This is a genomic window from Streptomyces sp. NPDC093261, assembly GCF_044753645.1.
Taxonomy (GTDB): Bacteria; Actinomycetota; Actinomycetes; order Streptomycetales; family Streptomycetaceae; genus Streptomyces.
The window spans coordinates 228,252-280,415 of the sequence record NZ_JBIVNO010000007.1; the positions used below are offsets into that span (position 1 = coordinate 228,252).

The following is a 52,164-nucleotide window of genomic DNA, read 5'->3' on the forward strand; positions in this document are numbered from 1 at the left end:
CACACGAACGCACGGTGTTATCCCATGTCCCGGCGGCCCCCGGAACACCGGCCGCCGCCGAAGCGCAGGCGCCCCCTGAAGGCAGGGAGCCGCCCGCGCAGACAGACCCCGCCGGGCCCCCGGTCGCCGACGAACTCGCGCGACTCCTCTTCGAGGGCCCCCACCGCGAGGGCCGGCACGGCGTCTGGCGCAGGACGATCTCCGGCCGCGCGTTCGCGTACCGGCCCGGACTGCCCCCAGCGGAGCGGGCCGCGCTCTCGTATGACCGTCTGCGCCTCCTCAACGATGTCCTCGCCGCCCCCGAGCGGTTCGCGGCCGACCCGCACCGGCTGGCCGCCCTGCACGAGTGGATCGGGCCGGTGGACGGAGGGCTGACCACCCTTGCGAGCATCCACTACAACCTGTTCCTCGGCAGCCTCGTGGATCACGACCACGAGGGCCGCGACCTGTCCGCCTTCACCGCGCTGCACAGCACAGGAACGTTCCTGTGCACCGAGTTGGAGCACGGCAACGACGTAGCGGCGATGGAGACCGTCGCGATCCACGACCGCGCGAGCGACGGCTTCCGCCTGCACACCCCGACGCCCGGCGCGCGGAAGTTCATGCCCAACACCAGCCTCACCGGCGGCCCCAAGACCGCGGTCGTCGCGGCCCGGCTACTCGTCGACGGCGAGGACCAGGGCGTCTTCCTCTTCCTCACCCCGCTCAGCGACGAGAGGGGGCATCTGCCCGGGGTCACCGTCCGCCGGCTGCCGGACCGTACCGGCACCCCTGTCGACCACTGCCTCACCTCCTTCGACCACCTGTGGCTGCCACGCGAGGCCCTCCTGGAGGCCGGCCACGGCCGCCTGGATCGCGACGGCACGCTCACCAGCAACCTCGGCAACAAGCGCAAGCGGCTCCTGCGCTCCATCAACCGCGTCACCATGGGCAAGCTCTGCATGAGCGCCGGCACCCTGGGCATGGCCCGCGCCGCCCTCACCATCGCGGTCCGCTACGCCCACAGCCGTCTCATCGCCGGGCCCCGCGCCGGTGAGCGCATCCCGCTCGCCGCCCACCGCAGCCACCACGGCCGCCTCCTCGACGGGCTGGCGACGGCGTATGCGATGACGTTCCTGCACCGCGCGGTGGTGGACCGGTTCGCCGCGCACACCGAGGAAAGCCGCGAGGAGATCGAGCGGCTCACGGCCATCGCCAAGGGCTGGATCACCTGGCAGGCACGGGAGATCGCCACCGAGTGCCGCGAACGCTGCGGTGCGCAGGGCCTGTTCCCCGCCAACGGCATAGCGGACCTGACCGCGAACATCGAGGGCGGCATCACCGCCGAGGGCGACAACCTGGTGATCTGGGTGAAGGCCGCCTCCGAGATGGTCTTCGGCCACCAGTCCGCGAAGCCGGAGGCACTGCCGGCCGGGGAACTGACGGACCTGCCCTTCCTCCGGGGCCTGCTCGCCCAGGTCGAGGCCATCTGGCAGGCCCGGGCGCGCACCGCCCTGCGCGAGGGCCCGTCCGGCGACCCGGTCGGCCGCTGGAACGTCACCTCGTCCGCCGCCCTGGAGATGGTCTCCGCCCACGCCTGCCTCCAGGCCGCGGACGCCTTCGCCGCGGCGGCCGACCAGGCGTCCGACCCGAGGTCGGCGGCGCTGCTGCGCTCCCTGTGCCGCCTGTTCCTGCTCCGCCGACTCCGTGAGCACACCGGCGATCTGCTCGCCGAGGGCCATCTCAGACCGGACCAGGTCCGCGCCCTCCCGAAGACCCTGGACACGACCGTCGCCGGTCTCGCGCCGCACATGATGACCCTGGTAGACGCGTTCGACTTCCCGGCGGAACTGCTGTCCCGGGTCCCGATCGCGAGCGGAGAGACGATCGTACGAACGATGCCGGACGACCCACCCTCCCCACACTGACCTGACGCCCCCCGCAGGCCCCCGAGCAGCCCCGGCCACAGAACCCGCTCGCGCGCCGCGCTCACAGAACCCGCTCGCGCGCCGCGCTCACAGAACCCGCTCACAGAACCCGCTCACGGAACGCTCGAAGGGCCCGCCCGCCGCTCGCCGCCGACGGGCCCTTCCCCCTGCCCGCAGAACCGCCCTGGCCCCCTGCCGACAGGCCCGACTCCCAGGAACGATGAGAGAATGCCAAGGTCTCTCATCCGACCATGACCGCCCCTCAGCAGAAGTCCCCTCTCCTTCGTACTCTCCCCTCCCCCTCCCTCCCCGCTCCGCCAGAGAAGTGCACGCCCCATGACGACCCGACCCGGACTCCGGGAGCGGAAGAAGGCCAAGACCCGCCGCCTGCTGCAACAGGAGGCACTCCGCCTCTTCACCGAACAGGGGTACGACGACATCACCGTCGAGCAGATCTGCGACGCGGCCGATGTCTCGCCGAGCACCTTCTTCCGCTACTTCCCCACAAAGGAGGACGTGGTCCTCACCGACGACCACACGCCGTCCCCGGAGAAGGCGATCGTCGGGCGGGACCCGTCGGAACCACTCCCGGACGTCGTCCGCGCCACCCTCGTCGACCTGCTCGAACAGCGCATCAGCCAGGACCGGGAGACCACACTGGCCCGCCTCCGGCTGATCTCGCGGGTACAGCCCCTGCGGGTCCGCATGTGGCAACAGCAGGAAGCCCGGGTGGCCCACACGGCGACCCTGCTCGCCGGGCGCGCCGGCCAGGACGCGAGCGAGTACGACGTGCGCATCACCGCAGCCGTCCTCATCGCGGTGGCCACGGAGACGCTCCTGTACTGGGCGGACCACAACGGCGAGCCCGACCTCACGGACCTCGCCACACGCGCCCTGCACCACCTCGGCGGGCGCTGCCTTCCATAGCTCCGGGGCCCCGAAAGTAAATGATCAAGACAAGACGCCAGCCTGGACGCCACCGCCCCGCCCCGATCCGCTAACCTGTTGGAACCGCCTCCAGGGGCGGTCACACCCTTGCAGAAGTCGAGGCGAATGCTCACCCAGCGTATTCACCCGCCTTCCGCCAGGACCCCGCCTTCGTAGCTCAGGGGATAGAGCACCGCTCTCCTAAAGCGGGTGTCGCAGGTTCGAATCCTGCCGGGGGCACCAGGTCAAAGGGCCCTCACCTACGGATTTCCGTAGGTGAGGGCCCTTTGACATCTACTTCTGACATCAACGGGGGCGGTCACTGACGACCAGGGCGCCTCCGCAGCAGCCGGTCCATGTGGCTCATGGCCTCGCGCTGGGTGTCCTGGACGACGTGCGTGTACACGTCCATGGTGATGCTGATCTGAGAGTGGCCGAGGATCTCCATCACGACGCGGGGCGCGACTCCAGCCGCCGTGAGGAGCGTCGCCGTGCCGTGCCGGGCGTCGTGCAGCCGGATGACGCGGAGGCCGGCGGACTGGGCGATGCGGGTGAAGGAGCGGTAGACGTTACGCGGCTCGACCGGGCGGCCGGTGCGAGTCGTGAAGACGTAGGCGGACTCCTGCCACTTCTCCCCCGCCTTGGCGCGAGCCGCCGCCTGGCGCATCCGGTGCCAGCGCAGGGGCGCGATGCAGAGGGCGGGGAGCGGGACGGCACGGCGACGGCGGCTCTTGGGGTCGTCGTCGTACAGGACGCCACGACGGCGCTGCGTCTGCTGGCGGACGTAGAGGACGCGGTTGTCGAGGTCGAGATCCGACCAGCGAAGACCGATGATCTCTCCCCGACGCAGGCCCATCGCGATGGCGAGGACGACTCGACCGGCTTCCTCTCTGGGATCACCCCAGCCTTGGCGAGTGCCCGCTTCCATATCTCACGTCGAGGACGTACGCGATACGTGGCCGCCGCGTGCCACGGACCGGAGCCGGTCACCAAACATCACCGCACTGCCCGACCTCATGAGGGGCTGCCGGGGCGGACGGTGAGGTAGGTCCACTGGCTCCACGTGTTGCCGGTCTGTGCGCCCTTGGCCGGCGGCGTGTAGTGGCCGCGGATGCGGTAGTGGTCGTTGCTCGCGAAGAGCTTCAGAGCCCGGCTGTAGCCGTACCAGCCGTCGGAGTACAAGGGCACACAACTCTGCGAGGTGGCCTGGTGCCACGCCCCCGAGTAGTAGTGCTCGACGTACACCGACATACAGCCGCCGGGCTGATGGGGAGTGACCTGCAGGTTGAAGCCCATGTTGACTTCGGACTTGTAGAAGACCTGGTAGGTGGTGGATCCGATGCGAGTGGTCGAGAGCGGCCACTGCATCTCCGTCCGGACCGTCGGCGTGAGTGTGGCACTGGTGGTCACCGTGCGCGGCGCGTAGCGGTAGTCCCCCGCGAAGGCCGCGCTGAAGACGGTGTTTCGGGTGATCTTGTAGTACGCGACGAGATTCCCCTGAGCGTCGACCTTGCCACTCTTGAGCTGCGTCCGCGACGTGCCCGCGGGCTGGTCGTACAGCGTCACGGAGCGGGAGTTGTACGTGGTCCCCAGATGCGCGGTGACCTTGGCAGTCGCGCCGGAGTGGTACGACTTCGCGTCGGTGGTCACACTCAGGGTCGGAGTGGCTCGGGACACCTGCACCTTCGCCGACGCCGTGACCGGGAGGTAGGAGGTCCCACCGTCGTAGGTGAAGGCGTACGTGTTCGCGCCGCCGACCTGCGGGGTGTCGTGGAAGGCGAAGCCGCCGTCGGCGGCGACGGGCACGGTGCCCACCGAGTAGCCGGAGGGGTGCGCCAGGTCGGTCTTGACGACGTGGACCGCGCCGGTCGTCACATGCGCATGCGGCCAGGTGAGGTGACCGGTGACGGTCAGCGGTGCGGCACGATCGGCGGAGGAGGGAGCGGACAGCGTCATGGTGGGCGCGTACTTGGCCACCGGGATGTCGAAGGTCCGGCCAGCCGGTCCGTAGTGGCCGCTTCCGGAGTAGTCGACGTGGAAGCTCAGTCGACCGGTGAGGGGTGCCGTGCCGTCGACGCGGTAGGAGCCGAAGAAGTCGGCCGGGCCCTTTGCGATGACTGTCGGGTCCGGGACGAGCACGCCGTCCGGATCGGCGTCGTCGTAGCGCGTGATGCGTACGGTGCCGGGAAGCAGGGGTTCTCCGGCGCCGAGGCTGAGGTTCGAGTCGGGCGCCACCACGAACGAGTAGGCCTCGCCGGGGGCGAGCGCAGTGGTCCAGCTTCCGAAGAGCCTGACCAGCGCCGTTTCCGGGTCAGGAGAGATGTGGAGCGTCGGTGTTCCCCCGGGGGCGTCTACGGCCACGCCGTAGACCCGGCTCTCGTCCGGTGCCCAGGCGAGATCGTGTGCGGCAGAGTTCATCCCCCAGGCGAGGTCGTGCTCGGTGTACTCGCCGTCCCCGGTTTCCGGAAACGTCTCGAAATCGCGATAGCCACTGGCCATGGTCCCGTCCGGGGCTACGGCGACAGCCTTGCCGTACAGCGGCATGGCGAACCGCCCGTCAACCGCCAGATCCGAGGTGCGGTACCGATTGACGGTCGGGTCCTGAACTGACGGGACCGCCAGATGCAGCCCGTCCGCCGTGACCGCGAAGTCGCTCAGGTCGGGGACGGGCAGCGCCTTCGCGGCCTGCCGGGTCAGCGCACTGCCCTCCGCCCGGTACGTGACGAAGGCGGAAGTGTCGCCCGTCTGCGCGGCGGCCACGAGTACGCCGGAGGGCGTCGGGGTCGTCGCCAGCAGGGGCGCTGCTGCCCAACTGGCCGAATCCTGCCGCACAGTGACCGTACCGGCTCCGTCGACGGACCCGATGCCGCCGGCGCCTGCCGTACCGTAGCCGAACCAGAGGGTGCCCCCGGCGACGGCCAGCGAGTCCGGATGGGTGCCCGCGCCCGTGCCGTAACGAGCCGACTCGGTCAGCTTCTCCGTGCTGATCGCCGCGATCGCGTCCTGGTCCGGGAGAGCCGCGTACAGTGCGGATCCGTCGTCTGAGAGGGCGAGACCGGTGGCACCCGGCTCACCGCTGATCATCGTCGGGTTCCCGCCGTCGAGGTCGGTGACCAGAATGCCGTCGGTGCCGGCGCCGCCGCTGATGAACAGGTGTCCGTGCGGCCCGTCCACGACCATGTGCGAGAAGTGCGCGATCGGCAGCGGTACGTCCGACGCCGCGTATGAGTCGACCGCGCCGGGACCGATGACAGTCGTCAGTCCCACGAGCAGCGCCGCGGCGGTTGGCGGCGAGAATCGCGCCAGCTTCATGAAAAGCCCCCCACATGACTTTCACGATCAAGGCGCGCAACCTAGCACGGGGAAGGCCGGGCCCCGACAGCGGGTGGGGTGGGGGTCAGGAGCCGGTTCGCGGCACAAGTGCCGTCGCCTCCCAAGCTGATGGTGCCCTCGGCTGAGAGACCGTCCACTGTGCCTACCTTGCCTGCTCTACCAGCAATGCCGGCCTGTCAGTGCGGTGTGAGAGCCTCCGGGCATGAGCTACGACTTGGCTGTGTGGGAGGGCGCGCGCCCGGCGGACGACAGGGCGGCCGGGCGAACTTTCACGGCCCTCTATGACCGCTACGTCGACACGGAGGATGAACATCCCCCGACCGAGCGCATTGCGGCTTACGTCGCCGCGCTCCTGGAGCGGTGGTGCGATTTGACCGAGGACGTTGAGGACACCTCCCCCTGGTCGACGGGGCCGCTGATCGGAGAGGCAAGCGGCCCGCTTGTCTACTTCCCGATGCGGTCGAGTATGGCTGAGGAGGCTTCCACCTATGCGGCGGCCCTCGCGGACCCCATGGGGCTGATCTGCTTCGACCCCCAACACAACAGGCTCAGGTGAAGCTGGGAGGCGGCTTGCGGCGCGCTGCCGTCTCAGTTTCCGTTCTCTCTAGGGTCATGGATCGGAAGACTTCTGACATCCACGGCTGACATCAACGACGCCGGACAAGGACGTACGCCAGCGTCTCTGTCCGGCTGTCGCACCAGTCGACGGCCGCAGCCGGACCGGACTCGGATCGAACTCCTAAAGCGGGTGTCGCAGGTTCGAATCCTGCCGGGGGCACCAGGCAAAACGGCCCGGACCGATCATGGTCCGGGCCGTTTTGACGGCATCATTCAACGGCTGACAGGAGCCCTCGTGTTCGAGATCCGCGTCATCTGCGACCCCACCGACACCGACCGCGTCACCACCGCGCTGGCCGCCGCATTCACCACCGGTGACGTGACACCACCGCAGAACAGACCGCCGCCCGAACCCGCGCAGTCACCACCCGCACCCGCCACGCGACAACCACCACCCCCCTGCCGACCCCCGTACCTTCCGTCCTCCAGCGACCTGATGACAGGCTGCGACGCAGTCGCTGACACCAGCCCACAGACCTCGGAGGAGTCACCGAGCCTTCTCCCGGCTCGCACCCCCCATCGCGTGCCTGCTCTGTCATCAGCAGGCCGTGAGCGCGACGGTCAATCGTCAAGCTCAATTCCTGCTCAGATACCTCACATCTCCTTGACGATCAACCGGGTGCACGATGATTGTTGTGTACACGTCGCTCCCGGAAGTAGGGGCGGGGGGGGAGGAGCAACTATGAATGTCAGATTGACTCGCACGTGCACAGCAACTGCGCTGGCCGCCTTTCTCATCGTCGGAACCGGTGGAGTGGGTACTGCTTTCGCGGACACCCCCTCGGTGTCGAATACTTCGTCGGAGGTCAATGCCGACCTGGACGGGAATCCGATCCCCCAGGCACCGGAAGACGTCGACGTCTCGGTGAACTCGCCCTCGGGCAGCGCTAACCACCCGATGAACGCGGACGGCTGCCCGAACGACGGGCCGAGCGTCTCCATCACCAACGTGAAGGGCACGTTCGTCCGTGACAATGACGAGACCGTCTATGGACAGTCAGGCGTCACGCTCTCGGTCTCGGTGGCCAAGGGTCACACCTTGACCGGCACGGTGACATATTCGGCCAAGTTGAGCCAGTCAATAATCATCGAGTCTGCCGAGGAGACCGTCGGCGGCTCGGTCTCCTACGCCAAGACCACCACCGTCACCCTTGGCGGGACCTGGAAGGTCCCGTCGAATCAGAAGGACGGATGGCTCGCCCTTGGCTCGAAGGGCTACTCCTTCAACTGGGATTACGGCTCCCTCAACGGCGGCTGCAAGTGGCACTCCATCAGCCACGGGACCGCTAAGCTTCCGGCGCTCTCGCCCTACATCGCCCACTCGTGAGTTGAGGACGATCTGATGAAGCTTCCCCTGCTGGCCGTCGGCCTGTTGCCGGCCTTGGTGCTCGTGACGGCCTGTTCCGGTGGCGATCACCCCAGCACGCCAGCCACCCACGGGGCGGCCAACGTTACGACGGGGACCGGCGCGGTCCCCTCTGCGGTGCAGACCCCGACGACCCCGGACCGCCTTCCCGATCCGGTCCAGTCCTCGATCCCTGTGGGGTCGAAGACGCTATACACGGGATCGGGACACGGCGCACGCGGCGTCAAGCTTCCTGCGTCAGCGGGGAAAGCCTCATCCATCACAGTGATGTGGACATGCGCCGGGCACTCGAAGTTCGGCATCACAGCCGCAGGAGAGACCCTCGCCGGGTCTCAATGCGGTGACGGGAGCGTCGTGTTCACTGCCGAGATACCGCACACCAATGTGCATGACCTGGCGTGGAAGTTCCAAGCGGCCAATTCAGTGATCTGGCGTATCGCCGTCATTCAGCCACCCGCGAACTAGTGTGCCTGTTCTCGCTGTTCGGACTGTCGGTAGCGTAATCGCCTACAAGTGTCAGTGACCACTGGCACAGCAAGCCAGTGCGAGTGTTCGCCTTAGTCCTCGCCTCGCACTCCGGGCACTCGTACGGCACCGCATCCGGATTACGCACGCCTCCGCCCCTCACCCCCGCGCCGGTCAGCAGAACGACGCCCCATCGGTGTAGGCGCGCCCGCTACCGTGGCGAAGCCCCCGCCGAAGCCAGAAGCTTCGCCACGGATACGACGTCGCCCGAACGGGACTTACGGCAGGATCAACCAACATGGACCGTTCCGTCGTTGCCGCGCTCATAACCACCCCGACCGCGCCCGTCGCCGCCAGCACGGCGTACGCCGCCGGACGCCTGTGGTGCAGTAGCCCGGCAGCGTTCCCGTTGGCCTGACGGCACCTCTTGACGGCAACACCGGCGCACGTTGCCGTATCGGGAGCACCAGCCGCGCACCATTCGGGGCAGGCGGGGGCAGCCTCACCCGTGGTCATTGGACGGCCCGGGTGATCTCCTAAAGCGGGTGTCGCAGGTTCGAATCCTGCCGGGGGCACAGTGCCTGAACAGGCATGATGCGCAAGAAAGGCCCCTCGGAAGCGATCTCCGAGGGGCTTTTGGCTTGTATGGGAACGAAAATGGGAACGCGCTCTCAGGCAGCATCCTGCGTGAGAACCGTCGGCGGCTTCCCCGGTTTCGTCCGCTTTCAGCACGGCCGCCGCTGGCACGCCCTCGTCCGCATCGACGCCCTCCAGCCCGCCAAACGGCTTACCGGTCCCTGGCGGTGGTGGTGCTCGCTGCGTGTCAGGCAGCCCGGGACCGCTGGTAGTCGGCGAGGGCACCGACGGCCCACAACGGGACCAGACGCGGGAGTTCGGTGCGCGGGACGGCTCCGCGCACGCACCGCAGGCCGAGCTTCGCGAGGGAGTCGGCGGCCTCGTTGAGGGGGTGACCGGCGTGGGCCTTCTCGTGGACGAACGTCAGGTCCGGCGTGTACTCGGCGAGCCACTGCAGCTTGACCAGGCTGGGCCGTCTGCCCTGGGAGCGCAGGTGGGTGTCGTAGCCCTCGGGCATGTCCGTCCCCCCTTGCTGCCAGCTGTGCAGGTACCGAAGTGCCTGCAGGTTGTCCACGCGGACCTCGATGGGCCGACCGGGGTGCGTGTGGAGGACCGCCTTCAGCCCCCAGTACACGGCGCGCAGTTCGGTGACGACCACGCGGGAGCGGGGGCGCACGAGGTACTTCGGGTAGAGGTGGGCGCGCAGACCGGTGTGGCCGGTGGTGGCTACGTAGCCGGAGGCCACCCGGTCCTGGCCGACCGAGGCGTCCGTGGCCACCACGATCGGCCCGGCGACGGCCTTGACCCTGTCGTTCACGCACACCTGGCGGCAGGTGGAGGTGGCAGGGCGGAGTGCGTGGGCGAGGGGAGAGCGACGACCCATGACAGTTGGCTTCCTTGTCTTCGCGACGGAGCGACGGGTGAGGGGGCGGGCGCCGCGTGACGCCCGCCGAGCCCGTTCGTGCGGGTAAGGCGTCATCGCGGCGCCGCGATGACGCCCGGAGGTGGTGGGGGTCGGTGTCGCCGGCGGATCAGATGGCCGCCGGGGCCTTCTTGTACCAGTCCGTGATCACCTTGGTCAGGTGCACGACGTTCTGCTGCCGCATGATCGGGGCGGAGGCGTTCGGCTCGAAGTCCTCGTTCGCGGCCGTGGTACGCCAGACGCTGTCCTCGGTGACCGGGGCGGTCATGTGCCGGTCGAGCCGCTTGAAGAACTCCTGGATGTCACCGTCTTCGGCCCCGTCCTCCCGAAGGTTGCGGTAGACGCCGCCCAGGACACGGAGCATGCCCACCGAGCCCAGGAGCGACGACTCGCGCAGCCTCATGGCCTTGGTGGGGGGCGCCGGCGGCTCGTTCTTCTTCTTCTCGGAGAGCGAGGGGTCGTAGTTGTCCACGTCCTCCTCGGTGATCTCCGCGAGCGCGGTGAAAGCGATGGAGATGACATCCAGGAAGCCGCGGACGCTCTCGATGACCTCGTTGTCGGTCAGCGACTCGACCTTCTTGCTGACGCGGCCGCCGGGACCGGCGATGACCGCCCGCGTGATGTCGGCGACGTGCTTGGCACCCATCAGGTTGCGGTTGGTCAGGGTCATCCGGTCCCGCTCGATGTCGATCTTGCCCAGGAAGAGGGGGTGGGTGACGATGTCGCTGAGCGTGCGGTTGGCGATGCGCGAGGTGTCGAAGCGAGCCCGGACGGCGCCGGAGATGCCCTTGGCGTTGTCCGCGACGTCGACGAACATCTGCTGGCCCTTGACGCCATCGGGCTCCACGTAGATGTCGATGCCGACGAACTCGTCCTTGAGCCGCTGCATTCGGCCGATCAGAGCCTCACGGTCCTGCTCCAGCTTCGACTTCTTGGCCTCGTTGGCGCGGAGGATCTCCCGGTCGATACGGGAGACCTCGTCGGTGATGCGCTTCTTCTCCAGGTGGACGCCGAGGATGCGGTGCTGGCCGTCGATCGTGATCAGGCGTCCGATACCGCCGATGGACCACGGGACGGTGAGGTAGCCGACCGAGCCGTCTTCGCTGATCGGCTCGAAGCGGCAGCTGCCGGTGTCGCGGATGAGGAGGGCCGGAGCCACCCAGCCGGGATTGTCGGCGAGGTACTGACCGAAGCCCTTGGCGTGGGCGATGTCCACCTTGCGGTTGTCCGGGTCCGGCTTGGCCGGGTCCGGGATGGTGAGGATGACCGAGAGGTCGGCGAGCGGGATGCGCGTCGTGTAGACGGTCCGGCCGCCCTGGCTGGTGCGGATCGCCAGGTAAGTGGACTCCTCACGCACCAGGGAGAGGCGGGACGAGTCGACGGTGATGGTCATGGATGACTTCCTTTCGGAGCAGGTAGCCCTTGGGGGCAGCGGGAGTGAAGCGGGCAGCGCGTGAGGCCCACCGGGTGGGGCATGCAGGTCAGGCGCCGGCGACGTCAGACGGGTGGGCCTGGTCGTGGACGGTGAGGAACCGGGCCGGGGCGGCGCGTTCGTCGGGTGCGGCGTGACCGGAGGCGAGGTGGTTGTGCCCAGCCGGAGCGGCCCTCCGTAGGGCCTTCTGTCGTCATGCCGCCTTCGGCTGGCCGCAGGCGGCGGTGCCGGGACAGGGAACTGCCGGGCTCGATAGGCGGGTTCGGGACGGCGCTGGCTCCAGTTACGGCATCAGTAGTTGCCGTTGCTCAGGATGTCGCCGTCGGCGTTGTAGACGGTGACAAGGCCGTTCTTGCTGGCCTTCCCGCGGCCGGCCTGGAAGTCGGCGAAGGCCGAGGCGAGCAGCTTGGCGTTGCCGGCATCCGCGCTGACCAGGTCCCCGGTGTAGTTCGTGTAGATGTCGGCCGTGTCCAAGATGTCGTTGTTCTTGTCGGCGCCCTGGACCTTGGTGACGTGCGTCGCGGCCTGCCGCGTCTTCGCGGACTCGTGCTTCTTCACGTACGCCTTGAAGGCGTCGACGGTGGACTGCTGGGGGGCGGCGGCCTTGGAGGAGCCGCTGCCCTTGGAGGACCCACGGCTCTTGGAGGAGCTGGTGCCCTTGGAGGACCCGGTGGACGCGGCGCCGGCCGAGGAGTCTTCCGAGCCGGACCCCGCGGCGGACGCGATACCGCCGACCACGATCACGGCCAGGACGCCGAGGCAGCCCAGCTTGGCCTTGGACCGCTTCTTCGGCGGCACGGGAGGCTGCGGGTATCCCGGCTGCTGCGGGAATCCGGGCTGCTGCCCGTATCCCGGCTGCTGCGGGAGCCCGGGCTGCTGCCCGTATCCCGGCTGCTGCGGCAGTCCGGGCTGGTGCGCGTATCCCGGCTGCTGCGGGGGCTGGGTGGTCATCTGGGCTCCTCCTGTTGCGATGCGCGATGTGCGATGGCCGTGAGTTGAGAGATCCGATGCGCGGCACGGACTCAACACAGCACCTGGACCGCCGCTTCCACTCGGAAGCAGGATCAGATAAACACAACACTGAAAGCACCGTCAATCAGCTTCGTAGGCTTGACGACTGCAGTAATGTGTTAACCGTTCATCATCCGACTGGCCCGAGAGGTGCGGAACCCCACGCCATGCCCCAGCAGCCACCAGCCCAGCCGGCGCCCTCCGCGCATGTGACGGCAGCCGAGATCTCCCGCATCGCGGGGGTCACGCGCGCCACCGTCAGCAACTGGCGCCGCCGCCACGACGACTTCCCGGCCCCCAGCGCAGGCACGGAGACCAGCCCGCTCTACGACCTGCCGGCCGTCCAGGCATGGCTGCGGGCACGTGGGCACACCTCCACCGCCTCGCCGACCGAGGAGCTGCGTACGGCGCTACGGCTGATCGGACCCGCCTCGGGGGTGGCCTCGCGACTGTTCCCGCTGGTGGCCGCCGCTTCCCGCCGCACGCCGGAGGAGCTGGCCGAACTCGTCGCCCTGTCCGACGACCAGCTGGTCGCCCGAGCGGAGAAGTCCGCGGGCGAGCTCCCGGTCGCCGTGCCCGAGGCCGAGCCGTTCCGCTACGGTCCGAACGACGCGGGCGTGCTCCGCGCGCTGCTGGGTTGCGTCCGTGAGGCGGGGGCACAGGCCGCCGTCGACGTCCTCGCCGAACGCGAACTGGACGAGGGCGCCGCCAGCGGCGTCTACCAGACCCCGGAGGGCCTGGCCCTGCTCATGGCGCGGCTCCTGCCCGCCGGCGCGTCCCGCGTCCTCGACCCCGCCTGCGGCAGCGGCACGCTCCTCGCCGCCGCCGCCCGGCAGGGCGCACAGGAGCTGTTCGGGCAGGACTCGCTCCCCGTCCAGGGCCGGCGCACCGCGGTCCGGCTGCTGCTCGCCGCACCCGAGACCGAGACGGCGATCCGCGTCGGCGACAGCCTGCGCGCCGACGCCTTCCCCGACGTCACCGTGGACGCCGTCCTGTGCAACCCGCCGTTCGCCGACCGCGACTGGGGTCACGACGAACTGGCCTACGACCCCAGGTGGGCGTACGGACTCCCACCGCGCCTCGAATCCGAACTGGCCTGGGTGCAGCACGCCCTCGCGCACCTGGAGCCCGGCGGCCACGCGGTCATGCTGCTGCCGCCCGCGCTCGCCTTCCGTTCCTCCGGCCGCCGCATCCGCGCGGAACTCATCCGCAGCGGGGCCCTGCGCGCCGTCGTCTCACTTCCGGCACGTGCCGCGTATCCGCTCCACGTCGGCCTGCAGATCTGGGTGCTCCAACGCCCCGATCCGGGCGGCACGGACCGTACGACGGTGCTGTTCGTCGACGGGGAGGGCGAGCAGCGGGACGGCGCCGCGGGCACACCGTCCGCCACCGACACGGCCACGGTCGGCGCCGGCACCCGCGGCGGCTCACGCCCCCGCCGATCCGGCCCCTCCGCCGCCTCCTCTGCCTCTCCGGCCTCTGCCGCCTCGTTCGACTGGGTGGGGCTGACCGAGCGGGTCCTTAGCCAGTGGGCCGCGTTCACCACCGCCCCCGACACCTACGCCGACGAGCCCGGAGTCGCCCGCGCGGTGCCGCTCGTCGATCTCCTCGACGACGTCGTCGACGTCACCCCGGCCCGCCATGTGCGGGCGACCGCGGCCGACATCGACCCGGCCGCCCTGTCCCGGCGCGTCAACGACCTGCACGGCCAACTGGCCGACCAGGTGGCCGCCTTGGCAGCCGCCTCCGCGTCCGGCGGGTGGCAGCCGTCCGGGGCCTCGGCCCGCGAGTGGCGTACGGCGACCGTCTCCGACCTGGCACGCGGCGGGGCGCTGACCGTGCTGCGGGCGGCGCCGTCCGGCACCCGAGGCTCCAAGGGGGGCACCGCCCCCACCGTGGACCGGCCGGTCCTCACCGCCTCGGACATCTCCGCCGGTAGGCCCCCGTCCACCAGGGCCGTCGACCTCCACGCGGACGCCGCGCAACCCGTCGTCGCCGGTGACGTCCTCGTACGCGCCCTCGGGGGCGGCGGCGCCGCGGCCTCGATGACCCGGGTCGCAGACGACCAGGACGCCGGAGCCCTGCTCGGTCCGCACATCCACCTCCTGCGCCCCGACCCGGCCCGCCTCGACCCGTGGTTCCTGGCCGGGTTCCTCGGCGCCGAGGACAACATCGCCTCCGCGTCCACCGGCTCCACCCACGTGCACGTCACACCGGGCCGGCTGCGCGTACCGCTGCTGCCCCTGGAGGAACAGCGGCGCTACGGGGAGGCCTTCCGCCGCGTGTACGAACTGCGCGCGGCCGTCCGCCGAACCGCCGACCTTGCCGCCGACACCGCGGCCACCCTCACCACCGGCCTCACCGCCGGCGTACTCCTGCCACCGGACAGCCCGGACAACGGTTCCGCCTGAAACGCCCCACGCGTCCCCCCGCACACGACCACACTGGATCCCTGCCGTCCCCCGCCCGGACGGTGCTCTTCGGAAGGAAGCCGGGACCTCTTGAACAGCAGCAAGCACACGGAGCTGGCGAACCACGCCTGGTCCGTCGCCGATCTCCTGCGCGGCGACTACAAGCAGTCCGACTACGGCAAGGTCATCCTGCCGTTCACCGTGCTGCGCCGCCTGGAGTGCGTCCTGGAGCCGACGCGCGAGAAGGTCGTCGAGACCGTCGCCAGGTTCGCGGGCCAGGACATCGACACCGACCACTTCCTGCGCAAGGCCTCGGGCCACTCCTTCTACAACAAGAGCGACCTCACGCTACGGAAGATCGCGGCCGACCCGCAGAACGCGGCGAAGAACCTGCAGATCTACGTCGGCGCCTTCTCCGACAACGCCCGCGAGGTCCTCGACAAGTACGAGTTCAACCAGCAGGTCAGGAAGCTCGACAGCGCGAACCTGCTCTACCGGGTCATCGGCAGTTTCACCGGCCTCGACCTGCACCCCGATGTCGTGCCCAACCACAACATGGGTTACATCTTCGAGGAGTTGATCCGCCGCTTCGCCGAGCAGTCGAACGAGACCGCGGGTGAGCACTTCACCCCGCGCGAGGTCATCAAGCTGATGGTCAACCTGCTGGTGGCGCCCGATGCGGACGCCCTCAGCCTGCCGGGCGTCGTCCGTACGGTCATGGACCCGGCCTGCGGCACGGGCGGCATGCTCAGCGCCGCCGACGACCGCATCAAGGCCCTCAACCCTGACGCGACGGTCGAGGTGTACGGGCAGGAGCTCAACCCCGAGTCCTGGGCGATCTGCCGGTCCGACCTCATGATCAAGGGCCAGGACCCGGAGAACATCCGCTTCGGCAACTCCTTCTCCGACGACGGCCACGCCCGCCGCACGTTCGACTACATCCTCGCCAACCCGCCGTTCGGCGTGGAGTGGAAGAAGGTCAAGGAGGAGGTCGAGTACGAGCACAAGTCGCTCGGCGACGCCGGCCGCTTCGGCGCGGGCCTGCCGCGCATCAACGACGGTTCGCTGCTCTTCCTCCAGCACATGATCTCGAAGATGAAGCCGGTGGACGTGAACGGCGGGGGCGGCTCCCGCATCGCCATCGTCTTCAACGGCTCCCCGCTGTTCACGGGCGCCGCCGAGTCCGGCGAGTCCAACATCCGCCGCTGGATCCTGGAGAACGACTGGCTGGAGGCGATCGTCGCCCTCCCGGACCAGCTCTTCTACAACACCGGCATCTCCACGTACTTCTGGATCCTCACCAACCGCAAGGACGCCGACCACAAGGGCAAGGTCGTCCTGCTCGACGCGCGCGACCAGTGGGTGAAGATGCGCAAGTCCCTCGGCGACAAGCGCAAGGAACTCGGCGACGGGACGAACGGCCGCCCCGACCACATCGGCGACATCACCCGGCTGTACGCGGAGGCACTGCAGGTCGCGGGCGACCCGGAGCACCCTCTGCACGGCAAGGTCAAGGTCTTCTGGAACGAGGACTTCGGCTACCAGCGCATCACCGTGGAGCGGCCGTTGAAGCTGCGCTTCGAGGTGACGGAGGAGACGCTGGCGGCGCTGGCGGAGGCCAAGCCGGTGGCGAAGCTGGAGCGGAGCGAGGAGTTCGTCGCGGCGGTGCGTACGTTGCTCGGCTCGTCCTGGACGACGAAGTCCGAGGCGTTCGTCGCGCTCAAGGACGCGGTGGTCGCGGCGGGGCTGACCTGGCCGTCGGGGGCGCCGTTCGCGAAGGCGGTACGGGAGGCTGTCGGGGTACGGGATCCGGAGGGCGAGGTCCAGAAGGTCAAGGGCGCGCCGGAACCGGATACGGACCTCCGGGACTACGAGAACGTGCCGCTGGGCGAGGACGTCGAGGAGTACCTGAAGCGCGAGGTGCTGCCGCACGTGCCGGACGCGTGGATCGACCACACGAAGACGAAGATCGGGTACGAGATTCCGTTCACGCGGCACTTCTACGTGTACAAGCCGCCGAGGCCGCTGGCGGAGATCGACGCGGAGTTGAAGTCGCTGGAGGCGGAGATTCAGGCGCTGCTGGGTGAGGTGACCCACTAATGTGGAGAACAACTCGTCTCAAGTTCATGGCCGCTACGCCGATTACAAACGGACTTGGCGAAGCCGGAGCATATGAAAGGCAGGACTGGCCACGCTATGTCCGCACGACGGACATCGCCGATAGCCGGAACCTGAGGAAAGACACATTCAAGTCGTTGCCCCCCGTCGTGGCAAGCAGGGCAATGCTCCAACCCGGTGATCTGCTGATGACAGCCGCTGGCGCCACTATCGGCAAGTCGTACCTGCACTCTGGCAACGAGCCGGCTTGCTACGCCGGATACTTGGTCAGGTACCGGCCTGCTCCCGGCGTGGACCCCCGCTTCATCGCCTATTGGACCGAGTCCAAGCCATATTGGGATCAGATTGCGGCGGGGGCGGTTCGGTCGACGATCGATAACTTCAGCGCCGGAAAATATCGAAACATGACACTGTCGGCCCCCCGGTTGGAGGAGCAGCGCCGCATCGCCGACTTCCTCGACGCCGAGACCGCCCGCATCGACCGATTGGCTCAGCTACGCAGCCGCCAAGCGGACGTTCTTGAGGAGCGGTGCACACTCGCGCTCGACCAGGCCTTTGATAAACCTACGTACCAACCAACCAGACTGAAGTACCTGTTGGCGGTGAAGCCTCGGTATGGGGTTCTTGTACCTCAGTTCAGTGATAAGGGAGTGCGTTTCATCCGCGTCAATGATCTTCTTGATCTGAGTGGCCGGGCCGACTCGCTGGCCAGGATCCCAGATGAACTCTCAGCCCAGTACTCACGGACCGTAACGCGCCCAGGGGACGTTCTGCTAAGCGTCGTCGGGACGATGGGACGATCCGCCATCGTGCCTCCCCAACTGGCTGGGGCGAATGTGGCTCGGGCGGTAGCATCCCTGCGGCCACGGCAAGGAGTCTCACCGGAGCTCGTTGCCACCTGGCTAACTACCCCCTCCTTCTTGCGCCAGGCATCGGACGTGACCGGATCGGACACGGCACAGCCGACATTGGGAATGGAGGATCTTTCAAATTTCAGGTTGTCGTGGCCAGTCGATGCGCGGGACCGAGTCGAGCTGTTGCATAGCACCTCGGTAATTCGTCAACGCCAGAGAGAACTCAGTAGGGTCCTTCGGGTGCAGCGTCAGGTATTGGCCGAACGCCGCCAAGCTCTCATCACCGCCGCTGTAACCGGCCAGTTCGACGTCTCCACCGCCAGCGGGCGCAACGTAACGGACGGAGTGAGCGCGTAGCCATGAGCCCCATCCACACGGAGTCCGCCTTCGGTGATGCCATCGTCGCCGCCATGGTCGAGCGCGGCTGGCGTGAGGCGCGCCCGCAGGACTATCGGGCCGATCTCGGCCTGGACACCAACGAGTTGTTCACCTTCATCGGGGCCACCCAGCCCGACGAGTGGAGCGAGCTGCTCACCGTCTACGGCGGCGACCCGGACGAGGCGCAGCGCGGGTTCGCCGGCCGCCTCGACCAGGCCATCGCCACCAACGGCCTCCTCGATGTCCTCCGCAACGGCGTCAAGGACCGGGGTGTCCTGCTCCGCGTCGCGTACTTCAAGCCCAACCTCGTCGCCCACGACTCCGTGCTGGACGGCTACCGGGCCAACCGCCTCACCGTTGTCCGCGAACTCCGCTACGCGACCAAACAGGCCGACTGGGGCAACGAACTCGACCTCACCCTGTTCCTCAACGGCATCCCTGTCGCCACGGCCGAGTTGAAGAACCCGCTGACCAAGCAGGGGGTGGAGCGGGCCAAGGAGCAGTACCGCACCGACCGCGACCCCACCGAGCTGATCTTCACGCGCCGCGTCGTCGCGAACTTCGCCGTCGACCCGGACCTGGTCTTCGTCGCCACCCAGCTCAAGGGCAAGAACACCCGCTTCCTCCCGTTCAACACCGGCTCCAACGGCCCCGGTCAGCCGGGCGGCGCCGGCAACCCGGCCCCCACGGCATTCGGCACGTACGCGACCTCCTACCTCTGGGAGCAGGTCTGGCAGCCGGACAACTGGCTGGACCTGCTCCAGCGGTTCGTGCACCTGCACAAGAGCAAGACGCCCGGCGGCGGCAGCACCAAGACGATGATCTTCCCCAGATTCCACCAGTGGGACGTGGTCAAGAAGCTCACCGCGCACGCCGCCACCCACGGCGCCGGCCACGACTACCTGGTCATGGCCTCGGCCGGCTCGGGCAAGTCGAACACCATCGGCTGGCTCGCGCACCGCCTCAGCGACCTGCACACCCCCACCGACCCGTCGGAGCTCGACGCCGAGGCCGTGGCCAAGGGCCTCAAGCCGGGCGTGCCGGTCTTCGACAAGGTCATCGTCATCACCGACCGCCGCAACCTGGACGCGCAACTCCGGGAAACTGTCGGCAACTTTGAGCAGACTGCGGGTCTCGTCGTGAAGATCGACGAGAAGCACGGGGCGAAGGGCGAGCAGCTCGCCAAGGCCCTCTCCCGCGACACCGGGAAGATCGTCACCGTCACTCTGCACTCGTTCCCGGCGCTGCTGGACTACCTCCAGCGCAACCCCACCGAGATCCAGGGCAGCCGCTTCGCGATCATCGTGGACGAGGCGCACTCCTCGCAGTCCGGCGACGCCGCCACCGCCGTACGGTCCGCCCTGCGCGACCTCGGCCTGGACTCCGACTCGGACGACGCGGGCGCGACGACGGTCAAGGCCGAGGCTGCCACCCTCGACGAGCAGCTCAGGAAGAGGGCCGAGCAGCGTTCCCGCGCCGCGAACCTCTCCTACTTCGCCTTCACCGCCACACCGAAGGCCAAGACCCTCGAACTCTTCGGCACGCTCCAGGACATCGACGGCAAGGCGGCCTACCGGCCCTTCCACACGTACTCGATGCGTCAGGCGATCGAGGAGGGCTTCATCCTCGACCCGCTGCGCAACTACGTCACGTACAACACGTACTGGAAGCTGGTGAACCAGAACCCAGACGAGCGGGAGGTCGACCCGTCGAAGGCGAACGGCCTGCTCGCCCGGTACGCGCTCACCCATGACTCGACGGTCGCCCAGCACGCCCAGGTGATCGTGGAGCACTTCGTGGCGCACAGCCGGGGCCGCCTCGGCGGGCGGGCCAAGTCCATGGTGGTGACCGCCTCGCGGCAGTCCGCGGTGCAGATGGCGCGCGCGATCAAGAGCTACATCAAGGACCGGGACTACGACACCAAGTACCCCGACCTCGGTGTCCTCGTCGCCTTCTCCGGATCGCTCACGATCGACGGCGAGGAGACCACCGAGCCCAAGGAGAACGGCGGGCTGTCGGAGAGCGCGCTGCCGAAGGCGTTCGCGTACACGCGCGCCGACGACAAGGCCGCCCGAGCCGGAGGCGCCGGCCAGCGCGAGTACCGGATCCTGGTCGTGGCGGAGAAGTACCAGACCGGCTTCGACCAGCCGCTGCTGACGACGATGTACGTCAACAAGTCGCTGACCGGCATCTCCGCCGTCCAGACCCTGTCCCGGCTGAACCGGACCGCCGAGCGCAAGACGCAGGCGGACCTGGCGGTCCTGGACTTCGTCAACGACGCCAACGACATCCAGGACGCCTTCCGCCCGTACTTCGAGGAGGCGAACACCCTCCCCTCCGACCCCAACCTGCTCTACACCGCGCAGAGCCGGGTCATGCAGGCGGCGATCCTGTCCGGGCAGGAGATGGACGAGTTCGCCGCCGCGTACTTCGCTGCCAAGGAGAAGGCGGCGGGCTCGCAGTCCAAGTGGGAGAAGCTGCACGCCGAGCTGTACCGGCTGCTGTCCCCCGCCGTCGCCCGCTTCACGCCCCTGCTGGAGAGCGAGGACGAGGACGACCAGGAGACGGCGGAGGGCTTCCGCGCCGACCTCAACGACTACGTCAGGAAGTACGGCTTCCTCGCGCAGATCGTCCCCTACCGGGATGCCGAGCTGGAGCGGCTGCACCTCTACGGCCGTTACCTCCTCAACCGGCTGCCGCGCCGCGCGGACGGTGGCGTGGACATAGGCGAGGTCGAGCTCAGCGCTATCCGGGTCGACCAGACCGGCGAGTACGACGTCTCCCTCACCTCCGAGGGGCCGACGACGATGAAGGGCTTCGGCGACGGCTCGGGCGGTGCGAAGGAAGCGGAGAAGTCGCTGCTCTCGCAGTTGATCGAGAAGTTCAACGAACGCTACGGCACCGAGTTCACCGAGCAGGACGTCATCCGCCCGTTCGAGGAGGCCAAGGCCGACCCGAAGGTGCGAGCGGCTGCCGTCGTCAACGACGAGGACAACTTCGGCCTCGTCTTCGACAACGTCTTCGCGGACAAGATGGCCGACCACATCGACACCATCGCGGGCATGGGCCGCCAGTACTTCGGCCCCGACAAGGGCTTCAAGTCCAGCCTGGACCGCAGCGCCCGCAAGGCCGCCTGGCGAATGATCCGCCGCGAGGCGGGCCTGGACGACGACGTCTGATGCGTACGCCCCGGCTGGACATGCCGGCCGGGGCACCCCTTGTGCTCCGCACGCCGTAGCCGTGCGGAGCACGAGGCTCGCGAGCTGGTACCGGCAGCCGCGGCCTTCTACCTCCCCTCGACCACGAGAAGCCATTTCAGGAGCGGGCGATGGACAACGAGATTCAGCTGATCAGTGACGGTGACGGACTGGCGGTCATCGGGGATCCGACGGATGTCGATCGCTTCCTCGTCTCGGAGCAACTGGCGTCCCAGGACCTCGGACTGGAACGGCTCAAGTCCACCGTCGGTCCCGGGGCCGTAGTCGTGCAGGCAGGTTCGGAGATCGCCGCCAACTCCGGTCGCTGGGTGAAGCTGACGCAGGAGTCGGCACAGAGTGTCCAGAAGTACGGGCTGAGGAAGAGCTCGAAGACGGGTCTCAGCACAGGCGTGGTCAAAGGACCAAAGGGCCAGATCAGAGGGTTCATCGAGGTCGTGAAGGCGCCCCGATCGCTTCTGACCAACCCGGCGATTCTTGCCGGTGCCGCGGGGATCATGGCGCAGGTGGCGATGCAACAGAGCATGGCCGAGATCACCGACTATCTCGCCACCATCGACGAGAAGGTCGACGACGTGCTGCGTGCCCAGAAGGACACCGCGTTGGCCCGGATGATCGGAGTGGGCTTCGTCATCGAGGAGACCATGACCATCCGGGAGAAGAGGGGCAGGGTCGACGAGATCATGTGGTCGAAGGTGCAGACCGCGCCGACGACGATCGCAGAGACCCAGGCGTACGCATTGCGTCAACTCGACGCGCTCGCGGAGAAGATGGAGCGCGAGACTGACATCGGTGATCTCGCCGCGACGGCCAAGAAAGCCGAGTCGATTGTTCGGGAGTGGCTCGCTGTGCTGGCTCGCTGCTTCCAGTTGCAGGACGCGCTCGCCGTGCTCGAACTCGACCGGGTGCTGGACGCGTCTCCGGAGGAGCTGGACGGGCATCGCAGTGGGTTGAAGGATGCCCGGCAGGACCGGCTGGAGCGGATCACGCTCAGCACCGAGCGCCTGGTGGCCCGGATGAACGCGGCCGCCGACTCGGCCAACGCGAATGTGCTGCTGAACCCGACCGCGTCCCCGGCTGTGGTCCAGTCGAGCAACCGTGTCTCGGCCAGTGTCCATGACTTCCACGGACGGCTCGGCATCGAGTCCGGACGCCAGTCCTCGGAGGCGAGACGATGGACGGACGCGGCCGCGGAGGCGATGGACAAGGTGCTCGAGGCAGGAGAAGAGGGCGTCGATGCCGCCTGGCGCGTCGGTAGCGAGACGCTCGAGCAGGCCATATCGGCGACGGGCAAGCTTTCCAGCGAGATTACCGAGCTCTCCAGCGAGATTACCGAGCTCTCCAGCGGGATTGCCGAGCGAGCGCTCCGTTGGCTCGGGGACAAGTAACGCCACGAGGAAGGTTGATGAGCGGCGGCCGTCAGCCATGGGGCTCGGTTGACGGATTTGGTCCCCAGCAACACCGTCGATTGCGACGAGCCAAGAAGGCCGGTGGTCGTGGTCGGCCCTCAGACGTGGGTGCCCGGCCGCCAGTGCGACTGGGCACCCACTTTCTGCGTACAACCCTGTGCGCCGTGCAAGTTGCCCGCGCCATGAGGTGCAACCAAGGGGAGGGGAAAATGAACCACGCGGAGGGCGAGCTCGAAGGATCTCGGCTCCAGAAGGCCGTCGAGACGATCGTCATGACACCGGAGGCGGCCACAAAGCTCGTAGACGGTTACCGTGCGACCTTCGAGGACAAGTTCAAGCGGAAGCCCGAAAGCCTGGAGGACAGACGCCGGATCGCGGCCAAGATCATAGGCCGGTACTCCAAACTCTCGGCAGCCGCTGGGGCGGCCACCGCGGCCCCCAGCGTGATTCCAGGGATCGGGACGGCGGTCGCAGTCCTGGGCGGCGGTGCCGCTGACATTGCCGTGGCACTCAAGCTCCAGGTCGACATGTGCATGTGCCTGGTCGAGGTGTACGAGACCGAGCTGAGCAGTGAGGACAAGAAGCACCTCGCCTTCACGATCGCGTTGGCGGGTTCGGCAGAACAAATGGCAACAAAGGGCGGCAAGGCGGCGGTACAGAAGATCGCCGAGAAGTTGGTTTACCAGTACCTGCGGGGGCCCGCCCTGGTCACGATCAAGCAGTTGTTCAAGCGGGTGTCCATCACCTTCACCCAGAAGGCGATGGCCAAGGCGATACCCGCCGGCGTAGGCGTCGCTTTCAGTGGCTCGACCAACTACGTCCTGACGAGGGTGGTGGGCAGGGTCGCCGTCGCTGTCCTGGCCAAAGACGTGAAGTAGCGCGGGCGTCTTTCTGCCGCAGCCGACCGGGCAACCCGTGAGGCCCAGCCGCCAGTGCGACTGGGCCAAAGGGGGTTACGACTGCACGGCTCAGATGGTCTGGTCCGCGGCCAGCCGGACGAGCCCGGCCCACGCGTCGGGGGCGACCGTCAGAACCGGTCCGGACCGGACCTTCGAGTCCCTGATGTGTATGCCGTCTACGGCGGCTGCGACCTCCACGCACTGCCCGCCCTCTGCGCCGCTGTAGCTGCTTTTGAACCAGGCGAGTTCCAGAGCGGCGGCCGAGCTCTCTACGGTGTTCATAGCTCTCCCAGCAACTTCTCGATGAATCCCAGGGACTCTCGCGGAGTGAGAGCCTGGGACCGGATGATTCCATAGCGCGCGGCGGCGAGACGCACCTCTTCTCGGTCCGTCAGGAGGCTGCTGCGTCCTTGGACCTCCATGTACGTGAACTGCTCCCCGCCCTTCCGGTTGATCACCGTGAACGGGCCGTCGACTCCGGCGTTGTCCTCGCGGTCGAGCGGCATGACCTGGATCTCCACATTGCGCTTCTGGCCGATGAGCAGCAGCTGTTCGAGCTGCCCTCGCAGTACTGCCTTCCCACCGAGTGGCTTACGCAGCACGGACTCTTCGAGCACGAAGCTGAGCAGGGGCGCAGGCCAGCGCTCGAAGATCGTCTGCCTGGCGAGCCGCGCTGCCACGCGCAGCTCGATCGTCTCCTCCTCCAGCAGCGGGCGCCGCATGGCGAGCAACGCCCGCGTGTACTCCTCCGTCTGCAACAGGCCGTTGACCACGTGGGTGTCGTAGGAGCACAGGTCGACCGCCTCCGCCTCCAACCGCGCCATGTCCCGGAAAAACGCCGGATACTGTGCCCGCCCCACCTCCTCCTTCAGCGCCTTGAGGACGCCCCCGGCGCCCAGCACCTCGTCCGCGCGGTCGATGAACCTCGGCGGGGGAATCCGCCGCCCCTGCTCGAATGACGCGATCGACTGGGCCGCGTAGCCCGTGAGCCTCCCGAACTCCGGCCGTTCCAGGCCCGCCCGTACCCGCAGCAGCTTCAACTGCCGCCCGAACGCCGTCACCACGCCCGATCCCGGCTCGTCCTCCGGCCTCGGCCCGGCGTCATCCCGCGCCCCCTCGGCCTCGCCCTGCCCCACCGACTCCACCGACTCCACCCACTCCATCGGCTCCACCGCCCGCCTCCCCGGCCCCGTTCCCCGGCCCAACGCGCCCACCCCGAGCCGGTCACGCGGCGCGCCTCGTACACCTCCCGCCCCGTCGCGTACAACCAGGACGCGACGGCGCGTCACCACTGGTCACGCTACGCCACCGCCGGGAGCGTTGAGGGCATGAACAGTGAGACCGCTGCCCCCGACCCCCTCCCCCGGCACACCAACCCCACAGGCCACTTCGCGATGCGCTTCAGCTCCACCTCGCGCGGCGCGCGGCTCGCCCGGCGGCTTGCCGGGCAGCGGCTCGATGCCTGGGGCATCCCCTACGACTGCGACGCGCACCACGCGCTGACGCTGATCGTCGCCGAGCTCGCCGCCAACGCCGTCCGGCACGGCCGGGTTCCCGGCCGCGACTTCCACCTCACGTTGGCCTGCGACGCCACGACCGTACGGATCGAGGTCACCGACACCCGCACCGAAGGCGTACCGGTCGTGGCGACGGCCACGGACCTCCGCGACACCGGCCGCGGCCTGCTCCTGGTGGAGCACCTCGCCGACCGCTGGGACTGGCACCCGCGCCGGGGCGGCCCCGGCAAGACGGTCTGGGCGGAGTATGTCCTGCCTGCGGGAGGCCGACCGGCCGCCGCACCCTCCTGCCCGTCGTCCACCGCCGCGACCGTGCCCATGTAGCACCGCGAGCCCTGGACGGCGGATCGACGCAGCGGTCACACTTGACCCCTTACTGTGACTGTTCTTCACGCACACCGGGGGCAAGGTGCCGCAGGAGGCGATCTCCGACCGTTACGAACTCCTGGAGGAGCTCAGCCACGGCGGCATGGGCGACGTGTGGCGCGGCTACGACGCCGTGCTCGACCGGCCCGTCGCCGTGAAGCTCATCCGGCAGGCGTCGGTCACCTCCCCGGAGCTGGCCGAGGAGTTCGCCAAGCGGTTCCGTCGCGAGGCCCGCATCACCGCGCGCATCCAGCACCCCGGCGTGCCGCAGGTGTACGACGCGGTGCTCGACGCGTCGTACGAGCGGCTGTTCCTGGTGATGGAGCTCGTCGACGGCGTACCGCTGTCCGCCTACCTCGACCCCGGCCGGCCGCTGCCGGTCAGCTGGGCGGCCGCCGTCGCCGCGCAGGTCGCGACCGTGCTGTCGTACGCGCACGACGTGCCGGTCATCCACCGGGACCTCAAGCCGGGCAACATCCTCGTCGCACGCGACGGCACCGTGAAGGTCCTCGACTTCGGCATCGCGGCGATCCTGCGGACCGACGTCACCAAGCTGACCGCCACCGGCAGCCCCATCGGCACCCACCAGTACATGTCGCCCGAGCAGGTCCGCGGCGGACGCATCACCCCGCAGACCGATCTGTACGCGCTGGGCTGTGTGCTGCACGAACTCCTCAGCGGGCGCCTCGCGTTCGAGGCGGAGAGCGAGTACCTGCTGATGTACCAGCACGTCAACGCCGCCCCCACTCCGCTGCGACAGCTCCGGCCCGACGTCCCCGAGGCGCTGGAGGAACTGGTCCTGCACCTGCTGCGCAAGGCGCCCGAGGCGCGGCCCGCCGACACGCAGGAGGTGTACGCGCGACTGCTGCCGTTCCTTCCGCCGCCTGGCCAGGAGCCCGGCACGGCCGATGCCGGGCCGGCCGGCGCACCCGACCCGACGGGCGTGTTCCGTCACCCTTTCGCGCCCCGCGCCCGCGCCCAGGCCCCCGCACCCGGTGGTCCCACGCCGACAGCCGTCCTCCCTGGGGCCCAGCCGGTGCCCGTCCCCGCCCGGCTGCGCGAGGACATCGAGGAGGCGTACGCCCACTCCGACGCCCTGCTGGAGGAGGAGCGGTTCGCGCAGGCCGCCGAGGTGCTCGGCGAGGTCATCGCACCCGCGGCCCTCGCCCTCGGCTCCGAGAGCAAGCAGGTCCTGGCGCTGCGCCGCCAGCGAGCGGCGATCCGCCTCCTCGGCGGTGACTACCGGGCCGCCCTGCCCGAGTTCGACGCCCTCGCCGACGCGTACGCCCGTATCGCCGGACCCACCGGCGAGCAGGCCCGCGCCTGCCGCGCCCAGGCGGCCCGGTGCCGCGCCGAACTCGGCCAGGTAACCGACGCACTCGCCGCTCTTCAGGGGCTACTGAACGTCGTGCGGGCCGTCGACAGCGACGTCAGCGAGGAAGCCGTGGAGCTACGGCACAACATCGGGATGCTGCTGCTCGCCCAGGGCCGAACCGCCGAAGCCCGGCAGGTCCTCGAACCGCTCCACCAGGACATGTGCATGGTGTTCGGGTCCGACGACGAGCTGACCGTCGAGATCGCCGAGGCACTCGCAGTGATCCGTCTCGGCCTCGACCGTCCGCCTTCCTGACCCATCCTCCAGAAGTGCATTGTGCTCCGCCGGCATCCGGGGCCCCGCGAGGGCATCAGGCAAGCGACCGCACACCTACGTCCTGCTCAAGAACCGCACATTAGGAGCGACATCCTTCCGCCGCAGGTCAGCCCCGAAGCGGCCCCCAGATCACCTCAGCTTCCCAAGCTGATAGCGCTGATAGCCGATCACTACCCGAGGAATGCCGGCCGAGGGAGCGACGATGGCCGTGGCGACAGGAGGTGTGCGACCACCCTCGGCTCGGCGGCCAGAACTGCCACTGCATCGCACTTCACTCCCGGCCCCGTCCCCCTCAGGCTCACCGCCGAGAGCTGTGCTCCCTCGGCGATCAACCGAGACCAAACACAAGCTTTCTGCTTGTTGACGTAGCCAATCGGACCGTTGCCTGTGTTGGGATAGACCGCTACGGCATAGGCATCGTGGGGATTGTCAGGCTCAGGCACCAGACGCAAGGGCTGACCGGGGCGCAGGTCAGCCCGTCTTGCTGCCACGTGGTAGTACGTCACACCTCGTAGGTTCGTGACGTAGAGCCCGGCCCGCTGGAGGCGCCGGTCGGTTGGACCGACGAGGAGGCCCGTGGCGTCTTCGCAGAGGCGCAACCCACCTTGGTACTCAACGAGGTAAAGCCGGTGCAGGCCCCCGGGCGGCGGTACGAAGCGGTCTGCGGGTCCGTCTGACGGCACATACATAGGTCCCCCTGCAGCACGGAATCACCGTAGCCTTGCACGGGAGCCAGGCGAGGGCGAGCCGTTCGCAAGAAGACTGATGGGTGGAGAGCAATGACATCCACCTCTGACATCAACGGGCACACACGGCGGCGTACCAAGGCACCTGGCCTCGGCTTCCACACCGCCCTCCGATACCGGGGATACGGGGCAGGCGGCCACCGGATCGAACTCCTAAAGCGGGTGTCGCAGGTTCGAATCCTGCCGGGGGCACAGAGAGAAGGGCCAGCTCAGGAGGGGTTTCCTCCCAGGCCGGCCCTTCGGCGTTTCAGGGGTCGTGCCACAGGCGTGCCAGTACGGGCCCGCAGAGTCCCTCCCGGAAGGCTCGGAGGCCACTCCCTCCACGGCCCCGGATCACGGCACCGAGCCGGTCTGCGAGGGCGCGGTCTCGGTCGCTGGTCATGTGCTGATAGATCAGCGCGGCGCGGGAGCTGCTGTGGCCCACGCGGGTCATCAGCTCGCGGGTGCTGACCCCGGCCGTGGAGCGAGCGTGTTGCCCGTGTGCTGAAGGTCGTGAAAGCGCAGCTCTGCGGTGACGCCGGCAGCCTTCCGGGCCTTGACCTAGTCGTCGCGGAAGTTGCTCCGCCGCTGCGGAGCTGTACGCGGAAGCACTGCGGGGAGGTCATCCGTGCTGGGTCAGGGAACCCGCCGCGGCTTCTGGTGCGAGTGCTGGACAGAAGACCTCACCGAGCAGCGGCGGCCAGCACTCCTGGCATCCTTCGATGCCTACTCGGCACCGCAGGCCGACCGATGGGTGGCGGTGGCACTCCCGACGATCTCACCGGCCTTGGACCCGGACGCTTCGGACGAGGCGTGGGAGTGGCTGCACGACGGTCGCGCCGAGACCAGACGAGCGCTACCGCGGTCCGAGCCTTGCACCGTGTCAGTCACACACGCCGACACCCGCGTCACTTGGACCATCCGACCGGTGACCTACCTACCGCTGGCTCACAGGACAGAGCTCCCGCTCTGCGCCTACGAGTTCAGACCCAGACCCAGCGTGTCCCCTCTCAGCCAACGCCGAAGGCCCGGCCTCGTACCTGGAGCCGGGCCTCAGGCATGCTCAGGTGCATGAGCCGAGTCCAGGGGCTTATGCGGCCGAGTTCACGCAAGACCGGCGAGGGGAGTGCTGGGTTGCCAGGAGACGGGCAGGACAACATCGACGCCGTCACGGCGGCCCAGGGGCAGCAGTCGGCTCATGGTGGTGTCGAGGTCGTCGAGCAGGTAGGGCATGGGGCGCAGTGGCCGGTCGAGGCCGAGGAAGAAGTCGTCCCAGTGCACCAGGATGACCCGCTTGGCCCCGGTCGCGGTCACGACCTCGTCCCAGTAGGTGTGCAGGAACTCGGCGGGCTGTTTGCCAAGCATGCCGACACCTAGGTAGATGACGTCGGCGTGGTGACCGCGCAGCGCGCCGGGCCGGTAGTTGGCGCTGGCTTGCAGCAGTACGCGGCCGGCGGGGTGGGTGACGAGCACGGAGTAGGCGGTTCCGGTCTTCCAGGCACCGGCGCGGGCCGGCGGGATCAAGGGCTGATCGACGGTACCGGGGTAGTGGTCGCCCGGGCTGTGCACCGAGTCCAGGAAGGTCAGCGTGAAGCTGCCGTAGGTCGCTATATCGCCGTCGCCGACCACCCGCAAGGACGACTCGGGGACCCCGAGGCCGCGCCCGATGTTGGCGGTGGACTCCGACCCGACCAGCTCGGCGCCGGTCTCCAGCGCCCACACTGGTGCGTCGAGGGCGTGGTCGTAGTGGGAATGCGCGCACACCACAGCGGCGAGGGTGTCCACCCGCAGGCGCTCGATGGCGGCACGGACCAGCGCTCGGTTCGGGGCGATCTTGCCCATGCCTACTCGCAGCATCCCCGGGCGGGTGACGAACCCGTCGCTGAGCACCGATGTCTGCCCATCCGACAGCAGCACTGAACTCGTGCCCAAGAAGTGAGCACTCAGCCCCCCACGGTGCGCTGCAGTGCGCTGCTGGTAAGACAGGTAGGGCCGCAGACTGGGACGACCGATCGGCACCTTCATACGAGCATCCTCGGACCCCAGGGGCAGGAGTGCCACCTCCGGACCTCGTGTGCCCTCTCACAAGCGGTCCATCCTGCAAAGCCCGTTCAGCACGCGCTGGTGAGCGGCTGCGGGCCCCGGGCGTCCTCTGAGAGCTTGTTCCCGCTCATGCCTAGTGGCTCGACCATGCTCAACTGCACCAGCCCAGCCCAGCCCCGGCCCTCCCTGCACGCGGATATGACGCGCACAGCCAAGCTGAGGCAAGCGATGTCAACCATCGGCTGGGACCGAACTGTCGAGCATCTACCGGGATCGGATACTTGAACTTTTCAACTAGGCGCGGGTGACGCTGACGCCGCCAACCAGGCCCCAGGCGTCGATCCGGACCGTCGGGCCACCCGGCTCACTCGGGCCATCGTCCTTCACTCCGCCCAGGCGCAGCCCGTGGACCTCCACCCGGACATCGCGGCGGACCTTGAGGCTGACGCCGCCGATCAGGCTCAACTTGGTGATGCGCAGCTCGGTGCCGTCCGGGATGTCGATGTCCGTCAGATCAACGTCGGCACCACCGATGAGGGAAGTGGTGACGGTCCTCTGGTGGAGGGTGGCTCCTGCCAGGCGATGACCGCCGATCAGGCTCACCTTGATGTCGGTCTTCTGTGGGTTCTCCCCGTTGCTCTTCGTCATGGGAAGTACCGTACGGACGTCGGCCCGCGAGCCCCAGTGCTCTGCATCCGGTATTGCATATGACAGGTGTCATGCCTGAGCCGACACCGAACCTGAGTGGAACCAGGCGGGCGTTCCTGGCCGAAGCGGCAGCAACCGGCCCCTCCATGGGCCTGGGTGGCGGGGAACGGTCACATCGCGAAAATGGCCCGAACAGCTCCCACGTTCCCTCAAGAGTCGGTGGGTACCCACTGACGCACACCGTGGTCGTTCGTGCCGTACCAGTAGTGGGGCAGGCCCTTGATGCTGCTGGTGCGGAACGGGTGGCCGTGGTCGTCGATGCGGACCGTGCCGGTGCGGCCCTGGGATGACCAGTCCAGTTCCAGGTACCAGTTGCAGTCGTAGGCCTCGGTCGTCGCGGTGACCTGCAGCACCTCCGGGTCCTCGGCGGAGACGCGGTAGGGAAACTGAACCGCGGGGACGGGCTTTCCGCTGTCGTTGCCGGGGCGCGCGTGGGCGATCGGGCGGTCGACGTCCAGGTTCACGGAGAAGTTGCGGGGCGGCAGATCACTGCCGCAGCCCTGGCCCATGGCGTACGCGTTGCCGGTGACCGGGGTGCCGCGGCTGACGATACGGACCCGGAGGGCCGTGAGGACCACGGCCGTGGACGACTTCCCCTGCACCGAGATCTGCACCATCGTCTGCCGCCCAGGTACCGCCTGCTGCGTCGCTGCCCACACTCCGGCGTCCTGCTCTACCGGCGGCGGGGGCACCTGGGCCGGCTCCTTGCCGATGACGTAGTCGTGCCCGCAACCGCCGTCCCAGATCCGCGAGTCGGCGGTCCACGCGAGCGGCACACCGGTTGGCACGGGGGCGTCGCTCTTCGTCTCCGTCGACGATTGGCCCTTCGACTCGGGGCTCCCTGAAGCCCGTACTCCTGTGGAGGGCGAGGCCGAAGAACGGCTGCGGGAGGGGCTGGCCGCGGTGGCCGAGGGGTGGTGTGACGTACCGCTTCCTGTCGTACGGGACTGACCGGGGGCCTTGGCGGAGTTGTCGTGAGACCGGTCGGCCGACAGCGCCGACATACTGCCCAGCGTCACCAGCAGTACGGTCGCCGTGGCTGCGCCGACGACGGTACGGCGACGGCGGTACCAGGGCCGTCCAGTTGAGCGGACCGCATCCCACTGGGCCGTCGACTCGCGACTGCCCGGTCCGGGAGCGTCGGGAGCAGCCAGTGCGGCATCGGGGGCACCCGCATCGAGTCGCGGTGGTGAACCGCTCGTGCCGCCCCCGTCACCACCGATGCCGTCGGCGCCACCATCCACACTGCACGTGCTGCCACCCGCACGCCCCGCCGTCCGGCTGTCCGGACCCGAAGCCCGCTCGTCCCCTGTCGGCTTCAGTGCTCCTTCGGTCTTTGTCGGCTCCGCTGCCTCCTCACCATCCCTCGGCCTCTGTCGTGCCGTCACCGCGAGCAGCCACAGGCGGTGCAGATCGAGGCGTTCCTCCGGTGTTGCTCCGCAGAAGGCAGCCAACCGCTCCACCGGGGCGTAGTCCTGCGGGACCGTCTCGCCCGCGCAGTAGCGGTGCAGCGTGGAGGTGTTCATGCCGAGACGGCGGGCCAGGGAGCCGTAGCTCCGGTCCGTGCGGTCCTTCAGCCGGCGCAGCAGCGCCGCGAACTGCTCGACGTCGTCCTCGGTCGACACCGCTCCCCCAATCTCCCACGTGTCCCCGTATCTCAGGCGGTCCATATACCTGCACGTCAGACGGGCTGGGATGGTTCCACCCTCGCCGGGCGGGCGTCCGGCGTTGCGCCGAGCCGTCGTGACGGCTGATGCTCTTGGTGTCGCACCGACCAGGACCGGACCGACCAGTCGGCGACGGGCGACAAACGACACTCATCCACTCATCCACGGGAGACACCCATGCCCCAGCGCATCCGAGCAGGCCCGCCCCTCGCACTCGCCGTCACGGGCTCGCCCTCGGCACGACGCTCGCCACACTGACAAACGTCGCGGCCAAGGCGTCGGCTTCCTCACGGCGGCCCAACTCCCGTCGTATCCAAGCTCGTCCTGAAGTGTGGGCAAGGTCACCGCCTGCGTACCGGAGGCGGTGGAACAGGACCGCGGTCTACGCATGGCGCTGGGCGGCGACAGCCCGGACCTGGTAGCGGGAGCTCCGCACGAAGTCGACAGGAGCGACCGTCCGTCAGGTCGGAGTGCAGTTGTCCAGGACGGCTGTGGCGAAGGGGCGCTTCTCACGGCCGCGCAACGACATCAAGTCCTGTGCGCACGTGTCGAGAAGGCGGGCCCGGAGACCGAGGCCCCGCTGAAGGACCACGGCACGCTGCCTGCCGAGGACAGCGGGCACGGCTACGGCCTGCACACGGTGACCTCCTCGGGGCGTCTTTGACACCCGTCTGGCGACTTCCGGCATGCGCCGGTGAAGGCCTTCGAGAAGACGGCCATCACGGGCCGTGGACAAGCTCCGCTGACCGCATGACCGGGGCCGCCCTCCGCCACGGGGGTGGGGAGGGCGGCCAATCGACCGCTTGCAGGGTCATTCGGCGCGATTCAGCAGGACTTGGTGTCGTCGATCGCGCCCCGAGCCGCGGCAGGGAGGGAATGGGTCCGCGCAGCAGCAGATGTTCATGACTCCGGGGCAGCGCTCGCTGACCCGAAAAGGCGAGAGCCACACAACGGCCCCGGCACGAAGACACCGGGCCGTGAGCAACCACATATGGACCGGAAAAGGAAGATGCACATGAACAGGAAGTCCCCCGCACACCGCCGTCCGGGCCGCCGCGCGGCCGTCGCCGCCGGCCTCGTCCTGGCTGTCGGACTCGGTGTGTCGACACAGGTGTCGGCACAGGCATCCGTCCATGCCCCCGCAAAGTCGTCCGCCGCCGCACCGCAGTCGGTCAGCGGCACGAGCGGCCAAGTGGTGACCCGGGTCGCCGACTTCTACGGCGCGTACATCGACGCGATCGGCGACTACACGGACCCGGACGCCACGCTGGAAACGATGCTCCGCAAGCACTACCTGACGCCCGACTTCGCCAAGCGACTGGCGGCCTGGGAGAAGAAGCACGGGGCGGACGGTGTCCTGCGTGCCCAAAACGCCCCGCGGAACTGGACGGTGACCGACAACGGCGCCGTGGGCAACGGCCATGAGGTCGTCGTCACCCTGACCTTCGGCAGCGGGGGGACGACGCAGAAGACCAAGCTTTTCGTGCTGGTGGAGCGGTACAACCACATCGTCGACATCGGCACCACGAGCAACCGCTGACAGCGGAGCCGCTCCGCCCCTCCTGCCACTGGACACCGTCAGGGCGCCGAACTACCGCCTGGCGCGGCCGACTTCAAGCTCGCGCCTAGGAACATCTAGGTCGCCTACGAAGCGCGATACGGCTCTGCGTACGAGCCCTTTCAGCGGCAGAGCTCCATGATGGTGTCATCGAAGTTCGGGAACTCCCGGGTTGCCTGCTCAATGACGACAGCCGCCGACTGCTTGCAGTCGGCGGCTGTGACAGTCAGCGCCTCCAGGCCGATGTCCCTGCGCCGCAGGGCCGCCAGCTCCCCGAAGCGAAGGGTGGTGATGGCCGCCAGGACCACGAGGAGCCGGTAGCGTGGCACGATGGCGTCAGCAGGTCCACTACCTGCCCGACGCGCCGCAAGCCTACGGGGCCGTGATCACTCGCGCCAAAGCAGCTCCGTAAGTTGTTCGGTGGCCCGGGAGGGCCGGATGTGGCTCCAGAGGCGCTTGCCCCCGGTGGCTCCGGTGGAGTGGCCGCCCCGCTTGAACGGGCCGGCGCACCCCGCCCACCTGGCGATAGCCTGCGCCAAACCAGGAAGGTGGGGCCAGTGGGCTTCGACGCAGAACGATCAGCGCGCATCGCTGCCACGCAGGAAACCGCCCGGCCCGTCTGGCAGGCAAGCGGCGACACGGACGCACTCCAGCAGTTCCTCAAGGACAACGGATGTCACGGAGTGGAAGCCGTATTCGTGACCATGGGCCTGCTGAACTGCGATCTCGCCGAAGCCCAACGAACCTTCTTCAACGCCCCATGCCGCGACGCCGAACGCCGCTTCCACAACCACGCCATGGACCTACTCGAGGAGGCCGCCGACACCGAGGCCTGACCGCACCGGTGGCCCAGCAAAGGACCCTTGACTCGGCCATTGAGTAATCCGATCTCCTGACGGCGACTCCCCAAAGGGGAGAAAATCGGGCTACGGCCGTCCGGCTGACGTCGCGGAGTCTTGGTGCCACCGGAACCCGACATTGAGTAGGACGCCGGGGACCCGTCGTCAGGCACCCGGAAGTGTTGCTTCGAGCATGTGAATCAGATTCTTTTGCCTGCTTGGTCCCCGCCGGGCGGCTGCTGCACAACAGCACACCGCGCGAGGGGAGGGCCGGGGCATGGACGTGGTCCACGAACGATGCGCCGGGATCGACATCGGCAAGGCGGACGTGAAGGTCTGCATCCGCGTTTCGGGGCCGGACAAGCGGCGCCGGAAAGAGGTACGCACGTTCCTCACCATGACCCGTGATCTGCTGGCGATGCGGGACTGGCTGATCGCCGAGGGCATCACCGTGGTGGGCATGGAGGCCACCGGCTCGTACTGGAAGCCAGTGTTCTACCTGCTGGAGAACGACATCGAGTGCTGGCTGCTGAACGCCCGGCACATGAAGAACGTCCCCGGCCGCAAGGCCGACGTCGCGGATTCGGAGTGGATCTGCAAGATGGTCGAACACGGCCTGGTGCGGCCCTCGTTCGTCCCGCCGCCGGAGATCCGACAACTGCGCGACCTGACCCGCTACCGCACCGAGGTCATCCGCGAACGAACCCGCGAGGCCCAGCGGCTGGAGAAGCTCCTCGAAGACGCCGGGATCAAGCTGTCCGCCGTCGTCTCCGACCTGCTGGGCAAGTCGGCCCGCGCGATGCTGGAGGCCCTGATCGCCGGCGAGCGTGATCCGGAGGTACTGGCGGAGATGGTCAAGGCAAGCATGCGGGCCAAGCGCGAGATCCTGGCCCAGGCACTGACCGGCCGCTTCCGCGTGCTTCAGTGGCGCTGCTTGCTGTTCTTCACCGGCCGGCGGAGCGCATCTCTGATACGCCACCACAGCCTGCGGGCACGCGGCGTTTCAGTGGAGTAGCTGTTGCCGAACCAGATGTTTTCCGCGCTGCGGCCCAAGGGGGTGCCTTCGGGTGAGTACCGCGTGGGGGGTTGTTCGACCATGCGCCTCTCCTACGGATTCGGAGACCTGGTCCCGCATCCCTTGCGCAGTTCATTGTCGGAGCGGGTCTTCGGGCCCCAGCCGATGCCGCCGGCGATGAAGCGGGCGGTCATCGGGCGGCCCTCCGGTAGCGGGTGAGGACGGCGGCACCGGCCTGCTCGGCGGCCAGGCACTCCAGCTCGGCGTGGGGGCCGCCGGTCGGGAAGAGCCGCCGGCCGGTGCCGAGGACGGTGGGGAAGGTCAGCAACCGGTACTCGTCGATCATGTCCGCGGCCATCAACCGGTCCACGACGCTCAGGCTCCCGGTGACGACCACGTCCCGCCGTTCGCGCTTGACAGCGTCGACCAGCTCGCCGTCCAGAAGCCGGGAGTTCGCCCACACCGACGTATCGGTGTGGGTCAGGGTGCGGGAGGCGACCAGCTTCGGCACGGCGTTCATCCGCGCGGCGAACGGTTCGTCGCGGCCCGGCCACAGCCGCGAGAACAGCTGCCAGGTGGCGCGCCCGAGCAGCAGCACGCCGTCGTCCAGGGTGCGGCCGAGCCGGAACTTGTCCCCGGCGACCGCCTCCGGGCCGTGCCGGAATGCCCAGCCGCCCAGCGGTGTACCGGCGGAGCCGTCGGGGTCGGACACGATCCCGTCCAGGGTGATGAACTCGATGACGATGACGCTCACGATGAGATTCCCTTCGGTTCGGTGCTCATCGGTATGTACCGGGCGCACCGCCCCGACTCATCGCTCTCGGCGCAACTCGTCGGCGGGAATCTCGTGGGGCAGCTCGAAGGCGTCGAAGACGCGCGGATCGGCGAACACGACGTTGTGGGCGATTCGGCCGTCGGTGACGGTGAAGACCTGGAGGGTGTGCAGCCGGTGCCCGCGGGCGGGCACCGGCGTGTACGCGGCGAGCGCGGGCTGTCCGTTGGCGGTCAGCGCCCGCATGCTCCAGCCCGTGCCACGCATCCCGAATACCCGCTCCATGAACCGCCCGTAGTCCCGGCTGCCGCGGTACCACAGTGGCACCGGCGGCATCTCCAGTACCGCGTCGTCGGCCAGCAGCCGCACCAGCGCGGGGACATCCGCCGCCTCGAACGCCCGCATGTACCGCTGGATGACCGCCTGCACCTCGGGATCGTCCGGCTCGGTGACCGCACCGGCATCGCCCACGTCGGTGAGGGCGGCACGGGCACGCTGAAGCGCGCTGTTGACCGCCGCGACCGTGGTCCCCAACTGCTCGGCGACCTCGGCGGCGGTGAACGCCAGCACCTCGCGCAGCACCAGCACCGCCCGCTGCCGCGCCGGCAGGACCTGCACCGCCGCCACCCACGCAAGCCGCAGATCGGCCCTGGCCTCCACGTCGAACCGTGCGTCGGGGAACGGCTCCAGCCAGGGCACATCGAGTGCCGGCACCAGCGGTGCCCCGGGATCGTCACTCGGCACCCCCAACCCGGACGGCAGCGGGCGCCGCCTGTGCCCCTTGAGCGCGGTCAGGCACACGTTGGTCGCGATCCGGTACAGCCAGGTCCGCACCGACGCGCGCGCCGGGTCGTACCGGCCGCGGGCCTTCCAGGCACGCAGCAGCGTGTCCTGCACCAGATCCTCGGCCTCGTCGAACGAGCCCAGCATCCGGTAGCAGAACACCACCAACTCGGCCCGGTACGGCTCGAAGTCCACCGGATCATCATGCCGCACACCGGTCCTACGACCCCCGAGACGGGGCTTCAGCACGATCCGCCAGGGCTTCGTACTGCTGCCACTCGGCGCCCTCCCAGGCCGATGACCTTCTGTCACGATTCGCGGTCGCTTGACTCTCCGTTACACGGCCGCGATCGGGGAAGGAGCCGTAGACGTTCCGCGGCTTGGCCGGGCGATCGGTGCGGATGGTGAAGACGTAGGCGGAGTGGTGCCCCCGCCTTGGATATCGCGGTCGCCTGCCGCATCCGGCCCCAGCGCACGGGGGCTTCGCATGGTCGCCCAGCTCCGCGAAGAGCGCGCGCAGACAGTAGCGGGCGCCGGCCGACGAGGGTCGGTGAGCTCGATCCGGACCTGCGATGCCACCACGAAGTGGGCTATCGCTTGAGGCTCCGGTGCCATCGGATCTCGCCTTCGTGCCATTCGCCGGTCGATGTGAGTCCGGCGGCAGTGGCGACGGCAGCGGATGCTCGATGTTCGGGGTGGATGTGGGCGATGACGGTGTGCACCGGCAGCCGGCTGAGCCAGTCGACGAGTCCTCGGGCTGCTTCGGTCGCGATGCCTCTTCCCTGCCACGGGGTCCCCACCATCCAGGCCATCTCGGCGATCAGGCCGTGGCCGGAGGGGCTGACCGTCGCCTGGACGGTGCCCATCAGGCAGGCTTCGTCACGGAACCGGATCACCCAGTTCAGCCAGGACACGGCCGGATCGGGAGAGCCTGCCGTCATGCGCTGATAGCGCGAGCGCAGGGCCTGCGGGGTGTCCGGAGTGCCGCCGATGAAGGTGTGCAGGGCCGGATCGGACAGTACGGCGGCCATCTCCTCGGCGTGCTCGACGTGCAGCGGCAGCAGCTCCAGCCGCCTGGTGCTGATGGCCTGGGCCGCGAGCGTGCTCACGCCGCGACCGCCTCGGGGCGTTCGACGAGCCGGCCGTGTTCGATGCCGATGACCTGTTCAAGGTCGAGCAGCGAGGCCCGAACCATGCTCGTACGCGATCCTCCAAACTGGTGCCTTACGAGGCATCGCTGAGATCCGCCGGCCCCAAGTGCCGTTCAGGGACCGGTGAGAACTTCGTTCCATTCGCGGATGTACCAGTTCCGTACGACGCCGTTGAGCACGAAGGGGTCCCCCGCGGCGAACTCCTCGGCAGCCTTTCGGCTGGTGAACACGGCCATGGCGCCCTCGCTCCGGGGGTCACCGAAGGTGCCGATCATCAGCAGGTCGCCTCTGCCCGCGAATTCCTGGTAGTGCGCGCTGTGGGCAGCGAAGTGAGCCTGCGCCTTCGAGGCGACATCATCGGCGGATTCATAGAAGACCACATGTTTCACCGCACCAGGCTGGCACGGCGGAAGTCCGTGCGTCCCCGAACGCGCCGCCCTTGCAGCGGCTGATCGGCCGGCACGCCACTCGCAGGCACCCCTTCCGGGGCTTCCCCGGAGCCATGGAAGGGCGCTCGACGTAGCACAGTTGCTTCGGGACGAAGGGATCCGGTGCCCCATCCGTGCCCCATCCGTGCCCGATCGTGCGGGAAACGGCGGGGGAACCATGATGGTGAGGGGGACACCGCTCAGCACCTGGCCCTCGATCGAATCTCCTGTCAGGGACCGTTCGCCTGGCAGGTGTGGGATTTGGCCGCGATGACTCGCACCACGACGGCTGTTGAGTGGGAGGGTCGGCCCTCGACTTCCCCGCTTCCATGACACCGTGCCCGATGCCCGCCTCTGTGGAGACGCCAGCCGGAGGAGCAAGGCATCCTCGCCAAGGGCCGACACCGTTGCGACGGTACCGGACCGGGCCCTGACCGACGGGGCCGCCCTGACCCACCCGACGCCGTACAGCGTCGGTGACGAGGACGTGGGCGAAGTCGTACGGGTCCTGCTGTTCAGCGATCCGGTCGCAGGCCAGGGCGAGGACGCCCGCGGTGCCGCAGCGGCGGCCGTTGTTGTCCCAGAACCCGGGGCGTAGCCGCTGGGGCAGGCGGAGTGGATGACCGTGTGCCGGCAGCGGTCGGCAAGCGCGGGCCAGACAGGGTCGGCCGTGATGTCCCGCAGCAGCCGGAAGACCTGGGCGTCGCCGGCCGGACCGTGGCACCAGCCGTAGCTGATGGGCTCGGGCTTGGTCGTCCAGGCGAGGTTTCCGTCGGCGGTTTCCCGCACCTCGGCGCTCAGCCACCGCAGCCCGTCCGCAGCGAGTTCCTCGACCTCGTCGACCGCCACGACCGCGGCTTCCGGTGCCGTCATGGGCTCCACTCTCGCATGATCTTCCGGGCCCGCCCAGGGGGCGGTAGCCCTCGCTACCGACACTCAGCAGCAGGTCAGGACGCCGATCGTTGAGGCGGCCGCAGGTCACGGCCGCCGGTGATCAGCTCTGGCTGTGCTGAGGGGCCGCCCTCAGGTTCACCAGGAGTGAGAGTGCGTTCGACCACGTCCGAGAACTCTCCGGATCAGCAAGAACGCGCCTACGGCGATCAGGGCGAGCCCCATAAGGATCAAGGCCGCCCCGAGGGCGATCAGAAACGTCCCAATCAGGATCAGAAGTGCCCCGATGAGGACCAGGAGCGTCCCGACGATGAAGAGAAAGATCGCGAGGACGGTCACAATTGTCCTCCTGTTCTCCCTCCCGCTCTGGCTTCTTGCCCGCTCCCCTGCAAACACTCTGCTTCACATCACCACTGCTTGCCACAGCCGGGATCCGCATCGCTGGAGCCAGCTCGACACCTGGAGCCGTCTCTGGGCCGTCCCTGGGCCGTCCGAGGTCCCCTGACGCCGGCCAACGGCGACCGACAGTGACAGACGGGATACAGCCACCAGCAGCGAACCCCGAGGCCAGAGGCCACCGGAACGTGCCCGCATCTCCTGCACGCTTGACCGCATGCCGTGTCTGGCCGGCCGGCTTGCCCCATGATCGATGACGTTGTCCTGTGTCTTACCGTGCCAGCGCCGAGGACGTGTACGAGGTGCTGTGAACCTCAGGTGATCGAGGCGAAGCCGAAGGCCCAGATGCACGTGCCGGAGGCGGTCATGCGGCTGCTCGACGAGCTCGCCAAGGCCCGCGTCAAGGTGACCGGGACACGTACACGTCGATCAGACGCAGGGAACGCCCCCTGACCTGCCCGTCACGGTCGCGCAGGGGGCGTTCGCCGGCCTTCAGGATCCGGCCGCCGCCAGGGACACCTCGGCGCCGTTCTGGCGCGTGCCCCATCCGGTCTTGGCGCAGGTCGCTACTGGCTGCACCTACTGCGCTGGTACGAGATGGTGCTGGGCCAGATGGTCACGCTGTGGCTGCTGCTGGTCGAGCCACTCTGCCACCACAACATGCCGACCGGGGCCATGCTGGTGGTCCCCTTCCTCATCGGCTGGACGCAGGGCCTGCGGTACCGGGTCACGCGGGCGAAGCCCTGCCGGCCGCGCCAGTGGGTCAGCTTGCCCACGCGGGCCGGCCAGGACAGACGGGTGCCGTCGTCCCGTCGCAGCCGTGGGCGCTGCGGACCGCGGTTGTTGGTGGCGAGCACGATGCCGGCGACCGACCGCACCTTGCCGCGGGCGGACGGGACCATGATCTGCTCGACCGCGTTCGGCGCCAGGCAGGAGTCCGAGTCGACGGTGATGTAGATGTCGGCCTGCGGGCTCACACGGATGCCGTGTGCCTGCGCGTGCCGCTTGCCACCGTTGGGCACCCGCTGCCAGGTGGTCTCGATCCCCGCCCGCTCGGCCTGGACGTACCACCAGTCCCGCACGGCGGCGTAGTCCGTGCTCGTGGATCCGTCGTCCACGACGTGGACCGAGTCCGGCCGACGGGTCTGCCGCAGGAAGGACTCGAGCCCCAGGGGTGCCCTCCCGCAGCAGCGGAAGGGCACCCCTAAGAGCGGTCAGCGGTGATCGTGGCCCCAGTGGTGCCGGTTGCCCCAGCCGTGCTCGCCCCAGCCGCGGTTGCCCCAGCCGCGGTCGCGGTCGCGGCCGCCCCAGCCGCGGTTGCCCCAACCCTGGTTACCCCAACCGTGGTTACCCCGGTGGTGCTCGTCGCCCCAGTGGCGGTTGCCCCAGTGGCCGTCGCGGTCGCCGCGCCCGTAGTCATGGTCGTGACCACGGTCGTATGTGGCGTGAGATACCGCCGAGGGCGCGTGTGTTGCGGCGCTGGCGCCAGTGGCGCCGCCCAGCAGGGCGACGGCCGCGATGCCCAGCGCGGCGACAGAACGGGAAACCCGCATTCCGTGCTCCTTTCACGGCAGGTGCGTGATGCGCCTGCCTGGTTGGACACAGCAATGCTTACAGCCAAAACGTCCCATTGAGTAGCAATCAACGACCAAAGACACCTTTTGTGATGACATGCGTTGAGTCAGGAACCGGCGCCGGGCGGGTCGGCGTCTCGCGCGCACACGAGCCGGAGGCCCGTCCCCCCGGTCCACCAGGGTGAACTTGCGTCTCGCTATCCTGCCGAAACCGGCCTCCCCACCCCACACTTGTCCGGCCGGCCCCGGGCCGGGGCGCTCCGCGGAGGCTGGAGCCTGCTGCGACGGTGGGGCCATGACGCATCCTCATCTGCCCACCACCGAGGCGGCCGTCACGGTGATACGTGAGATCGCACGGGAGTACGGCCTCGCGATGACCGTGACCGACGACATCGGCGCGGACCAGACCTCCCGCCGCGGCTCGGCCGGAGCCTTTCACCGTTCTCGACCCCGACGGCTCTGCCGCATGAGGCCTTCATCGGGCTGGGGGGTCCCCGGCCGTCACCGTACGGGTCTTCCCGGAGGACGACGCGAGAATCTGTGTCGAGAACGTCGACTTCGACGACGTTCCCCGCGACGTGGTCCCGGCGTTCCTGCGGTCGGTCTACGGCGGTTTGGCCTATGTGAGGAGGCGTTTCCTCCCGCCCGGCTCATGGCTGATCGTCCCGCTGCCCGGCGATGAGACGTACAAGGAGCTGGTCCTGAGCACGTCTCTCACGCCTTGGCTCGTCCGCGCCATCCGGGGGGTAGACGCCGAGCGCGGTCGTGGGCAAGGGCGAGATCACGCGCGGCCACGAGGCCGGTGCGCACCGCCGGCACTACTGAGCGGCCATCGACACCAAGGCAGAACCGGGAAGGTGAACGCCGCCGGGAGGACGAGCGGCCGGTGGCGCGGCACGATTGTCTGAGCGTCGCACTGCCACTCCTGCCGAGCCCCCGGGCCGAGAGGAACGGGAGAGTCGCGGAGAGCTACCGGGGGGAGGAACATCGGAGTCAGGGAGGCAAGGTGGTGGCTATGGGGACTCCCTCGATGCTGTTCAGCGAGAGTCCGGAGGACCCTTTCGCCCTGGGCCATGGCGCCTCGGCCGTGCTCGACGATCACGGCACGGTGGTCGGCTGGAGCGCGCGTGCACAGGAGCTGCTGGGCTATCCGGCCAAGGAGGTCATCGGGCGGGCGTGGCAGGACTTCCTGATCCACTCCCGTGACCTGCCTGTCGCGCGGGCCGCCGCCGCCGACGCCAGGAGCACGGGGGGCTGGTTCGGGGTCCTGCCCATCCTGCATCGCGACGGACGGCGGGTGGAGATGGGTTTCCGGGCCCGTGCGATCACCCGGGACGAGGACAGCCGCGAGTGGTTCCTGGTCGGTGCCCCTGTCGCCGAGGTCGTTGCCTGGGAGCGGGACCGTGCGCTGCTGGACGGCCTGTACCACCGGTCCCCGGTCGGTCTGGTCATCCACAGCCCGGACAGGAGAGTCCTTCGGATCAACCGTGCGGTCGAGAAGGCGAGCGGCGTCCCGGCCGAGGCCCCGATAGGCCGTCGCCCCCGCGAGTTCCTGGTGGACGAGGACGCCGGCCCGGCCGAGGAGCGGGTACGGCGCGTCCTGGAGACGGGCCGGCCGGTGATCTTCACAGAGCAGTCCGCCCGGCCACGCCACGATCCCGGTCGGGAACGGTATGTGTCCGTCTCGGCCTTCCGGATGGAAGACCCCTCGGGCCGGGTTCTCGGTGTGGCCGAGACGATCGAGGACGTGACCGACCGCCACCGGGCCCAGCGCAGGCTCACCCTGCTGAACGAGGCGAGCGCCCGGATCGGAACCTCCCTGGACGTGACCCAGACCGCCCGGGAACTGGCCGAAGTGGCCATCCAGGGCCTGGCCGACCACTGCTCGGTGGACCTTCTCAAGCCGGTGACAATGGGTGAGGAGCCACTCCACGGTGTGGCGGATCCGCTGATCCGCGTAGCCCTCCAGCCCCCCGAGCCCCGGGTCCCGTACCAGGAGGGCGAGGTGGTCCCGCTGCTCCCGGAATCCCCGCAGGCGCGGTGCTTGGCGGAGCGTCGCCCGATTCTCGAACCGCTGCTGTCCCTGCGCCCCGAGTCGTACCCGATGGACCGGCGGCGGATCGAGATCGCCTCGGGTCTCGGCGTTCACTCGCTGATCGTGGTGCCGCTGGTGGCGCGCGGCCTGGTACTGGGCGTCGTGAGCCTGTGGCGATCGCGCCACTCGGAGCCTTTCGAGGACGCCGATGCCGCGGTGGCCCAGGAGTTCGCCTCGCGTGCGGCCGTCTGCATCGACAACGCGCGCCGCTTCACCCAGCAGCAGAACGCCGCTCTCACCCTTCAGCACAGTCTGCTGCCGAGTACGGCGTCCGACCTGCCGGCCGTCGAGGTGGCCCGTCGCTACCTTCCCGCGAGCGGCGAGTCGGGGATCGGCGGTGACTGGTTCGACGTGATCCCGTTGTCGGGGGCACGGGTCGCCCTCGTCGTGGGCGACGTGGTCGGCCACGGGATCCACGCCGCCGCCTCGATGGGTCGCCTGCGTGCCGCCGTACGGACCCTGGCCAGTCTCGATCTGGAACCCGACGAGCTCGTGGCCCGGCTGGACGACCTGGTCAGTCTGCTGGCCACCGAGTTGGAGGCGAACATCGGCAGCAACCGGTCGTCGGTGGAGCAGGTGCTCGGCGCCACCTGCCTCTACGCGGTCTACGACCCGGTCTCCCGGCACTGCTCCCTGGCACGCGCCGGCCACCCGGCACCCGTGGTCTCCACCCCGGACGGCCGGGTGACCGTGCTCGACCTGCCCTCGGGTCCCCCGCTCGGCCTGGGTGGGCTGCCGTTCGAGACGTACGATCTCGACCTTCCCGAGGGCAGCCTGCTCACGCTCTACACCAACGGCCTCCTGGAGGCGCGCAACGGCGACGTCGACGCCGCGCTGGAGAACCTGTGCGCATGCCTTGCCCGTCCCGCCGATCCTCTGGACCGCACCTGCCACTCGGTGGTCGAAGCGCTGCTGCCCACGGACCATCTCCCCACCGACGACGTGGCGCTGCTCATCGCCCGTACCCAAGTGCTGCCGCCGCAGAATGTCGCCTCGTGGGAGCTGCCCCTGGAAGCGACGGCCGCCGGCCGCGCGAGGGAACTGACCGCGGCGAAGCTGGACGAATGGGAGCTGACGGAGCTTGCGTTCACCACCGAACTGGTCGCCAGCGAACTCGTCACCAACGCCTACCGGTACGCGGCCGGCCCCGTCACCCTGCGCCTCATCCGTGCGCAGAGCCTGATCTGTGAGGTGTCCGACACCAGCCACACCTCCCCTCACCTACGACGGGCCCTCAGCACGGACGAGGGCGGACGCGGGCTCTTCCTGGTCGCGCAGCTCACGGAGCGGTGGGGCACCCGCTACACCCATGACGGCAAGACGGTCTGGACGGAGCAGCTTCTGCGGCCCGCATGACCCCGGCCTCGGCAGGGCGATGACGCCGGAGCATCCGCGCTTCCCGCTACGCCTCGGCTACGACGAGGGAGAACGTCACCGCCGCGAGGAACGGTTGCTGGGTGAGGTGGGCCGGCCGGCGGTCCGCTTCCTCCTGGGTGACGTGGCCGGCGGCGACGGCGCGCCGGGGATGCGCGGCGACGTGGTCCGGCGTGGGTGTCTCGACACGGGGGCTGCCATGCGTTCCGGTCGAGCAGCCTGCGTGTCACGGGCCCGTGACGTTCCTCGTGACAGACGTGACACAGCCGCGACGGGCCCGTGACAGGGATCCGTGAACTTTCCCTGCGGAGGGCCCCATCACATGGGGTGTCCGACAGAGAGTCAGAGCCGGACAGCAGACCGGAACACACAACCGCTGGGGGACCCCATGTCGAACCGTCGCACGCACCTTCGCCTTCGCACGAGCACCGTGGCCCTGACGGGCGCCGCCGCCCTGATGGCTCTGCTCACCGCCTGCAACGGCGACGGCGGCTCGCCGAAGGCCGTGTCGGGCAACGCCGCCCCCGCACCCGGCGACTCCGCCACCACCGGCTCCGCCACGGGCGGCAGCGCCGGTACCGCGCCGGCGAAGGCGTCCACCGGTTCGGCGTCTACCGGTTCGGCCGGCACCGCGGGGAGCAAGGGCGGGGCCACCGGCGCCGACGCGGCGGCCGGCGGCTCGGCGCCCGCCTGCCAGGCCTCCCAACTCGGCTACTCCTGGGCCGGCACCAAGGCGGCCCCCTCCGGCGGCGGCGGCCAGATGCAGGCCACCGTGGCGCTCACCAACAACAGCGGGCACGCCTGCTCCCTGCACGGCTTCCCGGGCGTCGACCTGGTCAACGGCGGCGAGCGGTGGTCCCTTCAGCGCGACAACACCACACCGCACACGGTCACCCTGGCCGGCGGTGCGTCCGCCCACTTCACCCTCACCTATCTGACCACGCAGAGCGGCGAGTCCTCCGCGTTCAAGCCCACCACGGTGGTCATCACCGCCCCCAACCAGCGCAGCTCCTACGACCTGCCCTGGCGATTCGGCGCCATCCTGAAGCAGGACGGCGCGACCCACCCGGGGACGTTCATCGACCCGGTCGGCGAGTGAGGGTTCCCGCACACAGAGCGGCGAAGGGGCCGGTGCGCCCGGCCCCTTCCAGAGACCTAGAGGACCCACGGATCATTCCGCCCGGGCGTCGCCCTGCCGGTCGGTGGGACCGAGTGGTCCTTCTGGTGGGACTGGAGCCGGGCGGGGTGCGCCTGTCCGGCGCCTTGGTCCTCGACGTCCTCCGCATGGCTGCGGCGCGGCTCGGCTCGGTCGTGGGTCGCGCTGGTTAGCTAAGGGCTGGTCAGGTCTTCGGCGGAGCGAGGCGGACATGGGCGACGTGAACGAGGTCAACAAGAGGGTCATCAGTCAGTTCCGGGCACAGGGCGGAGTCGTGGGGGGCCTCTTCGAGGGCAAGCATCTGCTGCTCCTGCACACGATCGGCCGCCGTACCGGCCAAGCGCGGATCAATCCCCTGGTGTACGCGGCCGACGGCGACAATCTGCTGGTCTGCGGCTCCGCGCGGGGCGCGGAGAAGGATCCGGCATGGGTGGGCAACGTCGCCGTCATGCCCGAGGTGACCGTCGAGGTGGGCAGGCGGATCCTGAGGGCGACACCGACCGTCGTGACGCACGGGTCGCCCGAGTGGGAGCGTCTCTACGGAGTCTGGTCGGCGTACTGGCCCGACAGCGTGGAGTACGAGACCAAGACATCCCGCAGGTTTCCCATGGTGAAACTGGTGCCCGTCGCGGCGGAGATGGCGTCCGCCGGTGAGTCCACGGCGGGCGACGAGGCCTCCGGCCAGGGCAACGAAGACTAGGGCAACGAAGGCCACGGCGGCGGACGCCAGGGCAACGAAGGCCACCGCGGCAGACGCCAGGGCGTGGCCTGGCGGAATGATGGCCACCGCTTGTCCCGTGTGCTCGACCACCGCCGCCAAGCACCGCACGTTCCGTAGATCGAGGTCCCGCGAGCGAGGAACGCGAGATGAACGCGCACCGGATCTGGATCCTCGGAGCCACCGGCCGGACCGGTCGGGCGATCGCCGCGCGGCTGGCGGCCGGTCAGATGCCGCCGGTCCTGGTGGGGCGCGATCCCGCGCGTCTGCGCGAGCTGGCCGGGAGGCTCGGCGAGGGAGTGCGGACCGTGGTGGCCGGGTCCGTCGATGCCGTTGTCACCCGGATCGGCCGCCAGGCGCCCACGGTGGTGGTCAATACGATCGGCCCGTTCACCGAGACAGCGGCCCCGATCGCCCGCGCGGGCCCGCCCGGCACGCACTACGTGGATCTGGCGAACGAGCTGACCGCCGTCACCGGACTGCTGGGACTGCGTGACGAGGCGGTCGCGGCCGGGCGGTGTCTGGTGACCGGTGCCGGGTTCGGCGTGCTGGCCACCGAGAGCGTCGTACGGAAGCTGTGTGAGGACCGGCCCCCGGCGATGCGTGTGAGGGTCGACGCGGTGCCGCTGGCCGAGCCCGGGGCCGGCCCGTTCGGCCCTGCCCTGGCGGCGAGCATCGTCGACAGCATCGCGCTCGGCGGACGCCGTTATGAGCACGGCCGCCTCGTCCGCGCCCGGCTCGGGGCCGATGCCGAGCGCCTCGCCCTGCCCGACGGGTCGACGGTGCACACCGTCGCCGTTGCGAGCGGTGAGCTGGAGGCCGCCCGGCGGGCCGGCGGCGCACCGTTCGTGGTCGCCGCGTCGAGCATGCTGCCGGCCGGGCGCGCGATACGGGCCGTCCTGCCGATGGCGGCGGTGTTGCTGTCGTGTCCGGTGCTCGGCCGCGCCGCCAAGCGGCGGCTCGCCGGTGTCCGGATGCCCCCGGGCGAGCGTGGCGGGGAGTTCTCCTGGGCGCGGGCCCGGGTTCAGGACGCCGACGGCAGCACTCGTATGGGGTGGCTGCGGACGGGCAGGGCAGGGGAGTTCACCGCCGCGGTGGCGGTCGAGGTCGCGACCCGTCTCGCCCGGGGCGAGGGCCGTCCGGGTGTCCACACCCCCGGCTTTCTCTTCGGCCCGGAGCTTGCCGTGAAGGCGGGCGGGCGGTTCCTCCTCGCCGGAGACGGAGAGACGGCATGACCACACCATCCGCGGCCGTCCCTGGCCGGAGCGGATGTCGCGCCGCGGGCGGCGTCGCCCTGCTCCGCGGCGGACGGCGGCCGTTCGGAAGGAGCCGACGTGGGACACTCGCGGGCCGTGGGTCCCGGGACCGACGGCGGGCCCGCCGCCTCCCGGCCGCGTCGCTTGCCGCGGGGCGTGCGTTGCGGCCACCACAGGACGTACGCGGCGGAGCCGACCGCGAAGGCCAGCCGGATCAGCCCCCGGGCGGAGTCGGAGGGAACCAGCAGCGCGCTGCCGTAGAGCGAGATCAGCGCGATCCAGCTCACCCAGGGCACCAGCCGCCGCTGTCCGATCGAGTCCCAGATCAGCGTGCCGAGCAGCACCGAGGCGTTGTAGTACGTGTACACGCTCGGGTCCAGCACGATCCGCGCGTCGGCGGCGAGCAGGACCACGGCCGCCCAGCGGTGCCGGAGCACCGCCAGCGCGCCCAGACCGATGCCGAGCGCCATCTGCGCGGGCCGGTCCCACCAGGGGGTGGCCGGGTCGTCCACGCCGAACCAGCGCAGCGAGGACGCCGACTGGTTGGGGATGGTGAAGCGGGTGGCGGCCAGGGTGTCCATATGGGTCAGGTAGAACGGCAGCCAGGCGGCGGCCACCAGGCCGACGACCCAGGCGGCCGAGCGCAGCCACGCGGGCCGGGGCAGAACCAGCAGCAGCGGCAGAAACCCCACCGCCCACGGCTTGGAGTCCACGGCCAGGGCCAGGAAGACACCGACGGCGAAGGCGTTGCCGCGCACCAGCGCGCGGACCGCGAAGGTGGTGAAGAACAGCGCCAGCACGTCGTCGAGGTGCGCGAACCGCACCGAGACCTCCACCCACATGGGGATGAAGGCTGCCCCGGCCACGAGTACCCGCTGCTGGAGCCGCCGGTGGTTCAGCCCGGTGCCCAGGTTGTGCTCGGCGGCCGCGCGGCCGATGAGGACCAGCATGTACAGACCCAGCCCCGACATGAACGCCTCGGCCAGGTTCTCGCCCACCGCCGCGGGAAACGGTGCGAACAGCCCGGCGACCAGGAAGCTGATCGGTCCTATCTGAAGTTCGGGGTGGTTGGCGTAGAGGGCGAGGCCGCCGCCGGGCACCTGGCTGAACAGCAGTTCCTCACCGGTCTTCAGATAGTGCCAGGACACCGCTCCATGGCGTTCGGCCACGAAGAACCAGACAACCGTCCACAGGGTGAGCAGCGCATGGTGCCACCGCACCGGATAGCGTCCGATCCGGCCGATCCGCGTCGTGTCCCTGGACACGGCTCCCGCCGTCTCCGCGTTCCGCACGTTCCGTCCTTCCCCTCTGCCCTCGTCCGGCGCGGGGACGGCCGAGGGCGCGGCCACCGTCCGTCGCCGTAGGCTCGGCGGGGAGTGGCCCGCCCGCGTCCGTGACGACCGCCCGACCGCGGGAGTGGTGATGCCGTACGGCACCATTCCCTCATGAAGACGGCCCGTCGGGCCTTCCGGTGCCGGGAACCGCTCGCCGGAGCCTCGGGGCGCCTGTGGCGAGTCGCCGGAACCACAACGAGACGCTTGCTGGCTTGCGCAACTATAGGACGAACTCTCGTCGCCTACGAACCGGGTACGTACCGGACATGTCAAAACGCGCCACGCCACGACGACGCCCACCGCCCGGAGCAGGGCCGTTGGGCGATAATCCGAGGCATGGCCGCACAGCCCGCGCTCCCCGTCCTGGCACCGTACCGGGACGGCTGCGCCCCGCCTCCGTCGTCCAGGTCCCGCGTCACCGGGACCGGACCGTCCACGGCCCCACCGGCCGCCCCATGAACCTCCCCCCGACCCTCCCCACGAACCCCCCCGAACCGCACCGGCGCCTGCTCGCCGACGTCCTCGCCCTGGGCGCCCCGTACCCGCTGGTCATCGCCGGTGGCTACGCGGTGCTGGCGCACGGTCTGGTGGACCGGCCCAGCCGGGGCGTGGACGTCGCCACCGAGAGCCCGGAGTCGATGGAGGACATCGCCGCCGCCGTTGGGGCGGGCTTGGCGGAACGGGGCTGGCTCGTACGCTCCCTGGAGGCGGATCCGCTCTCGGCCCGGCTGGTCGTCGGCGACCCCGCCGGGGGCGAGGAGACGGAACTCAACGTCCTCAAAGAAGTGCTGTGGCGCCCGCCGACTCCCACGGAACTGGGTCTGGCCGTCTCCCTCGAGGACGCCGTGGGGACCAAGGTGCGCGCCCTGGCCGACCGCGGCTTCGCCCGGGACCTCATCGACGTGCACGCCGCCTCGGACCGCTGGAGCCGTCCGGAGTTGGAGGAACTCGGCCGGCGCCACGCCCGTGACACCTTCGACCTGACGGACTTGCAGGCCCGGCTGGCAGGCGTGGAGTGGGTCGACGACATGGAGTTCGCGCTCTACGGGGTCGGCGGGGACGCGCTCCCCGAACTCCGGCGGTGGGCCCAGGAATGGGCGGACGACATCGCGGAGCGGCTCGCCGAGGAGGAACCCCCCGAGGAGTGACATGCGCCCGTTCGGATTCTTGACGAACTCCTGACGCGTCGCCCGCATCCGGTGATCCGGTCCGTGGTGTCACCTTGGGTGTCACTCATCGACACCCTGTGAGGGAAGTGAAGCGCCATGGAAGGCACCGTCGTCACCGTCGTGCTGGTGGCCGTGCTGGCCCTGCTCGTGCTGCGCAGTGGGATGCGCGTGGTCAACCAGGTCGAGCGCGGGGTCGTGTTCCGCTGGGGGAAGGCGCTGCCGCACTACCGGCAGCCGGGCGTCACGTTCCTGATTCCGTTCGCCGACCGGATGCGAAAGGTGAACGTACAGGTGGCGACCATGCCGGTGCCGACCCAGGAGGGCATCACCAAGGACAATGTCTCCGTCAAGGTCGACGCCGTCGTCTACTTCCGGGTGACCGACCCGCTGCGGGCCGCGATCGAGGTCCAGGACTACGTCTTCGCGGTCGGCCAGGTCGCCCAGTCCTCGCTGCGGTCCATCATCGGCAAGAGCGACCTCGACGATCTGCTGTCCGACCGCGAGCGGCTGCACGAGGGACTCGCCCTGATGATCGACAGTCCGGCCGCCGGGTGGGGTGTGCACATCGACCGGGTCGAGATCAAGGACGTCCAACTGCCGGAGTCGCTGAAGCGGTCCATGTCGCGGCAGGCGGAGGCGGAGCGCGAGCGGCGCGCCCGTGTCATCACCGCGGACGGCGAGTTCCAGGCGGCCCAGCAGCTCGCCAACGCCTCCCGGATCATGTCCGACACACCGGAGGCCATGCAGCTGCGACTGCTCCAGACGGTCGTGGAGGTCGCGGCCGAGAAGAACTCGACGCTCGTGATGCCCTTCCCGGTGGAACTGCTGCGGTACTTCGACCGGGCGGCCCGTCAGTTCGGCCCCGAGAACGACCGCGTGAGTGAAACCAAGAACACCGTCGACGGACAGCCGGCCGGTGACGCCCAGGTGGCGGGCGACGGACAGCCCGTCGGCGCCGGACAGGTGGCGGGTGACGGACAGCCCGTCGGCACCGGACAGGTGGCGGGTGACGGACAGCCCGTCGGCACCGGACAGGTGGCAGGTGACGGACAGCCCGTCGGCACCGGACAGGTGGCAGGTGACGGACAGCCCGTCGGCACCGGACAGGTGGCAGGTGACGGACAGCCCGTCGGCACC

At 69.2% G+C, this 52,164-nt stretch carries 43 protein-coding genes, 1 tRNA gene and 3 pseudogenes; 26 read left to right on the plus strand and 21 right to left on the minus strand.

Annotated elements, in window-relative coordinates; translation table 11 throughout:
- The first annotated feature begins 14 nt into the window (after window positions 1-14).
- The 3 genes from ACIP94_RS17970 to ACIP94_RS17980 all read left to right on the plus strand — a co-directional run bounded on the left by ACIP94_RS17970 (window position 15) and on the right by ACIP94_RS17980 (window position 3,077).
- Window positions 15-1,907, plus strand: a complete 1,893-nt coding sequence (locus ACIP94_RS17970; RefSeq protein WP_402426069.1) for an acyl-CoA dehydrogenase — start codon at window positions 15-17, stop codon at window positions 1,905-1,907.
- A 336-nt stretch (window positions 1,908-2,243) separates the two neighbouring features.
- Window positions 2,244-2,834: a TetR family transcriptional regulator gene (locus ACIP94_RS17975; RefSeq protein WP_402426071.1), complete on the plus strand. Its 591-nt coding sequence runs from the start codon at window positions 2,244-2,246 to the stop codon at window positions 2,832-2,834.
- A 167-nt stretch (window positions 2,835-3,001) separates the two neighbouring features.
- Window positions 3,002-3,077: transfer RNA gene (locus ACIP94_RS17980), tRNA-Arg, on the plus strand.
- 76 nt (window positions 3,078-3,153) lie between these two features.
- Here the strand turns inward: ACIP94_RS17980 and ACIP94_RS17985 are convergent.
- Window positions 3,154-3,705 (minus strand): annotated as a pseudogene (locus tag ACIP94_RS17985) (tyrosine-type recombinase/integrase); the annotation flags it as partial.
- A 143-nt stretch (window positions 3,706-3,848) separates the two neighbouring features.
- Window positions 3,849-6,146: a hypothetical protein gene (locus ACIP94_RS17990; protein WP_402426073.1), complete on the minus strand. Its 2,298-nt coding sequence runs from the start codon at window positions 6,144-6,146 to the stop codon at window positions 3,849-3,851.
- Between the two features lie 223 nt (window positions 6,147-6,369).
- Here ACIP94_RS17990 and ACIP94_RS17995 point away from each other — a divergent pair, with 223 nt between their 5' ends.
- The 3 genes from ACIP94_RS17995 to ACIP94_RS18005 all read left to right on the plus strand — a co-directional run bounded on the left by ACIP94_RS17995 (window position 6,370) and on the right by ACIP94_RS18005 (window position 8,616).
- Window positions 6,370-6,723, plus strand: coding sequence for a hypothetical protein (locus tag ACIP94_RS17995; protein WP_402426075.1), 354 nt, complete (start codon window positions 6,370-6,372; stop codon window positions 6,721-6,723).
- Window positions 6,724-7,569: 846 nt separating this feature from the next.
- Entirely contained in the window at window positions 7,570-8,112 is a 543-nt protein-coding gene (locus ACIP94_RS18000) for a hypothetical protein (RefSeq protein ID WP_402426077.1), read from the plus strand.
- Window positions 8,113-8,127: 15 nt separating this feature from the next.
- Window positions 8,128-8,616, plus strand: a complete 489-nt coding sequence (locus ACIP94_RS18005) for a hypothetical protein (protein WP_402426079.1) — start codon at window positions 8,128-8,130, stop codon at window positions 8,614-8,616.
- A gap of 823 nt (window positions 8,617-9,439) precedes the next feature.
- On the opposite strand, the gene ACIP94_RS18010 is transcribed toward ACIP94_RS18005, so the two are convergent.
- From ACIP94_RS18010 to ACIP94_RS18020, 3 genes are all read right to left on the minus strand, one after another.
- Window positions 9,440-10,009, minus strand: coding sequence for a hypothetical protein (locus tag ACIP94_RS18010; protein ID WP_402426081.1), 570 nt, complete (start codon window positions 10,007-10,009; stop codon window positions 9,440-9,442).
- Between the two features lie 214 nt (window positions 10,010-10,223).
- Window positions 10,224-11,507, minus strand: coding sequence for a DNA sulfur modification protein DndB (locus ACIP94_RS18015; protein ID WP_402426083.1), 1,284 nt, complete (start codon window positions 11,505-11,507; stop codon window positions 10,224-10,226).
- A gap of 330 nt (window positions 11,508-11,837) precedes the next feature.
- Window positions 11,838-12,497, minus strand: coding sequence for a hypothetical protein (locus ACIP94_RS18020; RefSeq protein WP_402426085.1), 660 nt, complete (start codon window positions 12,495-12,497; stop codon window positions 11,838-11,840).
- 269 nt (window positions 12,498-12,766) lie between these two features.
- Between ACIP94_RS18020 and ACIP94_RS18025 the strand changes: the two genes are divergently transcribed.
- From ACIP94_RS18025 to ACIP94_RS18050, 6 genes are all read left to right on the plus strand, one after another.
- Entirely contained in the window at window positions 12,767-14,968 is a 2,202-nt protein-coding gene (locus ACIP94_RS18025) for an N-6 DNA methylase (protein ID WP_402426259.1), read from the plus strand.
- A gap of 90 nt (window positions 14,969-15,058) precedes the next feature.
- The gene (locus ACIP94_RS18030; RefSeq protein ID WP_402426087.1) at window positions 15,059-17,068 is read left to right on the plus strand and encodes an N-6 DNA methylase; all 2,010 of its coding nucleotides are present in this window, start codon (window positions 15,059-15,061) and stop codon (window positions 17,066-17,068) included.
- Between the two features lie 308 nt (window positions 17,069-17,376).
- Window positions 17,377-18,297, plus strand: coding sequence for a restriction endonuclease subunit S (locus tag ACIP94_RS18035; protein WP_402426089.1), 921 nt, complete (start codon window positions 17,377-17,379; stop codon window positions 18,295-18,297).
- A 2-nt stretch (window positions 18,298-18,299) separates the two neighbouring features.
- On the plus strand, window positions 18,300-21,497 hold the full coding sequence (locus ACIP94_RS18040) for a type I restriction endonuclease subunit R (protein WP_402426091.1): 3,198 nt from the start codon (window positions 18,300-18,302) through the stop codon (window positions 21,495-21,497).
- Window positions 21,498-21,646: 149 nt separating this feature from the next.
- The gene (locus ACIP94_RS18045) at window positions 21,647-22,921 is read left to right on the plus strand and encodes a hypothetical protein (protein ID WP_402426093.1); all 1,275 of its coding nucleotides are present in this window, start codon (window positions 21,647-21,649) and stop codon (window positions 22,919-22,921) included.
- A 230-nt stretch (window positions 22,922-23,151) separates the two neighbouring features.
- Window positions 23,152-23,820, plus strand: a complete 669-nt coding sequence (locus ACIP94_RS18050; RefSeq protein WP_402426095.1) for an EcsC family protein — start codon at window positions 23,152-23,154, stop codon at window positions 23,818-23,820.
- A gap of 90 nt (window positions 23,821-23,910) precedes the next feature.
- Here ACIP94_RS18050 and ACIP94_RS18055 read toward each other — a convergent pair whose 3' ends face one another.
- Together ACIP94_RS18055 and ACIP94_RS18060 are read right to left on the minus strand one after the other, a co-directional pair.
- Window positions 23,911-24,123: a DUF397 domain-containing protein gene (locus ACIP94_RS18055; protein ID WP_402426097.1), complete on the minus strand. Its 213-nt coding sequence runs from the start codon at window positions 24,121-24,123 to the stop codon at window positions 23,911-23,913.
- Window positions 24,120-25,004 carry a helix-turn-helix domain-containing protein gene (locus ACIP94_RS18060; RefSeq protein ID WP_402426261.1) on the minus strand — a complete coding sequence of 295 codons (885 nt, stop codon included), beginning with the start codon at window positions 25,002-25,004 and terminating at the stop codon, window positions 24,120-24,122. The genes ACIP94_RS18055 and ACIP94_RS18060 overlap by 4 nt, the downstream gene beginning before the upstream one ends.
- 165 nt (window positions 25,005-25,169) lie before the next feature.
- Here ACIP94_RS18060 and ACIP94_RS18065 point away from each other — a divergent pair, with 165 nt between their 5' ends.
- Both ACIP94_RS18065 and ACIP94_RS18070 read left to right on the plus strand, forming a co-directional pair.
- Entirely contained in the window at window positions 25,170-25,682 is a 513-nt protein-coding gene (locus tag ACIP94_RS18065) for an ATP-binding protein (RefSeq protein ID WP_402426099.1), read from the plus strand.
- A gap of 85 nt (window positions 25,683-25,767) precedes the next feature.
- Window positions 25,768-27,354, plus strand: a complete 1,587-nt coding sequence (locus tag ACIP94_RS18070; protein WP_402426101.1) for a protein kinase — start codon at window positions 25,768-25,770, stop codon at window positions 27,352-27,354.
- A 191-nt stretch (window positions 27,355-27,545) separates the two neighbouring features.
- Here ACIP94_RS18070 and ACIP94_RS18075 read toward each other — a convergent pair whose 3' ends face one another.
- Window positions 27,546-28,064, minus strand: a complete 519-nt coding sequence (locus ACIP94_RS18075; protein WP_402426103.1) for an HIRAN domain-containing protein — start codon at window positions 28,062-28,064, stop codon at window positions 27,546-27,548.
- A gap of 664 nt (window positions 28,065-28,728) precedes the next feature.
- Here ACIP94_RS18075 and ACIP94_RS18080 point away from each other — a divergent pair.
- Window positions 28,729-29,175, plus strand: a complete 447-nt coding sequence (locus ACIP94_RS18080; protein ID WP_402426105.1) for a hypothetical protein — start codon at window positions 28,729-28,731, stop codon at window positions 29,173-29,175.
- Between the two features lie 29 nt (window positions 29,176-29,204).
- Here ACIP94_RS18080 and ACIP94_RS18085 read toward each other — a convergent pair whose 3' ends face one another.
- The 4 genes from ACIP94_RS18085 to ACIP94_RS18100 form a co-directional block, all read right to left on the minus strand.
- Window positions 29,205-30,032: an MBL fold metallo-hydrolase gene (locus ACIP94_RS18085; RefSeq protein WP_402426107.1), complete on the minus strand. Its 828-nt coding sequence runs from the start codon at window positions 30,030-30,032 to the stop codon at window positions 29,205-29,207.
- A 405-nt stretch (window positions 30,033-30,437) separates the two neighbouring features.
- Window positions 30,438-30,791 carry a hypothetical protein gene (locus tag ACIP94_RS18090; protein WP_402426109.1) on the minus strand — a complete coding sequence of 118 codons (354 nt, stop codon included), beginning with the start codon at window positions 30,789-30,791 and terminating at the stop codon, window positions 30,438-30,440.
- A 209-nt stretch (window positions 30,792-31,000) separates the two neighbouring features.
- Complete coding sequence (locus tag ACIP94_RS18095; protein WP_402426111.1) at window positions 31,001-32,521, minus strand: helix-turn-helix domain-containing protein; 1,521 nt, start codon at window positions 32,519-32,521, stop codon at window positions 31,001-31,003.
- Window positions 32,522-32,978: 457 nt separating this feature from the next.
- On the minus strand, window positions 32,979-33,155 hold the full coding sequence (locus tag ACIP94_RS18100; protein ID WP_402426113.1) for a hypothetical protein: 177 nt from the start codon (window positions 33,153-33,155) through the stop codon (window positions 32,979-32,981).
- Between the two features lie 378 nt (window positions 33,156-33,533).
- Between ACIP94_RS18100 and ACIP94_RS18105 the strand changes: the two genes are divergently transcribed.
- Window positions 33,534-34,058, plus strand: coding sequence for a hypothetical protein (locus tag ACIP94_RS18105; protein ID WP_402426115.1), 525 nt, complete (start codon window positions 33,534-33,536; stop codon window positions 34,056-34,058).
- Between the two features lie 140 nt (window positions 34,059-34,198).
- Here ACIP94_RS18105 and ACIP94_RS18110 read toward each other — a convergent pair whose 3' ends face one another.
- The gene (locus tag ACIP94_RS18110; protein ID WP_402426117.1) at window positions 34,199-34,405 is read right to left on the minus strand and encodes a hypothetical protein; all 207 of its coding nucleotides are present in this window, start codon (window positions 34,403-34,405) and stop codon (window positions 34,199-34,201) included.
- Between the two features lie 228 nt (window positions 34,406-34,633).
- On the opposite strand from ACIP94_RS18110, the gene ACIP94_RS18115 reads away from it, so the two are divergent.
- Together ACIP94_RS18115 and ACIP94_RS18120 are read left to right on the plus strand one after the other, a co-directional pair.
- Window positions 34,634-34,912 (plus strand): hypothetical protein, encoded by a 279-nt coding sequence (locus ACIP94_RS18115; RefSeq protein ID WP_402426119.1) that lies wholly within the window; start codon window positions 34,634-34,636, stop codon window positions 34,910-34,912.
- 280 nt (window positions 34,913-35,192) lie between these two features.
- The gene (locus tag ACIP94_RS18120; protein WP_402426121.1) at window positions 35,193-35,930 is read left to right on the plus strand and encodes an IS110 family transposase; all 738 of its coding nucleotides are present in this window, start codon (window positions 35,193-35,195) and stop codon (window positions 35,928-35,930) included.
- A 190-nt stretch (window positions 35,931-36,120) separates the two neighbouring features.
- On the opposite strand, the gene ACIP94_RS18125 is transcribed toward ACIP94_RS18120, so the two are convergent.
- From ACIP94_RS18125 to ACIP94_RS18150, 6 genes and pseudogenes are all read right to left on the minus strand, one after another.
- Complete coding sequence (locus ACIP94_RS18125; RefSeq protein ID WP_402426123.1) at window positions 36,121-36,684, minus strand: dihydrofolate reductase family protein; 564 nt, start codon at window positions 36,682-36,684, stop codon at window positions 36,121-36,123.
- 57 nt (window positions 36,685-36,741) lie between these two features.
- Window positions 36,742-37,698: a sigma-70 family RNA polymerase sigma factor gene (locus ACIP94_RS18130; RefSeq protein ID WP_402426125.1), complete on the minus strand. Its 957-nt coding sequence runs from the start codon at window positions 37,696-37,698 to the stop codon at window positions 36,742-36,744.
- A gap of 377 nt (window positions 37,699-38,075) precedes the next feature.
- Window positions 38,076-38,594 carry a GNAT family N-acetyltransferase gene (locus tag ACIP94_RS18135; RefSeq protein WP_402426127.1) on the minus strand — a complete coding sequence of 173 codons (519 nt, stop codon included), beginning with the start codon at window positions 38,592-38,594 and terminating at the stop codon, window positions 38,076-38,078.
- Between the two features lie 155 nt (window positions 38,595-38,749).
- Window positions 38,750-39,025, minus strand: a complete 276-nt coding sequence (locus ACIP94_RS18140) for a YciI family protein (RefSeq protein WP_402426263.1) — start codon at window positions 39,023-39,025, stop codon at window positions 38,750-38,752.
- Window positions 39,026-39,697: 672 nt separating this feature from the next.
- Window positions 39,698-39,937, minus strand: a pseudogene (locus tag ACIP94_RS18145) (lanthionine synthetase C family protein); the annotation flags it as partial.
- Between the two features lie 156 nt (window positions 39,938-40,093).
- Window positions 40,094-40,294, minus strand: coding sequence for a hypothetical protein (locus tag ACIP94_RS18150; protein WP_402426129.1), 201 nt, complete (start codon window positions 40,292-40,294; stop codon window positions 40,094-40,096).
- A gap of 375 nt (window positions 40,295-40,669) precedes the next feature.
- On the opposite strand from ACIP94_RS18150, the gene ACIP94_RS18155 reads away from it, so the two are divergent.
- Window positions 40,670-40,804, plus strand: coding sequence for a hypothetical protein (locus ACIP94_RS18155; protein WP_402426131.1), 135 nt, complete (start codon window positions 40,670-40,672; stop codon window positions 40,802-40,804).
- A gap of 113 nt (window positions 40,805-40,917) precedes the next feature.
- Here ACIP94_RS18155 and ACIP94_RS18160 read toward each other — a convergent pair whose 3' ends face one another.
- Together ACIP94_RS18160 and ACIP94_RS18165 are read right to left on the minus strand one after the other, a co-directional pair.
- Window positions 40,918-41,553, minus strand: a complete 636-nt coding sequence (locus tag ACIP94_RS18160) for a glycosyltransferase (protein ID WP_402426133.1) — start codon at window positions 41,551-41,553, stop codon at window positions 40,918-40,920.
- Window positions 41,554-41,565: 12 nt separating this feature from the next.
- A complete protein-coding gene (locus ACIP94_RS18165) occupies window positions 41,566-41,904 on the minus strand; it encodes a hypothetical protein (protein ID WP_402426135.1) in 339 nt (112 codons plus the stop codon).
- A gap of 316 nt (window positions 41,905-42,220) precedes the next feature.
- Here ACIP94_RS18165 and ACIP94_RS18170 point away from each other — a divergent pair.
- From ACIP94_RS18170 to ACIP94_RS18200, 7 genes and pseudogenes are all read left to right on the plus strand, one after another.
- Window positions 42,221-42,668, plus strand: a pseudogene (locus ACIP94_RS18170) (hypothetical protein); the annotation flags it as partial.
- Window positions 42,669-42,940: 272 nt separating this feature from the next.
- A complete protein-coding gene (locus tag ACIP94_RS18175; RefSeq protein WP_402426137.1) occupies window positions 42,941-45,376 on the plus strand; it encodes a SpoIIE family protein phosphatase in 2,436 nt (811 codons plus the stop codon).
- A gap of 406 nt (window positions 45,377-45,782) precedes the next feature.
- Entirely contained in the window at window positions 45,783-46,493 is a 711-nt protein-coding gene (locus tag ACIP94_RS18180) for a DUF4232 domain-containing protein (protein WP_402426139.1), read from the plus strand.
- A 268-nt stretch (window positions 46,494-46,761) separates the two neighbouring features.
- Window positions 46,762-47,250 (plus strand): nitroreductase/quinone reductase family protein, encoded by a 489-nt coding sequence (locus tag ACIP94_RS18185; RefSeq protein WP_402426141.1) that lies wholly within the window; start codon window positions 46,762-46,764, stop codon window positions 47,248-47,250.
- Between the two features lie 167 nt (window positions 47,251-47,417).
- Window positions 47,418-48,503 carry a hypothetical protein gene (locus tag ACIP94_RS18190; RefSeq protein WP_402426143.1) on the plus strand — a complete coding sequence of 362 codons (1,086 nt, stop codon included), beginning with the start codon at window positions 47,418-47,420 and terminating at the stop codon, window positions 48,501-48,503.
- Window positions 48,504-50,313: 1,810 nt separating this feature from the next.
- Entirely contained in the window at window positions 50,314-51,006 is a 693-nt protein-coding gene (locus tag ACIP94_RS18195) for a nucleotidyl transferase AbiEii/AbiGii toxin family protein (protein ID WP_402426145.1), read from the plus strand.
- Window positions 51,007-51,123: 117 nt separating this feature from the next.
- The coding region (locus tag ACIP94_RS18200; protein ID WP_402426147.1) for a slipin family protein at window positions 51,124-52,164 on the plus strand (1,041 nt) is incomplete at its 3' end.

Excerpts from the sequence above, each read along its gene's own strand:
- ACIP94_RS18120 (WP_402426121.1), top strand. The coding sequence starts at position 35,193 with ATGGACGTGGTCCACGAACGATGCGCCGGGATCGACATCGGCAAGGCG.
- ACIP94_RS17990 (WP_402426073.1), bottom strand. The coding sequence starts at position 6,146 with ATGAAGCTGGCGCGATTCTCGCCGCCAACCGCCGCGGCGCTGCTCGTG.
- ACIP94_RS18090 (WP_402426109.1), bottom strand. The coding sequence starts at position 30,791 with ATGACGAAGAGCAACGGGGAGAACCCACAGAAGACCGACATCAAGGTG.
- ACIP94_RS18040 (WP_402426091.1), top strand. The coding sequence starts at position 18,300 with ATGAGCCCCATCCACACGGAGTCCGCCTTCGGTGATGCCATCGTCGCC.
- ACIP94_RS18055 (WP_402426097.1), bottom strand. The coding sequence starts at position 24,123 with ATGAACACCGTAGAGAGCTCGGCCGCCGCTCTGGAACTCGCCTGGTTC.
- ACIP94_RS18005 (WP_402426079.1), top strand. The coding sequence starts at position 8,128 with ATGAAGCTTCCCCTGCTGGCCGTCGGCCTGTTGCCGGCCTTGGTGCTC.
- ACIP94_RS18095 (WP_402426111.1), bottom strand. The coding sequence starts at position 32,521 with ATGGACCGCCTGAGATACGGGGACACGTGGGAGATTGGGGGAGCGGTG.
- ACIP94_RS18105 (WP_402426115.1), top strand. The coding sequence starts at position 33,534 with ATGAACAGGAAGTCCCCCGCACACCGCCGTCCGGGCCGCCGCGCGGCC.
- ACIP94_RS18020 (WP_402426085.1), bottom strand. The coding sequence starts at position 12,497 with ATGACCACCCAGCCCCCGCAGCAGCCGGGATACGCGCACCAGCCCGGA.
- ACIP94_RS18045 (WP_402426093.1), top strand. The coding sequence starts at position 21,647 with ATGGACAACGAGATTCAGCTGATCAGTGACGGTGACGGACTGGCGGTC.
- ACIP94_RS18185 (WP_402426141.1), top strand. The coding sequence starts at position 46,762 with ATGGGCGACGTGAACGAGGTCAACAAGAGGGTCATCAGTCAGTTCCGG.
- ACIP94_RS18195 (WP_402426145.1), top strand. The coding sequence starts at position 50,314 with ATGAACCTCCCCCCGACCCTCCCCACGAACCCCCCCGAACCGCACCGG.
- ACIP94_RS18165 (WP_402426135.1), bottom strand. The coding sequence starts at position 41,904 with ATGCGGGTTTCCCGTTCTGTCGCCGCGCTGGGCATCGCGGCCGTCGCC.
- ACIP94_RS18050 (WP_402426095.1), top strand. The coding sequence starts at position 23,152 with ATGAACCACGCGGAGGGCGAGCTCGAAGGATCTCGGCTCCAGAAGGCC.
- ACIP94_RS17995 (WP_402426075.1), top strand. The coding sequence starts at position 6,370 with ATGAGCTACGACTTGGCTGTGTGGGAGGGCGCGCGCCCGGCGGACGAC.
- ACIP94_RS18190 (WP_402426143.1), top strand. The coding sequence starts at position 47,418 with ATGAACGCGCACCGGATCTGGATCCTCGGAGCCACCGGCCGGACCGGT.
- ACIP94_RS18075 (WP_402426103.1), bottom strand. The coding sequence starts at position 28,064 with ATGTATGTGCCGTCAGACGGACCCGCAGACCGCTTCGTACCGCCGCCC.
- ACIP94_RS18175 (WP_402426137.1), top strand. The coding sequence starts at position 42,941 with ATGGGGACTCCCTCGATGCTGTTCAGCGAGAGTCCGGAGGACCCTTTC.
- ACIP94_RS18180 (WP_402426139.1), top strand. The coding sequence starts at position 45,783 with ATGTCGAACCGTCGCACGCACCTTCGCCTTCGCACGAGCACCGTGGCC.
- ACIP94_RS18065 (WP_402426099.1), top strand. The coding sequence starts at position 25,170 with ATGAACAGTGAGACCGCTGCCCCCGACCCCCTCCCCCGGCACACCAAC.
- ACIP94_RS17975 (WP_402426071.1), top strand. The coding sequence starts at position 2,244 with ATGACGACCCGACCCGGACTCCGGGAGCGGAAGAAGGCCAAGACCCGC.
- ACIP94_RS18015 (WP_402426083.1), bottom strand. The coding sequence starts at position 11,507 with ATGACCATCACCGTCGACTCGTCCCGCCTCTCCCTGGTGCGTGAGGAG.
- ACIP94_RS18060 (WP_402426261.1), bottom strand. The coding sequence starts at position 25,004 with ATGGAGTGGGTGGAGTCGGTGGAGTCGGTGGGGCAGGGCGAGGCCGAG.